55 protein-coding genes (2 of these 55 running past the window's edge) are annotated in these 56284 nt (G+C 57.8%); 23 read left to right on the plus strand and 32 right to left on the minus strand.

Annotation, left to right across the window (positions count from 1 at the left end; translation table 11 throughout):
- Positions 1 to 272, minus strand: partial view of a pirin family protein gene (locus MKleb_RS25785; protein ID WP_025107853.1) — the 5' end (the start) only. It extends 424 nt beyond the left edge of the window; 272 of the gene's 696 nt are visible here — the first part of the coding sequence; it begins with the start codon at positions 270 to 272; its stop codon lies off the left edge, out of view.
- Between the two features lie 121 nt (positions 273 to 393).
- Positions 394 to 1431 (minus strand): oxidoreductase, encoded by a 1038-nt coding sequence (locus tag MKleb_RS25790; RefSeq protein ID WP_025107854.1) that lies wholly within the window; start codon positions 1429 to 1431, stop codon positions 394 to 396.
- 253 nt (positions 1432 to 1684) lie between these two features.
- Between MKleb_RS25790 and MKleb_RS25795 the strand changes: the two genes are divergently transcribed.
- Positions 1685 to 2344, plus strand: coding sequence for a bactofilin family protein (locus tag MKleb_RS25795; protein ID WP_025107855.1), 660 nt, complete (start codon positions 1685 to 1687; stop codon positions 2342 to 2344).
- Between the two features lie 247 nt (positions 2345 to 2591).
- On the plus strand, positions 2592 to 3083 hold the full coding sequence (gene yhhY / locus MKleb_RS25800) for an N-acetyltransferase (RefSeq protein ID WP_025107856.1): 492 nt from the start codon (positions 2592 to 2594) through the stop codon (positions 3081 to 3083).
- A gap of 50 nt (positions 3084 to 3133) precedes the next feature.
- Here yhhY and ggt read toward each other — a convergent pair whose 3' ends face one another.
- The gene (gene ggt / locus MKleb_RS25805; RefSeq protein ID WP_025107857.1) at positions 3134 to 4876 is read right to left on the minus strand and encodes a gamma-glutamyltransferase; all 1743 of its coding nucleotides are present in this window, start codon (positions 4874 to 4876) and stop codon (positions 3134 to 3136) included.
- Positions 4877 to 4996: 120 nt separating this feature from the next.
- Between ggt and MKleb_RS25810 the strand changes: the two genes are divergently transcribed.
- Positions 4997 to 5317 (plus strand): DUF2756 family protein, encoded by a 321-nt coding sequence (locus MKleb_RS25810; RefSeq protein ID WP_014227081.1) that lies wholly within the window; start codon positions 4997 to 4999, stop codon positions 5315 to 5317.
- 23 nt (positions 5318 to 5340) lie between these two features.
- Here the strand turns inward: MKleb_RS25810 and ugpQ are convergent, their stop codons facing one another.
- The 5 genes from ugpQ to ugpB all read right to left on the minus strand — a co-directional run bounded on the left by ugpQ (position 5341) and on the right by ugpB (position 10318).
- On the minus strand, positions 5341 to 6081 hold the full coding sequence (gene ugpQ, locus MKleb_RS25815; RefSeq protein WP_014227082.1) for a glycerophosphodiester phosphodiesterase: 741 nt from the start codon (positions 6079 to 6081) through the stop codon (positions 5341 to 5343).
- Complete coding sequence (locus MKleb_RS25820; protein WP_025107858.1) at positions 6078 to 7148, minus strand: sn-glycerol-3-phosphate import ATP-binding protein UgpC; 1071 nt, start codon at positions 7146 to 7148, stop codon at positions 6078 to 6080. Before MKleb_RS25820 ends, ugpQ begins: the two co-directional genes overlap by 4 nt.
- A 1-nt stretch (position 7149) precedes the next feature.
- Positions 7150 to 7995 carry a sn-glycerol-3-phosphate ABC transporter permease UgpE gene (ugpE, locus tag MKleb_RS25825; RefSeq protein ID WP_004116045.1) on the minus strand — a complete coding sequence of 282 codons (846 nt, stop codon included), beginning with the start codon at positions 7993 to 7995 and terminating at the stop codon, positions 7150 to 7152.
- Positions 7992 to 8879 carry a sn-glycerol-3-phosphate ABC transporter permease UgpA gene (gene ugpA / locus MKleb_RS25830; RefSeq protein WP_004126134.1) on the minus strand — a complete coding sequence of 296 codons (888 nt, stop codon included), beginning with the start codon at positions 8877 to 8879 and terminating at the stop codon, positions 7992 to 7994. Before ugpA ends, ugpE begins: the two co-directional genes overlap by 4 nt.
- Positions 8880 to 9001: 122 nt before the next feature.
- Positions 9002 to 10318: a sn-glycerol-3-phosphate ABC transporter substrate-binding protein UgpB gene (gene ugpB / locus MKleb_RS25835; RefSeq protein ID WP_025107859.1), complete on the minus strand. Its 1317-nt coding sequence runs from the start codon at positions 10316 to 10318 to the stop codon at positions 9002 to 9004.
- Between the two features lie 271 nt (positions 10319 to 10589).
- Between ugpB and MKleb_RS25840 the strand changes: the two genes are divergently transcribed.
- From MKleb_RS25840 to MKleb_RS25855, 4 genes are all read left to right on the plus strand, one after another.
- On the plus strand, positions 10590 to 11357 hold the full coding sequence (locus MKleb_RS25840) for an IclR family transcriptional regulator (RefSeq protein ID WP_014839703.1): 768 nt from the start codon (positions 10590 to 10592) through the stop codon (positions 11355 to 11357).
- A 228-nt stretch (positions 11358 to 11585) separates the two neighbouring features.
- The gene (locus tag MKleb_RS25845; protein WP_025107860.1) at positions 11586 to 12485 is read left to right on the plus strand and encodes a dihydrodipicolinate synthase family protein; all 900 of its coding nucleotides are present in this window, start codon (positions 11586 to 11588) and stop codon (positions 12483 to 12485) included.
- An 18-nt stretch (positions 12486 to 12503) separates the two neighbouring features.
- Complete coding sequence (locus MKleb_RS25850; RefSeq protein WP_025107861.1) at positions 12504 to 13814, plus strand: MFS transporter; 1311 nt, start codon at positions 12504 to 12506, stop codon at positions 13812 to 13814.
- A 33-nt stretch (positions 13815 to 13847) separates the two neighbouring features.
- The gene (locus MKleb_RS25855) at positions 13848 to 15443 is read left to right on the plus strand and encodes a UxaA family hydrolase (RefSeq protein ID WP_025107862.1); all 1596 of its coding nucleotides are present in this window, start codon (positions 13848 to 13850) and stop codon (positions 15441 to 15443) included.
- A gap of 44 nt (positions 15444 to 15487) precedes the next feature.
- Here the strand turns inward: MKleb_RS25855 and livF are convergent, their stop codons facing one another.
- From livF to livK, 5 genes are read right to left on the minus strand one after another with little or no spacing between them, the layout of a single operon-like run.
- Entirely contained in the window at positions 15488 to 16201 is a 714-nt protein-coding gene (gene livF / locus MKleb_RS25860) for a high-affinity branched-chain amino acid ABC transporter ATP-binding protein LivF (RefSeq protein ID WP_108703658.1), read from the minus strand.
- A 17-nt stretch (positions 16202 to 16218) separates the two neighbouring features.
- Positions 16219 to 16986, minus strand: a complete 768-nt coding sequence (gene livG, locus MKleb_RS25865) for a high-affinity branched-chain amino acid ABC transporter ATP-binding protein LivG (RefSeq protein WP_004855045.1) — start codon at positions 16984 to 16986, stop codon at positions 16219 to 16221.
- Positions 16983 to 18263 carry a branched chain amino acid ABC transporter permease LivM gene (gene livM, locus MKleb_RS25870; RefSeq protein WP_025107864.1) on the minus strand — a complete coding sequence of 427 codons (1281 nt, stop codon included), beginning with the start codon at positions 18261 to 18263 and terminating at the stop codon, positions 16983 to 16985. Before livM ends, livG begins: the two co-directional genes overlap by 4 nt.
- The gene (gene livH / locus MKleb_RS25875; RefSeq protein ID WP_014227088.1) at positions 18260 to 19186 is read right to left on the minus strand and encodes a high-affinity branched-chain amino acid ABC transporter permease LivH; all 927 of its coding nucleotides are present in this window, start codon (positions 19184 to 19186) and stop codon (positions 18260 to 18262) included. Before livH ends, livM begins: the two co-directional genes overlap by 4 nt.
- Before the next feature lie 60 nt (positions 19187 to 19246).
- Positions 19247 to 20356 (minus strand): high-affinity branched-chain amino acid ABC transporter substrate-binding protein LivK, encoded by a 1110-nt coding sequence (gene livK, locus MKleb_RS25880; RefSeq protein ID WP_014227089.1) that lies wholly within the window; start codon positions 20354 to 20356, stop codon positions 19247 to 19249.
- A 420-nt stretch (positions 20357 to 20776) separates the two neighbouring features.
- On the opposite strand from livK, the gene panM reads away from it, so the two are divergent.
- Entirely contained in the window at positions 20777 to 21163 is a 387-nt protein-coding gene (gene panM / locus MKleb_RS25885; protein WP_025107865.1) for an aspartate 1-decarboxylase autocleavage activator PanM, read from the plus strand.
- 1003 nt (positions 21164 to 22166) lie between these two features.
- On the opposite strand, the gene livJ is transcribed toward panM, so the two are convergent.
- The 3 genes from livJ to MKleb_RS25900 form a co-directional block, all read right to left on the minus strand.
- Positions 22167 to 23270, minus strand: coding sequence for a branched chain amino acid ABC transporter substrate-binding protein LivJ (livJ, locus tag MKleb_RS25890; RefSeq protein WP_025106851.1), 1104 nt, complete (start codon positions 23268 to 23270; stop codon positions 22167 to 22169).
- A gap of 256 nt (positions 23271 to 23526) precedes the next feature.
- Complete coding sequence (locus MKleb_RS25895) at positions 23527 to 24771, minus strand: aromatic amino acid transport family protein (RefSeq protein ID WP_025106850.1); 1245 nt, start codon at positions 24769 to 24771, stop codon at positions 23527 to 23529.
- Positions 24772 to 24920: 149 nt separating this feature from the next.
- A complete protein-coding gene (locus MKleb_RS25900) occupies positions 24921 to 26186 on the minus strand; it encodes a 4-aminobutyrate--2-oxoglutarate transaminase (protein ID WP_004116085.1) in 1266 nt (421 codons plus the stop codon).
- 117 nt (positions 26187 to 26303) lie between these two features.
- Between MKleb_RS25900 and MKleb_RS25905 the strand changes: the two genes are divergently transcribed.
- The gene (locus tag MKleb_RS25905) at positions 26304 to 27818 is read left to right on the plus strand and encodes a MocR-like pyridoxine biosynthesis transcription factor PdxR (protein WP_025106849.1); all 1515 of its coding nucleotides are present in this window, start codon (positions 26304 to 26306) and stop codon (positions 27816 to 27818) included.
- Positions 27819 to 27850: 32 nt separating this feature from the next.
- Here the strand turns inward: MKleb_RS25905 and rpoH are convergent, their stop codons facing one another.
- The 4 genes from rpoH to ftsY all read right to left on the minus strand — a co-directional run bounded on the left by rpoH (position 27851) and on the right by ftsY (position 32201).
- Positions 27851 to 28705: an RNA polymerase sigma factor RpoH gene (gene rpoH / locus MKleb_RS25910; RefSeq protein ID WP_004106554.1), complete on the minus strand. Its 855-nt coding sequence runs from the start codon at positions 28703 to 28705 to the stop codon at positions 27851 to 27853.
- 256 nt (positions 28706 to 28961) lie between these two features.
- The gene (gene ftsX / locus MKleb_RS25915; RefSeq protein ID WP_025106848.1) at positions 28962 to 30020 is read right to left on the minus strand and encodes a permease-like cell division protein FtsX; all 1059 of its coding nucleotides are present in this window, start codon (positions 30018 to 30020) and stop codon (positions 28962 to 28964) included.
- Positions 30013 to 30681 (minus strand): cell division ATP-binding protein FtsE, encoded by a 669-nt coding sequence (gene ftsE / locus MKleb_RS25920; RefSeq protein ID WP_004106557.1) that lies wholly within the window; start codon positions 30679 to 30681, stop codon positions 30013 to 30015. The genes ftsX and ftsE overlap by 8 nt, the downstream gene beginning before the upstream one ends.
- Positions 30682 to 30683: 2 nt before the next feature.
- Positions 30684 to 32201, minus strand: coding sequence for a signal recognition particle-docking protein FtsY (gene ftsY / locus MKleb_RS25925; RefSeq protein ID WP_217076359.1), 1518 nt, complete (start codon positions 32199 to 32201; stop codon positions 30684 to 30686).
- A 192-nt stretch (positions 32202 to 32393) separates the two neighbouring features.
- Here ftsY and rsmD point away from each other — a divergent pair, with 192 nt between their 5' ends.
- Positions 32394 to 32990 carry a 16S rRNA (guanine(966)-N(2))-methyltransferase gene (gene rsmD, locus MKleb_RS25930; RefSeq protein WP_014227097.1) on the plus strand — a complete coding sequence of 199 codons (597 nt, stop codon included), beginning with the start codon at positions 32394 to 32396 and terminating at the stop codon, positions 32988 to 32990.
- Positions 32980 to 33258 carry a DUF1145 family protein gene (locus tag MKleb_RS25935; RefSeq protein WP_004106574.1) on the plus strand — a complete coding sequence of 93 codons (279 nt, stop codon included), beginning with the start codon at positions 32980 to 32982 and terminating at the stop codon, positions 33256 to 33258. The genes rsmD and MKleb_RS25935 overlap by 11 nt, the downstream gene beginning before the upstream one ends.
- Before the next feature lie 14 nt (positions 33259 to 33272).
- Here MKleb_RS25935 and MKleb_RS25940 read toward each other — a convergent pair whose 3' ends face one another.
- Positions 33273 to 33632 carry a DUF2500 domain-containing protein gene (locus tag MKleb_RS25940; RefSeq protein ID WP_025106846.1) on the minus strand — a complete coding sequence of 120 codons (360 nt, stop codon included), beginning with the start codon at positions 33630 to 33632 and terminating at the stop codon, positions 33273 to 33275.
- Between the two features lie 142 nt (positions 33633 to 33774).
- Between MKleb_RS25940 and MKleb_RS25945 the strand changes: the two genes are divergently transcribed.
- Together MKleb_RS25945 and zntA are read left to right on the plus strand one after the other, a co-directional pair.
- A complete protein-coding gene (locus MKleb_RS25945; protein WP_004855080.1) occupies positions 33775 to 34401 on the plus strand; it encodes a lysoplasmalogenase in 627 nt (208 codons plus the stop codon).
- 78 nt (positions 34402 to 34479) lie between these two features.
- Positions 34480 to 36684 carry a Zn(II)/Cd(II)/Pb(II) translocating P-type ATPase ZntA gene (gene zntA / locus MKleb_RS25950; RefSeq protein WP_025106845.1) on the plus strand — a complete coding sequence of 735 codons (2205 nt, stop codon included), beginning with the start codon at positions 34480 to 34482 and terminating at the stop codon, positions 36682 to 36684.
- A gap of 78 nt (positions 36685 to 36762) precedes the next feature.
- On the opposite strand, the gene tusA is transcribed toward zntA, so the two are convergent.
- A complete protein-coding gene (gene tusA, locus MKleb_RS25955; protein WP_004106582.1) occupies positions 36763 to 37008 on the minus strand; it encodes a sulfurtransferase TusA in 246 nt (81 codons plus the stop codon).
- Between the two features lie 166 nt (positions 37009 to 37174).
- On the opposite strand from tusA, the gene MKleb_RS25960 reads away from it, so the two are divergent.
- Both MKleb_RS25960 and MKleb_RS25965 read left to right on the plus strand, forming a co-directional pair.
- Positions 37175 to 37840 carry a 7-cyano-7-deazaguanine/7-aminomethyl-7-deazaguanine transporter gene (locus MKleb_RS25960; protein WP_025106844.1) on the plus strand — a complete coding sequence of 222 codons (666 nt, stop codon included), beginning with the start codon at positions 37175 to 37177 and terminating at the stop codon, positions 37838 to 37840.
- A 73-nt stretch (positions 37841 to 37913) separates the two neighbouring features.
- Positions 37914 to 38471, plus strand: coding sequence for a DcrB family lipoprotein (locus MKleb_RS25965; RefSeq protein ID WP_004855087.1), 558 nt, complete (start codon positions 37914 to 37916; stop codon positions 38469 to 38471).
- Here the strand turns inward: MKleb_RS25965 and MKleb_RS25970 are convergent, their stop codons facing one another.
- Positions 38472 to 39692 (minus strand): MFS transporter, encoded by a 1221-nt coding sequence (locus MKleb_RS25970; RefSeq protein ID WP_025106843.1) that lies wholly within the window; start codon positions 39690 to 39692, stop codon positions 38472 to 38474.
- 341 nt (positions 39693 to 40033) lie between these two features.
- Between MKleb_RS25970 and MKleb_RS25975 the strand changes: the two genes are divergently transcribed.
- Entirely contained in the window at positions 40034 to 41083 is a 1050-nt protein-coding gene (locus tag MKleb_RS25975) for an AI-2E family transporter (RefSeq protein ID WP_009654337.1), read from the plus strand.
- On the opposite strand, the gene arnF is transcribed toward MKleb_RS25975, so the two are convergent.
- From arnF to MKleb_RS26015, 8 genes are all read right to left on the minus strand, one after another.
- Entirely contained in the window at positions 41080 to 41463 is a 384-nt protein-coding gene (gene arnF / locus MKleb_RS25980; RefSeq protein ID WP_004855095.1) for a 4-amino-4-deoxy-L-arabinose-phosphoundecaprenol flippase subunit ArnF, read from the minus strand. The two genes, MKleb_RS25975 and arnF, sit on opposite strands and share 4 nt — an antisense overlap.
- Positions 41463 to 41801 (minus strand): 4-amino-4-deoxy-L-arabinose-phosphoundecaprenol flippase subunit ArnE, encoded by a 339-nt coding sequence (gene arnE / locus MKleb_RS25985; RefSeq protein ID WP_014227121.1) that lies wholly within the window; start codon positions 41799 to 41801, stop codon positions 41463 to 41465. Before arnE ends, arnF begins: the two co-directional genes overlap by 1 nt.
- Complete coding sequence (arnT, locus tag MKleb_RS25990) at positions 41798 to 43453, minus strand: lipid IV(A) 4-amino-4-deoxy-L-arabinosyltransferase (protein ID WP_217076360.1); 1656 nt, start codon at positions 43451 to 43453, stop codon at positions 41798 to 41800. The genes arnE and arnT overlap by 4 nt, the downstream gene beginning before the upstream one ends.
- The gene (gene arnD, locus MKleb_RS25995; protein ID WP_014227123.1) at positions 43453 to 44355 is read right to left on the minus strand and encodes a 4-deoxy-4-formamido-L-arabinose-phosphoundecaprenol deformylase; all 903 of its coding nucleotides are present in this window, start codon (positions 44353 to 44355) and stop codon (positions 43453 to 43455) included. The genes arnT and arnD overlap by 1 nt, the downstream gene beginning before the upstream one ends.
- Positions 44352 to 46337 carry a bifunctional UDP-4-amino-4-deoxy-L-arabinose formyltransferase/UDP-glucuronic acid oxidase ArnA gene (arnA, locus tag MKleb_RS26000; protein ID WP_025106841.1) on the minus strand — a complete coding sequence of 662 codons (1986 nt, stop codon included), beginning with the start codon at positions 46335 to 46337 and terminating at the stop codon, positions 44352 to 44354. The genes arnD and arnA overlap by 4 nt, the downstream gene beginning before the upstream one ends.
- The gene (gene arnC, locus MKleb_RS26005; protein ID WP_004126208.1) at positions 46334 to 47317 is read right to left on the minus strand and encodes an undecaprenyl-phosphate 4-deoxy-4-formamido-L-arabinose transferase; all 984 of its coding nucleotides are present in this window, start codon (positions 47315 to 47317) and stop codon (positions 46334 to 46336) included. The genes arnA and arnC overlap by 4 nt, the downstream gene beginning before the upstream one ends.
- 1 nt (position 47318) lies before the next feature.
- On the minus strand, positions 47319 to 48458 hold the full coding sequence (gene arnB / locus MKleb_RS26010) for a UDP-4-amino-4-deoxy-L-arabinose aminotransferase (protein WP_004855110.1): 1140 nt from the start codon (positions 48456 to 48458) through the stop codon (positions 47319 to 47321).
- A 399-nt stretch (positions 48459 to 48857) separates the two neighbouring features.
- A complete protein-coding gene (locus MKleb_RS26015; RefSeq protein WP_025106840.1) occupies positions 48858 to 49364 on the minus strand; it encodes a phenolic acid decarboxylase in 507 nt (168 codons plus the stop codon).
- 97 nt (positions 49365 to 49461) lie between these two features.
- Between MKleb_RS26015 and MKleb_RS26020 the strand changes: the two genes are divergently transcribed.
- The 7 genes from MKleb_RS26020 (at position 49462) to nikR (ending at position 55964) form a co-directional block, all read left to right on the plus strand.
- On the plus strand, positions 49462 to 50322 hold the full coding sequence (locus tag MKleb_RS26020; RefSeq protein ID WP_014227126.1) for a LysR family transcriptional regulator: 861 nt from the start codon (positions 49462 to 49464) through the stop codon (positions 50320 to 50322).
- A gap of 346 nt (positions 50323 to 50668) precedes the next feature.
- Positions 50669 to 52237, plus strand: a complete 1569-nt coding sequence (nikA, locus tag MKleb_RS26025) for a nickel ABC transporter substrate-binding protein (RefSeq protein ID WP_025106839.1) — start codon at positions 50669 to 50671, stop codon at positions 52235 to 52237.
- On the plus strand, positions 52237 to 53181 hold the full coding sequence (nikB, locus tag MKleb_RS26030; RefSeq protein ID WP_025106838.1) for a nickel ABC transporter permease subunit NikB: 945 nt from the start codon (positions 52237 to 52239) through the stop codon (positions 53179 to 53181). The genes nikA and nikB overlap by 1 nt, the downstream gene beginning before the upstream one ends.
- The gene (nikC, locus tag MKleb_RS26035; RefSeq protein ID WP_004855132.1) at positions 53178 to 54011 is read left to right on the plus strand and encodes a nickel ABC transporter permease subunit NikC; all 834 of its coding nucleotides are present in this window, start codon (positions 53178 to 53180) and stop codon (positions 54009 to 54011) included. The genes nikB and nikC overlap by 4 nt, the downstream gene beginning before the upstream one ends.
- The gene (gene nikD, locus MKleb_RS26040) at positions 54011 to 54772 is read left to right on the plus strand and encodes a nickel import ATP-binding protein NikD (RefSeq protein WP_014227131.1); all 762 of its coding nucleotides are present in this window, start codon (positions 54011 to 54013) and stop codon (positions 54770 to 54772) included. The genes nikC and nikD overlap by 1 nt, the downstream gene beginning before the upstream one ends.
- Positions 54772 to 55542, plus strand: coding sequence for a nickel import ATP-binding protein NikE (gene nikE / locus MKleb_RS26045; RefSeq protein WP_025106837.1), 771 nt, complete (start codon positions 54772 to 54774; stop codon positions 55540 to 55542). The genes nikD and nikE overlap by 1 nt, the downstream gene beginning before the upstream one ends.
- A 5-nt stretch (positions 55543 to 55547) precedes the next feature.
- The gene (gene nikR, locus MKleb_RS26050; protein ID WP_025106836.1) at positions 55548 to 55964 is read left to right on the plus strand and encodes a nickel-responsive transcriptional regulator NikR; all 417 of its coding nucleotides are present in this window, start codon (positions 55548 to 55550) and stop codon (positions 55962 to 55964) included.
- A gap of 50 nt (positions 55965 to 56014) precedes the next feature.
- On the opposite strand, the gene MKleb_RS26055 is transcribed toward nikR, so the two are convergent.
- On the minus strand, positions 56015 to 56284 hold the final stretch of the coding sequence (locus MKleb_RS26055) for a YagU family protein (RefSeq protein ID WP_025106835.1). 288 nt of this gene lie beyond the right edge of the window; 270 of the gene's 558 nt are visible here — the last part of the coding sequence; its start codon lies off the right edge, out of view; its stop codon occupies positions 56015 to 56017.

Here is a 56284-nt window from a genome sequence, read left to right on the forward strand (position 1 = left end):
TGGAACTCACCCGCCGGCACCTGCTCTTTATTCCCCATGCTGTCCTGGTGCTCAACGGCCCCTTCCAGCACGTAGGTCAGGATTTCCATGTCCTTGTGCGGATGGGTTCCGAAGCCCTGGCCTGCATCAATCACGTCGTCATTGATCACCCGCAGCGCCGAGAAGCCCATAAAGTTAGGGTCGTAATAGTTCGCGAAAGAGAAAGTATGCCAGGAATCCAGCCAGCCGTGGTTAGCGTGGCCGCGTTCGTTAGCTTTGCGTAAGTAGATCATGTTGCACCCCCGTATGTTTTCGATGGGATAAGTGTGTACCCAATCCCCTGGCGATCATAGAGGGTGAAAATTGACTCCTCTGTTCAAAAAATATGAACGAGTGCAGAGGAGCCATGAGGGCTTATCGGGTAAGGGTAATCGTGGCTGGAGATGGCTGTTCAAAGCCGCGTTCGAGGATCTCCAGATTCGTGAGAACGTCAGATTCCTTGACGAAATTTGGCTGACCGTTAACGAGGGTTTCATACAGCGAATCATAGACCCGCCCATAGTCGCCGGTTTCAAGCGGGATCTCTTCCCGTACGGCTTCGCCCGCCTCATTGACGTACTCCAGCAGACCAACCGTGTCGTCCGCGCCGAATCCCGGCTCGCCCGGCATAATATTGGCCTTCAGGCTGGTCTCCTGCTGGTCGATACCGTATTTAATAAACGACCCTTTATGACCATGGACGATGAATTTTGGATAGGGCAGCTTCACCAGATGGCTGGTTTTGACAATCGCCTTCAGGTTGCCGTAGAACAGCTGGGCCTCAAAGGTATCGTCCGGATTGGCCTTGTTGCGCAGGCTACGGATGTCGTAAGAGACATGGTCAGGGCGACCGAACAGGGAGATAATTTGGTCCAGGGTATGGACGCCCAGGCCGTAAAACGTGCCGTCCTGAGGCAGGCCGGGTTTCCCTCCATCTACCGGGCGATAGTTGTCAAAATGGTTTTCAATCTCGACGATCTCGCCCAGCTTTCCGCTCTCAATCACTTTCTTCGTGGTCAGGAAGCAGGAGTCGAAGCGACGATTCTGGTACGGCGTGACCGTCAATCCCTTGCTTTTCGCCAGGGCGAATAGCGTTTTTGCCTCATCAAGGGTCGGGGTAAAGGGCTTTTCGACCAGTACATTTTTGCCCGCCTCCAGCGCCCTTTTGGCATAGGCAAAATGACTGTCCGCGTGGGTGCACACAATCACCAGCTTGACCTGCGGATCGTTAAGCACTTCGTCGAGGTCGCTGGTGAAGTGAATATGCGAGTATGCCGGTGCCTGTTCCTCTGGCTTTGCGCTGCGGCGAAAGATATGCGCCACGTGCCAGCGGTCTTTTCGGTGCAGGACATAGGGAAGATGGTAGCGGGTGGTGCTTTTGCCGAATCCAATAAATGCGCAGTGCAAAGTCATAACGCGGTCCTTTGTTAGGTCTCTGCTATTAACCATAGCGCAAGCTGGCTGCGAACTTAACCCCTTCAATAAGTGTGCCAAATTCTTAAATGTAAAATTTAACGCTCAAACTCATTGACCCTACGGCCTAAATTCTGGATAAGAGGGCCCTCGGGAAAAGAACGTTTTTTATCCAGCGCGTGGGAGCATGACGCCGTATCGCGCTCGCCGTTTCCCAAAACACGATGACTAAAGGAGTAGCCATCTCGTTCGTATGGAAAGCAAGTATATCGCCCTGAATAGCGCTCTTCTCTTTTGGCTGCTTGGCCTGATGGCCTGGTGCTGCGAATCCACGTATCTGGCCTGGCTATCGGGCTCTTTCTCCTTGTCATCTTTCGTTTTTCATTTTCAATATCATCGGATTAACCATATGTTTAAAAAGAATAAAAACGTTGAAGCGAGGCCACAGACGGTGGCTACGCCGGTACTCAACAGCGCATCCCCGTTAGCCGTTTCCCGCAAACCTGCCGCCACGGTTATCGCCAGCGGCATCCGCTTTGACGGCAATATTATCGCCGAGGGAGATGTCGATATTTACGGTACCGTAAGCGGCAATATCGACGCCGAAGAGAGCCAGATTAAGATTATGGCCGGAGGCCTGGTCGAGGGAAATATCACCTGCCGCGAGCTGATTATCGACGGCTGCATCCTCGGCCAGTGCCGCAGCGAGACGATTGAAATCGATAAGAACGGCCAGGTCACCGGCACGTTGGCCTACCGCACGCTGGCCATTAACAAGGGCGGCGTTTTTTCCGGCCAGGCAGAGCTGCTGCCTGCGGCGGCAGATAAGAGCAACGTGGTGGGGTTTATCGCGGATACCGCGGCTGAAACCAAAAACAGAGCAGACAGACACACCGTCGAAGCGGCGCAGTAGCGTCTTCGGGTGCAGGCTGAAAAAAAGCAAAAAAAAAGCCAGCACCCGGCTGGCTAAAGTAATACTGGAAGCAATGTGAGCAATGTCGTGCTTTCAGGCTTTCCGCAAGGGTCTCCCTGAATGCAGAGCAATAATAATCATTCTCATTCGCACTTGTCCACCTCTTTTTGCAAAAAATAGGCGTTGCTCCCTTTTTTAAAGTCAGCGATCTTTAAGGGGACGATTAACCCAAAAAGGAAAATGAAGAATGAGCGACATAGTGATACGTCACGCCGAGCCACGGGATGCTGAACCTTTACGCCAGATAACTGCGCATCCGGAGGTCTATCACGACACGCTACAGCTCCCTCATCCTTCTATGGAAATGTGGCAGGAACGCCTGCTACCGAAACCCGGTAGCCGTCATCTGGTCGCGACAATCGACGAACAGGTGGTGGGCCACCTCAGGCTCAGCATCGAACCCAGCCCTCGTCGCAGCCACGTGGCGACCTTTGGCGTCAGCGTTGCCGCGCAGGCGCACGGCCGTGGCGTAGGCAGCGCGCTGATGCGAGAGATGATTAATCTCTGTGATAACTGGCTGCGCGTCGATCGTATTGAATTAACCGTGTTTACGGACAACCCATCCGCGATGGCGCTTTACCGCAAATTTGGCTTTATTGTAGAAGGGACCGGCAAGCAATACGCCCTGCGCAACGGCGAATATGTCGATGCCTACTTTATGGCGCGGCTGAAGGGGTGACGCTCAACTAACCCTCTCCCGGCAGGGAGAGGGTCGGAGTGAGGGTAAACCTAATACCCTGCCGTTAAATCATCCGGGGAACGCGGATCGGATGCGCCGTACAGCGTGCCGTCCGGGCCAACCATAATACTCTGGGTGCTGCCCATCGCCTCTTTCACCGCCACTTTCTGCCCTTTGCTCTCCAGCAGCTTCAGCGTATCCGGGCTAAATCCCTTCTCTACACGCAGTTCGTCCGGCAGCCATTGATGATGGAAGCGCGGGGCGTTGGTGGCTTCCGCGACGTTCATTCCGAAATCAATGGTATTCACCACCATCTGCAGGACTGTGGTGATAATGCGGCTGCCGCCGGGGCTACCGGTCACCAGCCAGGTTTTGCCATCTTTCACCACAATCGTTGGCGACATCGACGACAGCGGACGTTTTTTCGGCTCGACGGCGTTGGCGTCACCGCCCACCAGCCCGTAGACGTTTGGCACGCCGGGTTTAGCTGAGAAATCATCCATCTGATTATTCAGCAGAATGCCGGAGTTCCCCGCCACGATGCCGGTTCCAAAGGTCGTATTCAGCGTAAAGGTCACGGCAACGGCGTTACCGTCCTTATCCACCACCGAGAAATGAGTGGTCTGATTGCTTTCATACGGCGCCAGCTTACCGGGGCGAATCTGGCTCGACGGCTTCGCCTTATTGATATCAATCTGCTCAGCGATCGATTTGGCGTACGCTTTGCTGGTCAGCGCCTGCCACGGCACCTTGACGAAGTCCGGATCGCCAAGATATTCCGAACGGTCGGCATAGGCGTGCTTTTCAGCTTCCGCCATCACCTGCATGACGTCGGCGCTGCCGAAGCCGTACTTATGCATATCGAAGTTTTCGAGGATATTCAGGATCTGCACGATATGAATGCCCCCGGACGATGGGGGCGGCATTGAGAACACCTGATAGCCGCGATACTCGCCGCTCACCGGCGTACGTTCGACCGCTTTGTAATTCGCCAGATCCGCTTTGGTGATAAGCCCGCCGTTATTCTTCATCTCAGCGGCAATCTGGTCGGCAATCGCGCCTTTATAGAAGGCATCCGGCCCCAGCTCGGCAATCAGCTCCAGGCTTTTCCCCAGCTGTTTTTGCACCAGCTTATCGCCCTTTTTCAGCGGCTCGCCGTTTTTCCAGAAGATAGCCCGGCTGTTGGCATGGTCGGGGATCACTTCGCTGCCGTAGGTTTTCAGGTCGTCGGCCAGCGCATCATTTACCGTGAAGCCCTCTTCGGCCAGCTTAATCGCCGGGCGAATCACTTTGTTGAGCGGCATTGTGCCGTATTTTTCCAGCGCGAGGGAGAACCCGGCGACGGTGCCCGGCGTGCCGGAAGCCAGATGCGAGGTCAGCGATTTCTTGCTGTCCGGGTTGCCCTGATCGTCAAGAAACATATCCCGGGTGGCCTGTTCCGGGGCCATCTCGCGGAAGTCGATCGCCGTGGTATTACCGTCTTTGGTCCGCAGCATCATAAACCCGCCGCCGCCGATATTACCGGCCTGCGGATGGGTGACCGCCAGCGCGTAGCCCACCGCCACGGCGGCATCGACCGCGTTGCCGCCCTGACGCAGAATATCCACGCCTACCTTCGTTGCCAGCGCGTCCACCGAGGCCACCATCCCCTGCTGAGCGCGGACCGGGTGAAATACATCTTCCTCTACGCCATAAGATACCGGCGGAGGGGCGGGATCTGCCGCAACGGTAAAACTGCCGCCCGCCAGCAACGCAGCGATGACCACCTGACGCCAGAGCGTTGTTCTTATCATTGTCATACTCCTGAATGATGTTTTTATTTACCCATAATCCTGGATGATAAGTCTTAAAAAATCATTGTTGCGCCGGAAAGGGAGTAAACTTAAGCGATCCCACGAAGTGAGGAGAGAACAATGAAAGCAATGTTATATCTGGCGGCGCTTCTGCCTCTGAGCGTCATGGCGCAGCCGATCAATATCGACAATAACCCCAATCAGCCGGGGTACGTGGTGCCCAGCCAGCAGCGGATGCAAAATCAGATGCAGACCCAGCAAATGCAGCAGCAAAACAATCTTAAGCAGAGTATTCAAAGCCAGTCGCGCGCGCAGCAGCAGCATCTTCAGACGCAGTTGAATAACGATCGGCAGCGGGTACAGCAGAATAACAATCTGACCCGTGAGCAGCCTCTCCCTAACACCAACGGTGGGATGCTGCAGCGCCAGACGACCCCGTAAGGGCCGCCTGACGCAGAAGCGGATTACGCCGGGAAGTTGGGGCCGATGACGTCAATCGCATCGGTGCAGATGCTGTCCACGCCCCAACGCAGCAGCTCGGCGGCGCGCTGCGGTTTGTTCACGGTATAGACCAGAATATGCAGGCCCGCGGCCTTCAGGCTCGCCACGCGCGCTTCATCCAGCAGCTTATGGTTGAGGTGAATAGAGACGCAGCCGAGACGCGCGGTCAGTTCGCGCCAGTCGTTGCGCCACTCATCCAGCAGCAGCCCGCGCGGCAGTTCGGGCACCGCCTCCTGCGCGGCTTCCAGCGCATCGACGTCAAACGATGAGAGCAGCGGCGGCGTCATCCCCTGCCACAGCTCACGCGCCGCCAGCGCCACCGCTTTACCGGTCAGCGGCCCGGTGCCGGTGGTCGGTTTAATTTCGATATTGGCCATCATGCCGTGCTGACGGCAGCGGTCGGCCACCTCGCTCAGCAGCGGCAGCGGCTCGCCTTTGAACTCGCCGCTGTACCAGCTGCCGGCATCCACTTTTAGCAGATCGTTCCACGCCAGTTCGCCCGCCACGCCCCAGCCGTTGCTGGTGCGTTCGAGATTGTCATCGTGCAGTAAAAAAATCTGCCCGTCTTTCGATAACTTAGCGTCAAACTCAATCATCGTATGGCCGTAACGAGCGCCGGTATCGATGGCCGCCAGGGTATTTTCCGGGGCCAGTTTACCGCCGCCGCGGTGGGCGACGATATGAGGATAAGGCCAGTGACTCATGCGCGTTGTCCTGTTTCACTATCAAAAAGATGCAGACTTTCCTGCGGCAGATGCAGCCACAGGGTGCTGCCCGCCTGCGGACGCTGCTGGTGCGGCAGCCGGACCACCAGCTTTTGCTCGCCCCAGCGCCCGTGGGCGAGGTTATCGGCACCTAAAATTTCCAGCGTATCCATCACCAGCGGTACGCCACCTTCCGCCTCGGAGCTTAATGCAAAATGTTCCGGACGAATACCCAGGGTCATCTTACGCCCGGCATAGCGGCGATGCTCGCTGTTGATGGGTAAAAGCATCCCGCCCTCAAGCTCGAAGCGGCTACCGTCGTCGCTGACCCGGCCTTCCAGCAGGTTCATTGCCGGGCTGCCGATAAAGCTCGCCACAAAGCGGCTGGCCGGTTTTTCGTAGACCTCGACCGGCGTACCAATCTGCTCGGCGATGCCTTTATTCATCACCATCACCCGCTGCGCGAGGGTCATGGCTTCCACCTGATCGTGCGTCACGTACAGCGAGGTGGTTTTCAGCCGACGGTGCAGCTGCTGCAGCTCCAGACGCATCTGCACGCGCAGTTTGGCATCGAGGTTGGAGAGCGGCTCATCAAACAGGAATACCGCCGGGTCGCGCACGATAGCCCGCCCCATCGCCACGCGCTGGCGCTGGCCGCCGGAGAGTTCGCGCGGACGGCGCTTCAGCAGGCCATCCAGCTCCAGAATGCGCGCCGCTTCCTGGACACGTTCGGCAATTAATCCTTTACCTAAACCGCGAATTTTCAGGCCCCACGCCATATTCTCTTCCACGCTCATATGCGGGTAGAGGGCGTAGTTCTGGAACACCATCGCAATACCGCGATCTTTCGGTTCCATTTCGGTGACGCGCTTGCGGTCGATCCAGATATCGCCGCTGGTGACCCGCTCCAGGCCCGCCACCATGCGCAGCAGGGTTGATTTTCCGCAGCCCGAGGGGCCCACCATCACAATAAATTCGCCGTCCGCGACGTCCAGCGTCAGCGGCTGGATCACCTGGGTTTTGCCATCCCAGCTTTTGGTTACTGCCTGTAGCTTAAGTCCTGCCATTTTATTTCTCACTATCCACTAGACCACGCACAAACGCGCGCTGCATGGCTAAAACGATGACAACCGGAGGAATCAGCGTAAGCAGCATCGCCGCCATCACCTGATTCCACTGCGTGGTACCCTGGCCGATGGCGATCATCCCTTTAATACCCGCGACCGCCGTGCCGAGATTCACGTCGGTAATGATCAGCAGCGGCCACAGATACTGGTTCCAGCCGTAGATAAAGGTGATGACGAACAGCGCCGCCAGGTTGGTTTTCGACAGCGGCAGCACGATGTCGCGGAAGAAGCGCATCGGCGACGCGCCGTCGATACGTGCGGCCTCTATCAGCTCGTCCGGCAGGGTCATAAAGAACTGGCGGAACAGGAAGGTGGCGGTCGCCGAAGCCATCAGCGGCAGGGTGAGCCCGGCATAGCTGTCGAGCATTTTCAGGTTGGCGATCACTTCCACCGTCGGGAAAATACGCACCTCAACCGGCAGCATCAGCGTGATGAAGATCATCCAGAAGAACAGGTTGCGCAGCGGAAAACGAAACCAGACGATGGCGAAAGCGGAGAGCATCGAGACCGTAATTTTGCCCACCGTGATGCCGAAGGCCATGATGAAGCTGTTGAGCATCATCAGCCAGAACGGCGCGCTATTGGCCCCTACGCCGTTCACCCAGATAAACTTCATGTTTTCGAGCAGATGGCCGCCGGGAATCAGCGTCATCGGCGTATCAAAAACCGCTTTACTGTCCAGCGTCGCCGCGACAAAGGCGACATACAGCGGGAACAGAATGACCGCGATCCCTAAAATCAGCATGGTATGGCTGAAAATCGTCAGCCCGCGTCGATTCTCAATCATTGGTAGCGCACCTTTCGTTCAACGTAGCGGAACTGCACCACCGTCAGAATAATGACGAGGAACATCAGCACCACCGACTGGGCGGCGGAAGCGGAAAGGTCGAGCCCGGCAAAACCTTCACGGTAGATCTTATAAATCAGCGTTGTTGTCGCCTGAACCGGCCCGCCGCCGGTTGCGGCATCGATAACCGGGAAGGTATCAAAGAAGGCGTATACCAGGTTCACCACCAGCAGGAAGAAGCTCACCGGGGCGATCAGCGGCAGCGCCAGCCTGAAGAAGCGGCGAACCGGGCCGGCGCCGTCAATCGCGGCGGCTTCTACCAGCGAGCGGGGAATAGATTGCAGCGCGGCGAAGAAGAACAGGAAGTTGTAACTAATCTGCTTCCAGACCGAGGCGAAAACCACAAGGAACATCGCCTGACCGCTGTTCTGCGCGTGGTTCCAGTCGTAGCCCATCTCACCGAGGAGATGCGTAATCAGCCCGCGTCCGGGGTTGAACAAGAAGATCCATAGCACCGCCGCCACCGCGGGCGCAACGGCATAGGGCAGGAGCATCAGCGTCTGATAGAAGCGGCTGCCGCGCACCACGTAATCCACCAGCGCGGCGAAAAACAGCGAGATCAGCAGGCCGCTGACGGTAACCATCGTGCTGAACTTAATGGTGGTCCAGAAGGAGTCCAGGTAGTACGGGTCCTGGAAGAGGGCTAAAAAGTTATCCAGGCCAACAAACTGGCTGGAGAGCCCAAACGGATCGACGCTCTGCAGTGAATACCACAGCGCTTCGCCCGCGGGCCAGATAAAAAAGATGACGGTGATAACCAGCTGCGGCGCGACCAGCACATAGGGCAGCCAACGCGAGCGGAACACCGGACGGGATGATGACATAGTTAAACTCTGAGTTGGTTTCCCCTCATCCCGGCCCTCTCCCTAAACGGGCGAGGATGAAAAGACGGCTCCGGGCGATCCCCTCTCCCCGACGGGGAGAGGGTGAGGGGCTGGCTATAAGATTACGACCTGGTTGACTGCTCGAAACGGCGCAGCAGCTGATTACCGCGCTCAACCGCGGCGTCCAGCGCCTGCTGAGGCGTTTTCTTCCCGGTCCATACGCTTTCCAGTTCTTCATCCACGATGGTACGAATCTGCGGCATATTGCCCAGGCGCAGACCTTTGGTGAACGGCAGCGGCGGCTTGTTCAGCATCTGGCGCGTCGCGATATCGGCACCGGGGTTCTTATCATAGAAGCCCTGTTCGCGGGTCAGGTTATAGGCGGCGGTGGTAATCGGCAGATAGCCGGTTTTCTGATGCCATTCGGCGGCGTTTTCCGGCTTAGTCAGGAAATCGAGGAATTTGGCGACGCCGGTATAGGTTTCTTTGTCTTTACCCTGCATCACCCACAGGCTGGCCCCGCCGATAATGGCGTTTTGCGGCGCGCCCTTCACGTCGGCGTCGTACGGCATCATCCCTACGCCATAGTTGAACTTCGCGTACTGGCGAATATCCGCGAGGGAGCCGGAAGAGGCGGTGGTAATGGCGCAGTCGCCGTTATAGAACTTCTCGGTGGATTCGTCTTTACGCCCGAAGTAGCTGAAGTCGCCTTTCTTGTTCAGTTCTTCGAGCAGAGCGATATGCTTCACCTGCTCCGGCTTGTTGAACTCCAGTACCGCATCGGTACCGTCGAAGCCGTTGTTTTTGGTCGCCACCGGCAGGCCGTGCCAGGCGCTGAAGTTTTCAATCTGAATCCAGCCCTGCCAGCCGCTGGCGTAGCCGCATTTCATCCCGGCGGCTTTCAGCTTCGCGGTATACGCCGCCAGATCCTGCCAGGTTTTCGGCGGCTGTTCCGGATCTAATCCGGCTTTTTTAAAGGCGTCTTTGTTGTAGTACAGCACCGGCGTGGAGCTGTTAAACGGCAGGGAGAGCAGATGGCCGGTTTTGGAGTCGGTGTAATATCCGGAGACGGTTGGCACGAACTGCGTTTCATCAAACTGAATGCCCGCATCGCTGAACACCTGATAGACCGGCTTAATCGCCTTCGAGGCCATCATCGTCGCGGTGCCGACTTCGTAAACCTGCAGAATAGCCGGCGCGTTGCCGGTACGGAAGGCGGCGATGCCGGCGCTCAGGCTCTGCTCATAGTTGCCTTTATACACCGGAACAATTTTGTAGTCCGGGTTGGCTGCGTTGAAACGTTGCGCCAGTGAATCAACTTCTTTCCCCAACTCCCCTTCCATCGAGTGCCAGAACGGGATAGTGGTTACCGCCAGGGCTTGTCCGGCAAATGCCAGGCTGAGCGCCAGTCCTAAAGCTGTATGTCGTAACGATATCATCGGTTATCTCTCTTGTTGTTCCGGATGCGCGATTTCACGCGTTTTATGTTCGCGGGGGTAACATGACATGCTCGAATGACAGAAAAATAACTATTGCATTACAAAAATATTACAATAAATTGGCAAAAACATGATGAAACGGTGAAAAAAAAGTGGCAGGGAAATGGCAAAGCGAAAAAGAGAGGCGGCGCAGGCTACAGATAAGCGGGGATCTGTAGTTAAATAGGGGGCGTTAAACAGCACTCTCCGGCGAGCCGTCATAAGGAAAAATATGAAGACGCTTCATAAACCTACCGAACGCGTTTTACTCATTCTGGAAACCTTAGCCAACGCGGACGGAATGACGCTTTCCGAGCTATCGCTCAAAACGGATATTTCAAAGGGAACCATTTTCCCGATCCTCAAATCGCTGCAGTACCGGAAATATATCAGCCACGACGATCGCAACGGCATATATACGCTGGGGATCTCGTGCGCGGTTCTGGCCAGCTCAACGGTGGAAAAAGAGTTCTGGCTGAAAACGATCAATAGCGAAATGCACGCGGTGGTCAATGAATGCAATGAAGTTTGCCAGCTCGGCATTCTGGATGACGCCTGGGTGCTCTATGTTGATAAAGTTCAGGGCGACCAAACCGTGCAGCTGGTCTCTAAGGTAGGGACTCGCCTTCCGGCGATCTGCTCTGCCCTGGGCAAGGCGCTGCTGCATAAGCACCGCGACGAAGAGATCCTGGAGCTCTATCCGCAGGGTTTTCCTTCCGTTACCGCCCGCAGCGTAACGAATATGGCTCAGCTTCGTCAGCAGCTGGAATGGGTCGCCGCCAACGGTTATGCCATGGACGATCGGGAAATCAACGACGATACCATCTGCTTTGCCGTCCCCCTGCTGCAGAAAGGCATTATTCTGGCGGCGATCAGCGTCTCATTGCCCTCTTTCCGCGCCAGCGATGAAAAAACGCAGCAGGTTATTCGCGCGTTAAAAGAGGCAAAGGGTCGTATCGAAAGCGTGCTGAATAAGCTGCCTGATATTAAAAATTACTGATTTATTCGCCCACGATGCCGTCGGAATTGTGATTACCCACACAATACCGATATTTAATGATCCGCCGTGACGCCCGTCTCTTCTGCATAATTCCCCATCTATTCATTGATTTAATCAATTATCCGCACGACTTTGGCGCCATTTGACTTCACGTCGATGGCGTGTTTACTTATGCTTAATCGCAAATACAAACAGTGTTTGTATATACGAACAACAAAGAGGTTGAATATGCAAAGTCGTTACATCACCCCGGCAATAACGGTTTTTGATGAGCAGGGCAGGCTGGATCCTGACGGAAATTTTCGCCTGTACGATTTTATTAAAAACAGCGTATCGGGATTTGTCGTCATGGGCAGTACCGGCGAGTTTTTCTCGCTGGATATGAAAACATCCCGTCAGATAATTCAAATGGCGGCAGAGTTCCCGCGCGAGGGAATAAAGGCCTATGCGGGTACCAGCCGCATGGATATTGACGAGTGCGTAGAGCTGGCAAACTATGCAGATGAGTGCGGGCTGGATGGCGTCATGATTATCAGCCCGTGGTACTTCCGCCTGACTGATGAAGGCATTTATACATTTTATAGCCAGATTGCCCGCCGCACCGCCGCCAAAATATTCATCTATAACTTTCCGGAGCGCACCGGCTATTCCGTCTCGCCGGAGGTCTGTTTACGACTCGCCAGCGAGTTCCCAAATATTGTCGGTCTCAAAGACACCATTCCGGACACCAATCACACGTCGCAGGTGATTCGCCAGGTAAAATCTGAACTACCGTATTTTGAAGTCTATGCCGGTTATGACAATAACTTCGCGCACAATGTCCTGGCGGGGGGCGATGGATGTATTGGCGGGTTATCCAATATTTGCCCTGAAATATTCCGCGACTGGATGCAGGCATTTAACGATAACGATATGCAGCAAATTTCGCGGTATCAGCAAAAAGTGGATGGGTTAATGGATATTTACGCGGTTAACGATCCGTTCATTCCAACATTTAAAAAAGCGTTACAGCTGCGCGGAATTATTCAGTCCGACCGCTGCACGCCACCGTTTAGCTCGCTCGCCACCTGCCAGACCGAAAGTATTCTGCGGATACTTTCCCGCGCTGGTATTGAAATTAATGCCTGACCCCCACGCGGAGGTATTATGAAAACCATCACAGCTTACGACAATCCGGCCCTCAATTCCGCGATTACCAAATCATGGAAGCGCCTGGTGCCACTGATGTTTATTTTGTACTTCATCGCCTTTATCGACAGGGTGAACGTGGGATTCGCCAAAGAGGCGATGCAGGTGGATATTGGGCTCTCCAATTCCGCCTTCGCCCTCGGCGCGGGGATCTTTTTCGCCGCCTATGCGCTGTTTGGTATTCCCGCTAACCTGATTCTGAATAAAATCGGCGCGCAAAAATGGTTAAGTATCACCACCGCGCTGTGGGGCATTCTCTCTGCCCTCACCGGACTGGTGCAGACGGAAACCCAGTTTATTGTTCTGCGCTTTTTACTGGGGTTAGGCGAAGCCGGTTTTTATCCCGGTATTCTGCTGCTGGCCTCAATCTACTTTCCCAATAAAGTTCGCGCCTCCGTCGTCGGTATCTTCGTGCTCGGCGTGCCGCTGGCATTAACCTTAGGCTCGCCCATCTCCGGGGCGCTTCTGGAAATGCACGGCTTCCTCGGCAAACCCGGCTGGTTCTGGATGTTCTTTATCGAAGGCATTCCGGCGGTCATCATGGGGATCTTCGCCTGGTTCTGGCTTGATGATACGCCGGCCAAAGCGCGATTCCTGAACGACGAAGAGAAAAAGGCGCTGATTGCCCAGCTTCAGCTGGAGCAGCGGCAGACGGAAACCAGCAGCGTCGGCACCGCCCTGAAAAGCCTGAAAGTCTGGCACCTGGCGCTGATCTACGGCACCATCCAGATCAGCGTTTACGGGCTGATGTTCTTCCTGCCTTCGCAAGTCGCCTCGCTAATGGGCTCCACCCTCGGCTTTAAGGAGTCGCTGGTCGCCGCCATTCCGTGGGCCTGCTCCGCCGTCGGCGTCTATTACATTCCTCGTCTGGCGGACAAAATGCCGGCCCGTCGGGTACTGATTTCAGTCATCTGCATGCTGGCGGCGGCGCTGGGGCTGTTTGTTTCTGCCTGGTCCGGCCCGGTACTCGCCATTGCCGCGCTCTCGCTGTCGGCCATCGGCTTCCTCTCCGTGCAACCTATCTTCTGGACTTTCCCGGCGCAGATTGTGTCAGGCTCGGCGCTGGCCGCCAGTATCGGCTTTTGCACCACCATGGGCGCATTTTGCAGCTTCCTCGCGCCGCTGATTCGCGTTGAGGTCGATGCCTTCTTCGGCAACGATTCGGCGGGTCTGGTCGCCCTGTCGCTCATCACCGTCTGCTGCGCGCTGCTGATTGCCGCCCTTGCCGGCAGAAAAGCGACAAACGGCGTCGCGGTCCCCCATCACTAAGTCCTGATGCGCTTATAACAAAGGATAATGAACATGCAGACCATCTTAAAAATTGACCCTACCGATAACCTGATCGTTGCGCTGCAGGACTTACGCAAAGAGCAGCGGGTTCACTGGAACGATGAAGCCTACGTTCTGCGTAGCGATGTCAAAGCCAAACATAAATTCGCCACCGAGGATATTGCGCCCGGCGATATCGTGTCGCTGTACGGCGTTCCGGTCGGCAAAGCGACGCGCCCCATCACCCGCGGCGAAGCCATTACCACTGAGAATATCAAACACTACGCGGCCCCGGTTTCGCTTGACGACGTCGCGCCCTATGACTGGCAGCAGCCGGATATTTCCGCCTGGCAGCAGCGGACTTTCAAGGGCATAGTTCGCGAAGATGGCCGGGTCGCCACCGCGAACTACTGGCTGGTCATTCCGCTGGTATTCTGTGAAAACCGCAACGTTCAGCGCGTCACCGATGCGCTGAACGACGCCCTCGGCTACGCCAATAACGGCCTGAAAAATTTTGCTCGCCAGGTGACGTCGGCAGGAGCATTAAACGATACCCGGCATCTGCCCTTCCCGCATCTTGACGGCATCCGCTGTATTACCGTCAATTCCGGCTGCGGCGGCGCCACCTCGGACAGCATGACGATGTGCGACGTGCTGGCCGCCTATTCCGATCATCCCAACGTTCTTGGCGTGACGGTCTTTGCCCTCGGCTGTGAAAAAGCGCGGATTGTTGATTTCAACGCCGCGCTGGCGAAGCGCAACCCGAATTTCAACAAACCGATTATTTACTTCAGACAGCAGGACTGGAGTAGCGAAGAAAAAATGATGCAGGATGCGTTGACTGAAACCTATAACGCGATCCGCGAAGCCCCCGTCGCCGAGCGGCAGGACGTCCCGCTCTCCCACCTCAAAATCGGCGTGAAGTGCGGCGCTTCTGACGGGTTCTCGGGGATCAGCGCTAACCCGGCGATGGGCGAAGTGTCGGATCGTCTTGTCGCCCTCGGCGGCGCGTCGGGGCTGGCGGAATTCCCCGAGCTGTGCGGCGCTGAAGGGGATATCGTGCAACGCTGCGCGACCCGCGAGCTGAAAGAGAAGTTTTTGTCGCTGATGAAAAACTATGAGCATGTCGCGAACTTCTTCGGTACCACCATCGCCGATAATCCCAGCCCGGGAAACATTGCCGATGGGCTGATCACTGACGCCATCAAATCCGCCGGCGCGGCGAAAAAAGGCGGCAGAGCGCCGGTAAGCGCGGTATGCGACTACGCCGAACCGATGGGAGAAAGCGGCCTTTCGCTGGTCTGCACGCCGGGCAACGATGTGGACGCGGTAACGGGCCTGGTCGCGGCGGGGTGCAACGTGGTGATCTTCTCAACCGGGTTAGGTACGCCGACGGGGAACCCTATCGTTCCGGTGCTTAAGGTTTCAACCAACTCCGCGCTGGCGAAAAAGATGCCGGATATTATCGATTATGACTGCGGGCCGATTATCGAAGGCACGCCGCTGGCGGACATCGCCGACGGCCTGTTTGAGAAAATCATCGCCACCGCCAGTGGGACCTGGCGCACCAAAGCGGATGCGCTCGAACAGTATGATTTTATGCTGTGGAAACGCTCTCTGGAGCTGTAGTAGCCAAGTAAAACGCCCGGCAGATGCCGGGCGTTTTGTCTTCACTACCCGCCCAGATAGGCGCTGCGTACCGCTTCATTCGCCAGCAGCGCGTCGCCGGTATCCTCAAGCACCACGTGGCCGTTTTCCAGCACGTAGCCGCGGTCGGCCAGCTTCAGCGCCTGGTTGGCGTTCTGCTCGACGAGGAAGATGGTCATTCCCTGCTCGCGCAGCTGTTCGATGGTATCGAAGATTTGCTGAATGATAATCGGCGCCAGACCGAGCGAAGGCTCATCCAGCAGCAGCAGGCGCGGCTGGCTCATCAGCGCGCGCCCGATAGCCAGCATCTGTTGCTCGCCGCCGGACATGGTGCCCGCCCGCTGAACCCGGCGCTCATGCAGGCGCGGAAACAGCTCATACACCCATTTGATGCGGGTCTGGAACTGGTCGCGGGCGGCAAAAAAACCGCCCATCGCCAGGTTCTCTTCCACCGTCATCCGCGAGAAAACGCGGCGCCCTTCCGGCACGATCGCCACCGCTTCGCGCATGATTTTCGCCGTCTGCCAGTCGGTAATATCTTTACCGTCGAAAACCACGCGGCCGCTGGAGGCGCGCGGGTCGCCGCACAGGGTACCCAGCAGAGTAGTTTTTCCCGCGCCGTTGGCGCCAATCAGGGTGACAATCTCTCCCTGATTGATATGCAGACTGACGTTGTGCAGCGCCTGGATTTTGCCGTAATGCGCGCTGACGTTGTCAAAAGATAACATCACTTTTTCCATCTTATGCGTCACCACCATTATGCTTCACCTAAATAGGCGCGGATCACGTCCGGGTTGTTGCGGATCTCTTCCGGCGTACCGTTGGCCAGCGGCGTGCCCTGGTTTACCACGTAAATACGGTCGGAAATGCCCATCACCAGCTTCATATCGTGCTCAATCAGCAGGATGGTGGTGTTGTGATGGCTGCGCAGCTCGACGATTAGCTCGTCCAGCTCTTTGGTCTCTTTCGGGTTTAGCCCCGCCGCGGGCTCATCCAGCATCAGGATTTCCGGCTGGGTCACCATACAGCGGGCAATCTCCAGACGGCGCTGGTCGCCGTAGGCCAGGTTACTGGCCTGCCGGTTGGCGTGCTCAAGCAGGCCAATACGTTCAAGCCAGGTCGCGGCGCGGTCCAGCGCTTCGCTCTGGGCGCGGCGGAAGGACGGCGTCTTCAGCAGGCCGGAGAAAACCCCGGTTTTCAGCTGCTGATGCTGCGCCACCAGCAGGTTTTCAATCACCGTCATTTCGCGGAACAGACGCACGTGCTGGAACGTTCGCACTACGCCCATACGGGCAATCTGCTGGCCCGGCAGCCCTTCCAGATGCTGGTCGCGCAGCATAATGGTACCGCCGGTTGGCTTATAGAAACCGGTCAGACAGTTAAAAACGGTGGTTTTGCCCGCGCCGTTAGGGCCGATAAGCGAAACGATTTCCCGCTCGCGCAGCTCCAGCGACACGTTGTTGACCGCCAGCAGGCCGCCAAAACGCATCATCAGACCGTTTACGGATAATAATGGCTGACTCATGCCTGCTCTCCTTCTTTGGCCTGCCCATTTTTCAGCTTCAGCTGCGGACGGGTCATCGGCAGAAGCCCCTGCGGACGCCAGATCATCATCAGTACCATCAGCGCACCCAGCATCAGCATGCTGTATTCATTGAAATCACGCATCAGCTCGCGCGAGACCACCAGCAGAACCGCCGCCAGGATCACCGCGAACTGGGAGCCCATACCGCCGAGAACCACAATCGCCAGCACAAAGGCCGACTCGGCGAAGGTAAAGGATTCCGGGCTGACGAAGCCCTGACGGGCGGCGAACAGAGTGCCGGCAAAACCGGCAAACGCGGCGCTAATGGTAAAGGCGGTCAGCTTGATGCGCGTCGGGCTGAGGCCCAGCGAGCGGCAGGCAATCTCATCTTCACGCAGCGCTTCCCACGCGCGGCCCAGCGGCATACGCAGCAGGCGGTTAATCACGAACAGACTTAACACCACCAGCAGCAGAGCGACCAGGTAGAGGAAAATCACGCGATCGGAGGGATCGTACTTCACGCCGAAGAAGTTGCTGAACGTATCCCAGCCGCCTTCGCGGGCGCTGCGGCTAAATTCAAGGCCGAACAGCGTCGGTTTCGGGATCTGGCTGATGCCGTTCGGGCCACCGGTTATTTCGGTGTTGTTAAGCAGCAGGATGCGCACGATTTCGCCAAAGCCAAGCGTGACAATCGCCAGATAGTCGCCGCGCAGGCGCAGGACCGGGAAGCCAAGCAGGAAGCCCGCCGCCGCCGACACCAGCCCCGCCAGCGGCAGGCAGGTCCAGAAGCCCAGACCGTAATAGTGGTTCAGCAGCGCGAAGGTATAGGCGCCGATGGCATAAAAGCCGCCGTATCCCAGCACCAGCAGGCCGGAAAGCCCCACCACCACGTTAAGGCCCAGGCCGAGGATGATATAGATCATCGTCAGGGTAGCGATATCCACCGTCCCGCGCGACACCATAAACGGCCACGCCACGGCGATAACCAGCAGGGCGATCAGGAACAGCTTCTGTTTTACCGTCGAACCGTCGATAGCCGGCAGAATAAACTTCGGCCCGGAGACGTTCTTCATGGTTTTCTGGAAAATGGGACGCAGCAGCTGGAAGAAGAAGACCACCGCGGTACCGATATAGATCCACTGCCAGCGGATATCGGCGGCGGTATCCACCACCAGCTTCGTGCCGTCAAGCTCCAGCTGCACGCCCATAAAGACGCCCGCCAGGATAAAGAACATCACCGCGGACAGCAGCGCCATCGCAAAATGCATCGGTTTCATACTTTTTCTACCTCCGGACGGCCCAGGATACCGGTAGGCATCACCAGCAGAACCAGGATCAGCAGCGCGAAGGAGACCACGTCTTTATATTCCGTACTGAGATAGGCAGAAGAGAGCGCTTCGGCGATACCGAGGATCAGCCCGCCGATCATCGCCCCGGGAATGCTGCCGATGCCGCCCAACACCGCGGCGGTGAAGGCCTTCATCCCGGCCATAAAGCCGATGTACGGGTTGATTACGCCGTAGAACTGACCGAGCAGAACGCCGGCAACCGCCGCCATTGCCGCGCCGATCACAAACGTCAGCGCAATCACCCGGTCGGTGTTGATGCCGAGCAGGCTGGCCATTTTCAGGTCTTCAGCGCAGGCGCGGCAGGCGCGCCCCATGCGGGAATAGCGGATAAACAGCGTCAGCGCCAGCATGGCGATAAACGTCACCACCCAGATAACCAGCTGCATGGTGGTGATAGTAGCGGTGAAGTTATCGCTGCTGCCTACCGTCCACTGGCCGTTGAACAGGCTCGGCAGCGCGACATCGCGCGAACCTTCCGTCAGGCTGACGTAGTTTTGCAGGAAGATGGACATCCCGATGGCGGAGATCAGCGCAATCAGGCGTTTTGAGCTGCGCACCGGCCGGTAGGCCACGCGTTCGATACTCCAGCCGTAGGCGCTGGCAATCACGATAGCGCCGACGAATCCGGCGGCAACCAGCAGCCAGCTGGTATCAATGCCCATCATCATCAGGGCGGCAATGATCATGAAGGAGACGTAGCTGCCAATCATATAGACCTCGCCGTGGGCGAAGTTGATCATACCGATAATGCCGTACACCATGGTATAGCCGATGGCAATCAGCGCGTAGGTGCTTCCCAGCGTGACGCCGTTAAACATCTGCTGCAGAAAATAGAGAAACTGCTCGGACATAAGGTAACCTTTTTCTACCCGCCCGCTTTGCACGGGCGGTGGGATAACTTGTCTTATGGCTTATTTCGCGAGGGTGGATGACCCGTCCGCGTGCCACTGGAAGACACCAAATTCAAATCCCTTCAAATCGCCTTTTTCGTCCCAATTCAGCGGCCCAATCACGGTTTTCGCGCCGTGAGCTTTTAGATCTTTGATTAAATCCAGCGGCTCCTGGCTTCCGGCCCGGTCCATCGCCTGCGCCAGCGACTGCACGGCGGCGTAGGTGATCCAGACATACGGACCGCTCGGGTCTTTCTTCTCGGCTTTGAGCGCGTCAACGATAGCGCTGTTGGCCGGGTCCTGGTCATAGCGTTTTGGCATCGTCACCAGCATGCCTTCCGCCGCATCGCCCGCGATGTTGGACAGCGACGCGTTACCCACGCCTTCCGGGCCCATAAACACGGTTTTCAGGCCCACGGAGCGCGCCTGGCGCAGCATCTGGCCCATTTCCGGGTAGTAGCCGCCGTAGTAAACGAAGTCGATATTCTCTTTTTTCAGGCGCGCCAGCAGCGCGGAGAAGTCTTTTTCACCGGCGGTAATGCCGTCGAAGAAGACGATATTCGCGCCGCCTTTTTTCAGGCTCTCCTGGACAGAACGCGCAAGGCCTTCGCCGTACTGCTGCTTATCATGAATGATAGCAATACGCTGCGGCTTGACGGTTTCCATGATGTATTTTGCGGCGGTTGGCCCCTGCGAAGAGTCCAGACCGGCGGTACGCATGATGTACTGATAGCCGCGCTGGGTCAGCTCCGGGTTGGTCGCGCCCGGGGAGATCATCAGAATGCCTTCATCTTCATAGATATCGGATGCCGGCTGGGTGGAAGAAGAGCAGAGGTGGCCGATAACGTACTGAATGCCGTCATTGACGATTTTGTTCGCCACCGCAACGGCCTGTTTCGGGTCGCAGGCGTCATCGTACTCCACGGCAACCAGCTTATCGCCCTTGATGCCGCCCTGGGCATTAATATCTTTGATCGCCTGGCGCGCGCCGTTGAATTCCATATCGCCCCACTGGGCTACCGGGCCAGACATCGCGCCAACAACGGCGACCTTAATATCTTTGGCAAAAGCCGCCTGGGACATCGCCAGTGCGACTAACCCCGCGATAACCGTTTTCGCGTTCCTTTTCATGCTGCAGAACCCCGTTCGTGATGTGGTGTAAATATTTTGTATTTTTATGGTTAAAAAGCATTCTGTACTTTTATTAAACAACGCTACTTTTACCATTATCTTTAATGGTTTAGCGAGGTTTTTTGCCTGAATACAGAGTAAAATCTCTATTTTTCAGGCGATTAAGCAAAGATAATATTCTGTATTTGCTGGAAGATAAACAAAAAAAGTCCAGTAAACAGCATAAAATAACGATACATAAGGCGGAATAAAACGCTACATTTTAGGTTAAAATTCTGCTTATTTTTCGATCCATGATGAATTGCTCTACCCTGCTCCTTCCAGGAAAACGAATCCCCTGATGAACAGGCAAAAAACGGCGCTCCGCCTGGCGGGGAATTTGGATACACTAACGCCTCTGTTTTGACTGGACCCTCGCGTATGAAACTGACCATTATTCGTTTACAGCACTTCAGCGATCAGGATCGCATCGACTTAGGTAAAATCTGGCCGTCGCAGGATCTTGCGGCACTGGCTCTGGATGAAAGCCATCGTATTTATGCCGCCCGCTTCAATGAACGCCTGCTGGCCGCGGTTCGCGTGACGCTAAACGGCGTTGAGGGCGAACTCAGCGCGCTGTGCGTGCGTGAAGTGACCCGCCGTCGCGGCGTCGGACAGTATTTAGTGGAAGAGGTGCTAAGGGATAATCCAGAGATCGGCAGCTGGCGCATCGCGGATGCCGACGTGGAAGACCGCGGCGTGATGGCGGCGTTTATGCAGGCGCTGGGCTTTAACGCGCAAACCGGCGGTTGGGTAAAAAAGCAATAAATTGGCGAAAGAAGGCTGAACATTCCCGGATTGCGGCTGAACGCCTTATTAGGGCTACAAAAAACCAAACCGCACCAGCCTGTAGCCCGGGTAAGCGCAGCGCGACCCGGGAAGAAACCGTACCAATGCATCAACCCCGGCGCATTCCCCGGGTTGCGGCGTAACGCCTTACCCGGGCTACAAAAAACCAGACCGCACCAGCCTGTAGCCCGGGTAAGCGCAGCGCGACCCGGGAAGAAACCGCACCAATGCATCAACCCCGGCGCATTCCCCGGGTTGCGGCGTAACGCCTTACCCGGGCTACAAAAAACCAGACCGCACCAGCCTGTAGCCCGGGTAAGCGCAGCGCGACCCGGGAAGAAACCGTACCAATGCATCAACCCCGGCGCATTCCCCGGGTTGCGGCGTAACGCCTTACCCGGGCTACAAAAAACCAGACCGCACCAGCCTGTAGCCCGGGTAAGCGCAGCGCGACCCGGGAAGAAACCGCACCAATGCATCAACCCCGGCGCATTCCCCGGGTTGCGGCGTAACGCCTTACCCGGGCTACCGACTAAAAAAGGCAACGTACGTTGCCTTTTTGCTTTTACCTTTCTCCTCGCCTATGCGAAGAGGCAAGGATCAACTGATTTAACCAAGAATTTCGCGTTGCAGATAGGCGTCAAGACCCGAAATCCCCGGGAGCTTACATCAGTAAGTGACCGGGGTTGAGGGGCGCAGACAACGCATCTGCGGCGTGAAAGGCCCCTTTCATTTAACCAAGAATTTCGCGTTGCAGAAAGGCGTCAAGACCCGAAATCCCCGGGAGCTTATATCAGTAAGTGACTGGGGTTGAGGGGCGCAGACAACGCATCTGCGGCGTGAAAGGCCCCTTACATTTAACCAAGAATTTCGCGTTGCAGAAAGGCGTCAAGACCCGAAATCCCCGGGAGCTTACATCAGTAAGTGACCGGGGTTGAGGGACGCAGACAACGCATCTGCGGCGTGAAAGGCGCAGGTTAAATTATTTGGCGTCGGTCGCCGTACCATTAGCATGCCAGGTAAACACGCCGAACTCGAAGCCCTTCAGATCGCCCTTCTCGTTCCAGGTGAGCGGCCCCATTACGGTGTCGACCGTTGCGCCCTTCAGGTATTTAGCGATTTCAGCCGGATCTTCAGACTGATTCAGGCCTGCTTGCAGCGACTGCAGCGCGGCATAGGTGGTCCACACGAACGCGCCGCTTGGATCCTGTTTCTTCGCTTTGATCGCATCCACAATCGGTTTGTTCGCCGGAACCTGGTCGTAGTTCTTCGGCTTGGTGACCAGCATACCTTCCGCAGAAGCGCCCGCGATGTTAGACAGCGACACGTTCGCTACCCCTTCCGGCCCCATAAACTGCGTTTTCAGGCCAGCGGCGCGAGACTGACGCAGGATCTGCCCCATCTCCGGGTGGTAGCCGCCGTAGTAGACGAAGTCGATATTCTCTTTCTTCAGACGCGCCACCAGGGTAGAGAAGTCTTTCTCACCGGCGGTGATACCGTCAAAGAACACCACGTTAGCGCCGCCCTTCTTCAGGTTATCCTGTACCGCGCGGGCCAGGCCCTCGCCATACTGCTGTTTGTCGTGGACAATCGCGATGCGCTGCGGCTTCACTTTTTCCAGGATGTATTTGGCAGCGGTTGGCCCCTGATCGGAGTCCAGACCGGTGGTGCGCAGAATCAGATGATAGCCGCGAGCCGTCAGCTCCGGCGCGGTGGCCGCCGGGGTGATCATCAGCACGCCTTCATCTTCATAGATATCAGACGCCGGCTGGGTGGAAGAAGAGCACAGGTGGCCGATAACGTATTTGATACCGTCGTTAATCACTTTGTTAGCGACGGCAACCGCTTGTTTCGGGTCACAGGCGTCGTCGTATTTTACCATCTGCAGCTTATTGCCTTTGATACCACCTTTGGCGTTGATATCGGCAATGGCCTGCTCTGCGCCAGTAAACTCCTGGTCACCGTACTGCGCTACCGGACCGGACATCGCGCCAACGACGGCGACTTTGATATCTTCGGCCATTGCCGCACCGCTCATGATTAAGGCAATACATCCTGCCAGTAACGCTTTACCCTTCATATTCATCCTGAGGCTCCCCATTATTATGGTTTTTGCATTTGTTGTGATGTTGTTTATTAGCGCATTATTCTAATTAGACACATAAGAAAAGCATATGATAGTTAGATTAGGGTCTGCCGCCTGCGCTTTTGCAGCACACTATGCTAAACATACCGTCATTCAGGAGAATTGGAAACGATAAAATTGCGGAGTATGTAACAGATAAGTGACAAATAAAAACCCGCGCCGGAATAAACCGAACGCGGGGGCATGAGCAACGCGACTACCAGCCCGCAGGCAGGTAGCCAAAGGCCGAAGCGATGGCGTAGGCGGCGCTGCAAAGATAGAGCAATACGATGAAGATCTGGATTAAGGGATGCGTGATTAGCGCCGGGCAGGTCCAGCCGGGGATGATGTCACCCTGCCGACGCGAGCCTTTGAGGATCAGGATCGGCATGATAGATAAAATCACCCCGCTAAATACCCCGGCAAAATAGAGCGCGTTCACGAAGGACACCATCCCGCTATAGGCCAGAATAAAAGGCGGCACGGCGACCACTAACAGCACCTTAAAGCGTTTGAACGGCTGCTCGTCGTTGCCCAGGCGAAACTGATCGAAAATATTGGTCAGGAAGCTTCCGCCCAGCCCCCAATAGGAGGTCAGCATCGCGCAGAGCGCAAAAAGATTTGCCGAGAAGAAAGCCCACTCGCCGAGCGCCCTGCCCCAGGAAATGGTTGCCACATCAGAAATATTATCCAGCCCGCTTAATGCAATCACCGAAAGCGGGACCAGCGCCAGCAGGCAAAAGGTTAATAACATCCCCACCATAATGGCCTTCGGCAGCTTCTCCGGTTTATCGGCGAAGCCGCGCGCCATCTCCGGCACGATATATTGCGCGGAGAAACAAAACGCGACAACGTTAAATACCGGCACCATATACAGCCAGTTACCTTCAAGTAAATAACTCACGCTCGCGGTTTCTTTCAGCAACGTCGCGGCAACCAAAATGGTTATCATAACGACCATGCCGATACTGATAAATTTCTCACCCCGGCCAATCGCCTTCAGGCCAAGATAAAGCACCCCGGCCGCCGGAATAAAAAACAGCGCGCTGCCCAGGGCCGGCGAGATGCCGAATAACGAATGCAATAATTTTCCGCTGCCGGTCATATAGGCCGTCAGCGCGCCGACGCTGTTGACGCAAACGGAGAGGAACATCATCAATGCCCCGAAGCGGCCAACGTAGCGCTGCGACAGGCCGCTAAGCTGCAGATGCTTACGCGTGCGCAGCGTCGATTCCGCCACGTAGAGCATGGTGATGGTCGTCAGGCTACCGACCACAATCAGCCAAAACAGCAGCGGCAGAAAACCCGCTTTGCTGGAGGCATAGGTGATGGATAGCACCCCAGCGCCGATATTGGTGCCGACGATCATCGACACGCCTTCAATGAAACTGAGGGATTTTGCAGGTACAGCGGTACGCTCCCGGCTCGTCAGAGCCGGAGAAAAGGTGGAGTTGTCAGACATAATATTTTCCGTTTTATTCCGGCAGCGTGCGCCGCCGGAAAAAAGGTGATATCAGGGTGATAAACACTCACGCTGAGCATGACTGGTCAGAAAGCGGCGTCCTGTTTCTCTTCGGCTTCCCTGCCGCCGCAGCCTGACCGGGCGAAAAGTTAGCGCTTCAGCACGCGGGCCAGAATATCCAGCGCCTTCGTAAACTGCGCATCCGGAATCGTTAACGGATAGAGGAAGCGAATGACGTTGCCATAGACGCCGCAGCTCAGCAGCAGCAGGCCGTTCTCCTGGGCTTGTTGCTGGATTTGACGGGTGATCTCCGCCGACGGCTCGCCGGTTTGCGGATCGTTAAACTCCACCGCCACCATCGACCCCTGGCCGCGTACGTCAGCAATGGCCGGGCAGCTTTGACGCGCCTGATTCAGCACCTCTTTCAGATGGCTGCCTAAGCGCTCAGCGCGCTGGCACAGCTGTTCTTCTTCAATCACGTCCAGCACCGCGTGCGCCGCCGCGACCGCCAGCGGGTTACCGGCATAGGTGCCGCCCAGACCGCCCGGCGCAGGCGCATCCATCACCTCGGCGCGACCTACCACGCCGGAGAGCGGGAAACCGCCGGCCAGGCTTTTGGCCATCGTCATCAGGTCAGGCTTCACATCATAGTGCTGCATCGCAAATAGCTTGCCGGTGCGTGCAAAGCCGGTTTGTACTTCATCGGCAATCAGCAGAATGCCGTGGGTATCGCACAGCGCGCGCAGCGCCTGCATAAACTCAGGCGGGGCAACGTTAAAGCCGCCTTCCCCCTGAATCGGCTCCAGCACAATCGCCGCCACCTGATCGGCCGCGATATCGGCTTTGAAAATGCGCTCCAGGCTCTTCATCGCGTCGGCGGTGGTAATGCCATGGGCGGCGTTAGGGTAGACGGCGTGATAAACCGAGCCCGGGAACGGGCCGAAACCAATCTTGTAAGGCGCCACTTTGCCGGTCAGCGCCATGGTCATAAACGTACGGCCGTGGAAGCCGCCGCCGAAGGTAATCAACCCCGGACGGCCGGTATAAGCGCGCGCGATTTTCACCGCGTTTTCAACGGCTTCCGCCCCGGTGGTAAAGAAAGCCGTTTTTGCCGGACCGTCAATCGGCGCCAGTTCGTTAATCCGCTCGGCCAGCGTGACATAGCTTTCGTACGGGACAATCTGGTAAGCCGTGTGGGTAAAGGCCTGCAGCTGCTGTTCAACGGCGGCAACGATTTTGGGGTGGCGATGGCCGGTATTCAGCACCGCGATGCCGGCGGCGAAATCGATCACCTCATTCCCTTCAATATCCCACAGCGTAGCGTTCTCCGCTTTCTCAACAAAGTAGCTGCACATCACCCCTACGCCGCGCGGAGTCGCCTGCTGGCGACGCTGATTCAGTTCTGAACTTTTCACCGAGAATCTCCTGTCATGTGTGTCACGTTATCGCAACAAATCCGAAACTATGTCGTTTATTTACACAGGATTTGGCCCTATAATCGAGTACCAATTCAGATTATCTGAGGGATCCAATTGCGTTCGCTTATCGCAGACCTGGTGCTGGTCAGATTGCAGAAAGAAACCGATCCGCTCCTGCACAAGCGCCTTTACAAGGCGATTCGCCACGCCATTCTGGATGGTTCTCTCCCGCCCCATAGCCGCCTGCCCCCTTCACGGGATCTGGCGGGAGAGCTGAAAATGTCTCGCAACACAATTTTAACAGTTTACGAACAATTGCTGGCTGAGGGGTATGTCGTGTCCCGTCGCGGCAGCGGAACATTCGTCGCGAAAACGCTGCCCGATATGTTTCTTCCAACCAGCAGCGCCAGTGAAAGCAGCCCTGCGCCAGCAGCCAGCGCGCCCATCTCCCGACGCGGCCAGCATCTGCTGGGGCACATCAGCGCCAGCCCGCGTCAGTGGGGGGCATTTATCCCCGGCGTACCGGACGTCAATGCGTTTCCCCACCCGCTGTTCAGTAAAATCCAGGCGCGTATCAGCCGCCGTCCAAAACCCGAACAGCTCAGCTATAGCTGTAACGGCGGAACGGCCGAGCTGCAGCACGCGTTGGTGGACTATCTGAGAGTAGCGCGCGGCGTTCTGTGCCAGGCAGATCAAATTCTTATTACTGAAGGGATCCACCAGGCTATCGACCTGATCACCCGCATGCTGTGCGACCGCGGCGATCTCGCCTGGGTGGAGGAGCCGTCCTACTGGGGCATTCGCCATGTGCTGGCGATGAATGAAGTGCGGGCCGAGCCCGTGGTGGTTGATGCCAGCGGCCTGTGTCCGCCCGAAAGCATAGCCGAAGCGCCGCGGCTGATCTTCGTTACGCCATCCCATCAGTACCCCCTCGGCGCGGTAATGAGCCTTGAGCGCCGACAGCGCCTGCTCACCTTGGCCCATCAGCACGGCAGTTGGATTGTGGAAGATGATTACGACAGCGAGTTTCGCTTTTCCGGCCAGCCGATCCCGGCGCTACAGGGCTTAGTCCCCGAAGCGCCGGTGGTCTACGTCGGTACGTTCAGTAAAACGCTCTACCCGGGGCTGCGGCTGGGCTACGTCGTGCTGCCTCGACCATTGGCGGCTGAACTCAAAAACGCCCACGCCGAGCTCTACCGCGGCGGCCATTCGCTTATCCAGCTGGCGCTGGCGGAATTTATCAACGCCGGTCATTACTCGGCACACATTCGCCGCATGCGCCTGCTCTACAGCCGCCGTCGCGTCTTTTTGACCGAGCTGATTCAGCGGCACTGCGGGCCGCACGCGCTGTCGGACTTCAGCGATAATGCCGGACTGCATCTGATCCTGAATTTGCCGGATGAGGCGGATGACGTGGCGATTGCCCGCGATGCCAACGCGCGCCATATTTTAGTGCGTCCGCTGTCGCGCTATTACCTGACGGCGCAGCGGAAGAAAGGGCTGTTGATGGGTTTTGCTTCGCAGCCGGAAACGCAGATGGAACCGGCGTTCAACGTCCTGCTTGAGTGTTTGAAAATGCACTGCCCGCAGGCGCTGGCGGAGGCAGAAAAACAAAACGCCCCATCGTAATGTGGGGCGTTATCGGGGGACTGGCGCTCAGATTAGGCTTCGATAGCGGCGCGCAGTTTTTTCATGGCGTTCTTTTCAAGCTGACGTACACGTTCAGCCGACACGCCGTAGCGGTCTGCCAGCTCCTGCAGCGTGGACTTGTTGTCTTCGTCCAGCCAGCGGGCGCGGATGATGTCCTGGCTACGTTCGTCAAGACCCTGCATCGCGTCGGTCAGCTTGTTTGCCGCCTGCTCTTCCCAGTTATCGTCTTCAATGCCGTCGGCAAAGTTAGACGTTTTATCCTGCAGATAGAGCACCGGCGCCATCGGCTGGCTATCGGACTCATCATCCGACGACATGTCGAAGGTCATGTCCTGCGCCGCCATACGTGACTCCATCTCACGCACGTCTTTGCTCGACACGCCCAGCTCGCGGGCCACCATTTCGACTTCATCCTGGTTAAACCAGCCCAGACGCTGCTTGGTTTTGCGCAGGTTAAAGAACAGCTTACGCTGTGCTTTCGTGGTCGCGACCTTCACGATACGCCAGTTACGCAGCACGTATTCATGAATTTCCGCTTTGATCCAGTGCACGGCGAAGGAAACCAGACGCACGCCCACTTCCGGGTTAAAACGGCGCACGGCTTTCATCAGGCCAATGTTGCCTTCCTGAATCAGATCCGCCTGCGGCAGGCCATAGCCCGAGTAGTTACGAGCAATATGAACAACAAAGCGCAGGTGAGACAGGATCAGCTTTTTCGCTGCTTCCAGATCGCCCTGGTAATGCAGCTTTTCAGCAAGCTCCCGCTCTTCATCAGCCGATAACATCGGCCAAGTGTTAGCAGCCCGGATGTACGATTCCAGGTTACCAACGGGGGCTAAGGCTAAAGTTTGCATATCTTTGGTCATTCAAATCCTCTCAATCGATATCTTCTGGCATCTTTCTGTCCTCACAACGGAGCAACAAACATGCCAGCATTGATGAGCAACGAGAATATCACTCACATTAGTATCAGACAGTGATTTTATCCACAAGTTCCATGCAATGATGTGAATAGATTACGCACAAAATGTGACATGGTTATGAAGTTTAGGGAAGCGTCGACAGGGACTCTTTCCCTGCAGAGAGATATTCAGTGCAGGGAAAGATTATACCAGATTTTTACTACTCGGGAGTAAAGTGACGTAAATGTTGAACGGTTGCCAGCCAGGCGGCGACCCAGCCAATCATCGAGCAAACAATCAGCATCAGCAGGCACTCGTCAAAGCCTAAGCCGCTGAGTTCAAACTGCGTGCCGAAGACTTTCGCCACTTCGGTGACCGCCGACGACAGGCGCATGACCATAATTTCCGACAGGATCAGCGACAGAAACGCGCCGGAGAACCCCAGCAGCGCCCCACCGTAAAGGAACGGACGCAGAATAAAGCCGTCGGTCGCGCCAATCAGTTTCTGCACGTTAATGGTATCGCGGCGGGCGAAGATGCTCAGACGCACGCTGTTGCCGATCACCAGGAAGACCGCCGCCACCATCAGTACGCCGATCATCGCCGAAACGCGTCCGACCAGCCCGGTCAGCGACGAGAGCCGCGCAAACCAGCTGTCATCCATACGCACTTCATCAACGCCCTGAACGTGGCTCACGCGGTCGCGCAGCGTGTTCAGCGCTTCAACGCTCTGGAAATCAATCTTCGGCACCACGATCGCCACCGCCGGCAGCGGGTTCTCTTCCAGCATATCCAGCGCGCCGCCGAAGCCTGACCAGTTGCGGAATTCGCCAAGGGCTTCATCGCGCGACAGATAGTTAACCTTCTCGACGCCCTGCTCCGCCTGCAGCTGGCCGACTACCCGCGCAGCGGCGTCGTCATCCAGCGTTTTTTCCAGATAAACAGTGATTTGCGGCGTGGGATAGTACTGCGACGCCGCGGTGCTGACGTTTTTGTAGACCATGTAGCACACGCTTGGCAGGGTCAACGAAATGGCGATCACCATCACCGTCAGAAACGTCGCCAGCGGCGTGCTTTTCAGATCCTGTACCGCGCCGTGCCAGGCGTAGCGCACCTGTTCATTGAATACGTTGCTCTTGCGGGAAGCCGGATTCGGCGCCGCTTTTGGCCGCTTCGACGCATTGCGCCCGCCGCTACCGCCCGCTCCGCCCGCATTGCGGAAACGGTCAAATCGATTGCCGAATCGGCGAATGTGGTTCATTGCCTCGCGCTTATTCACCGATGTGGCCTCCATGCATATGCCCCTCGCTGAGGGACAGGACGCGGTACGGACGACTGGAGATAAGCCCCAGGTCATGCGTCGCCATCAGCACCGTCACCCCAACGCGGTTAAACTCTTCAAACAGACGTAAGATCCCTTCCGACAGCGCCTCGTCGAGGTTACCGGTCGGTTCATCCGCCAGCAGGACCGCAGGTTTGTTCACCACCGCGCGGGCGATGCCCACGCGCTGTTGTTCCCCGCCTGAAAGCTGAATCGGCAGGTTTTTCGCTTTGTCCAGCAGCCCGACTTTATCCAGCGCCGCCGAGACGCGACGACGGATATCATCCCCGCTGGCGCCGGCGATAATCAGCGGGATCGCTACATTATCGTAAACGGTTCGGTCCATCAGCAGATGGTGGTCCTGGAAAATCATGCCAATCTGACGGCGCAAAAACGGCACCTCGCGGCTCTTCAGGCGGCTAATATCATGGCCGCCGAAAAGGATTTTGCCGGCGCTGGGCCGTTCGATACCGCAGATAAGCTTCAGCAGGGTACTTTTCCCCGCGCCGGAATGGCCGGTCAGAAACGCCATCTCGCCCGCCTGCAGGTGGAAAGTCACCCCCTGCAGCGCTTGTCTCCCACCGAGATAGGCTTTGCTGACTTGTTCAAAGCGAATCATTTTTAATCCTCTCGGGCAAAAAGTGCCTCAATAAAGTCGCCCGCATTAAACGGACGCAGATCTTCAATACGTTCGCCAACACCGATGTAGCGAATCGGAATACCGAACTGATCGGCAACCGAGAAGATAACCCCGCCCTTGGCGGTCCCATCCAGCTTAGTCAAGGTAATACCGGTCAGTCCAACCGCTTCATGGAACAGTTTGGCCTGGCTAATCGCGTTCTGCCCGGTGCTGGCGTCAATGGTCAGCATAACTTCATGCGGCGCATCGACATCGAGTTTTTTCATGACGCGGACAATCTTCTTCAGCTCTTCCATCAGGTGCGATTTATTCTGCAGACGACCCGCGGTATCGGCAATCAGGACGTCAATATTGCGCGCCTTCGCCGCCTGGATGGCGTCGAAAATGACCGATGCCGAATCCGCGCCGGTGTGCTGGGCAATCACCGGAATATTGTTGCGCTGCCCCCAAACCTGGAGCTGCTCAACCGCCGCCGCGCGGAAGGTATCCCCCGCCGCCAGCATCACCGACTTGCCCTGCTGCTCGAACTGACGCGCCAGCTTGCCGATGGTGGTGGTTTTACCGACGCCGTTGACGCCGACCATCAGAATCACAAACGGCGTTTTGCCTTCTACGTTCAGCGGCTCATCCACTTTCGCCAGAATATCGCCCATCTCTTCTTTCAGCAGGCCGTACAGCGCCTCGGCGTCGCGCAGCTGCTTGCGGCTGGCGTCGTTGGTAAGACGCGTGATGATCTTACGCGTGGTTTCCACACCGACATCGGCAATCAGCAGCTGCTCTTCCAGCTCTTCAAACAGATCATCGTCGATTTTCTTACCGCGGAACAGACTGATAAATCCGGAACCGAGGTTCTGTTTGGTTTTTACCAGGCTGCGTTTGAGGCGGGCGAAGAAACCTTCTTTGGTCGGTTTTTCCTGCTCTAACGGCGTCACGACGGTTTCGTCCGGCACCACTTCAACGGCGTTTTCTGCCGCATCGGCCGCCGCCAGAGCCTGTGCTTCCAGCTCTTCATCGGTGATATCGGCCTCAGCCTCTTCTACCGTTTCGTCTGGTTCCGGCTGGTCAACGGCGGTTTCTTCAATAACTGCCGTTTCCGGTTCGGTAATGACCTCTTCCGGCGTCTGTTCAGCGACGGCTTCAGCCACTACCGGCTCGGCGATGACCTCTTCCACCAGCGGCTCAGCGACCGTCTCTTCAACCGCGGGCTGCTCCGCTATCTCCTCAACCGCCGGGGATTCGACAACCGCCTGCGGCTGTTCGCTCTCCACAACCTGCTCGGTCACCTCAACCACCTCAGCGGCAAAGGCTTCAGCATCCTGTTTCTCTGTCGCAGTGGCGTCGACCGTTTCCCGCGCAACCGCAGGCGCTTCGCTTTCCTGAGCCGGTTCTTCAACCTCTTGCTGGGCTTCTACTTTTTGTTCTGTTTCGCTTTCCTGCGCCTGTTCTTTTTGACCAAAGCCCAGCCAGGAAAAGAAGCCACGTTTTTTGTCTTTCGCCATTTGCGACTACACTCCTCGCTGTTAATTCATGGCACAGCTTCGGCCAGTAGGTAGCGGAAGCTGAAAAATGATGAAATTAGTCGGATAGTCTACCACTTAACTTAACTCGCATCACCGCCCCCGGATTAAGGTTTCGTCAACCGCCGCCGATCGTTAGAATAGCAGCCCGGAAGTTGAGACTTGAGCAAAGAGATGAAGAAACCAAACCACGCGGGCAGCGGCCAGATCCGTATTATCGGCGGGCAATGGCGGGGCCGTAAACTCCCGGTGCCGGAGAGCCCGGGTCTGCGCCCGACCACCGACCGGGTGCGCGAAACGCTATTTAACTGGCTGGCGCCGTCGATCGTTGACGCGAACTGCCTCGACTGCTTCGCCGGCAGCGGCGCGCTGGGCCTTGAAGCCCTCTCCCGCTATGCGGCCAGCGCCACGCTGCTGGAAATGGAACGCGGCGTCGCGCAGCAGCTGCAAAAAAATCTGGCGACCCTCAAAGCCAGCAACGCTAAGGTGGTCAATACCAATACTTTAGCGTTTCTTGCTCAGGCGGGCACGCCGCATCACATCGTGTTTGTCGATCCCCCGTTTCGTAAAGGACTGCTTGAAGAGACGCTAAAGCTGCTGGAAAACAACGGCTGGCTTAGCGATGAAGCGCTTGTCTACATTGAGAGTGAAGTCGAAAACGGTTTACCGCCGGTGCCGATGAACTGGCACGTCTATCGTGAAAAAGTGGCCGGACAGGTCGCCTACCGTCTCTATCAACGTGAGGCCCAAGGAGAAAACCATGCTGATTAATTTTGGCCGCTTGCTGATGCTGTGCGTGTGGGCGTTTTTATTGCTGAACCTGTTTCAACCGTTCCCAAAACCGCTGAACATCTTCGTTAACGTGGCGCTGATCTTTATGATTCTGATGCACGGCCTGCAGCTGACGCTGCTCAAGGCGACGCAGACGAAAGAGATGCCGCCGCTGGGGCGCTTCGAGCAGATTCGTATTTTCATCTTCGGCGTGTTCGAACTGGTCGCCTGGCAGAAAAAGCTCAAGGCGACCCTGAAGAAGAAGTAATGCCAGGAAAAGGTTCAGGGGTCTGGCGTAAAGCCCATAAACCGCGAACCTTTATAGCTCAGGACGCCCTTATCGCCGACGCTTAGCGCATGATACTGCGGCGCCTGCAGACGAAAAACCACTTCCAGCCCGCCGCTTTCCGGCCTGAAGCTTGCTTCATAACGCATTTCGCTACCGGCAGGCGCCACCGTCTGCTGGCGCGAACGGCGATCGTTAATCACCTTCTCCCGCTTATTGCTCACCACCACCCGTTTTTGCAACAGCGGCGCGGCATCGTTATCCATTTTTTCCCGACGCTGCTGCACATAGCGATACGACGCGGCAATCGCAATGATGGCAACGGCAACCATAAAAAACAGCGGAACTTTACTCATTCACCTTGCCCCCAGGAATTATCAGGAATATGCATACTGTGGCTTGATTATCATTGTCATCTTCCTCTGCAAACCACTACACTGAGATTCAGTACTGTAAGTACAATCACTTACGTAATGATAACAGATACAGGGACTTACTATGCTTTGGTCATTTATTGCTGTCTGTTTCTCCGCATGGCTTTACGTCGATGCGTCTTATCGTGGGCCTGCCTGGCGTCGCTGGGTGTTTAAACCCGTCACGCTGATCCTGCTTCTGTTACTGGCCTGGCAAGCGCCGATGTTTAACGCCATCAGCTATCTGGTGCTGGCCGGGCTTTGCGCCTCGCTGGTCGGCGATGCGCTGACCCTGCTGCCGCGGCAGCGGGTAATGTACGCCGTGGGGGCGTTCTTTCTCTCGCATCTGCTCTACACCATCTGGTTTGCCAGCCAGCTGACGCTATCTTTCTTCTGGCCGCTGCCGCTGGTGCTGCTGATCCTCGGCGCGCTGCTGCTGGCGATTATCTGGACGCGTCTGGAAGAGATGCGGATGCCGGTGTTTACCTTTATCGCGATGACGCTGGTGATGGTCTGGCTGGCCGGGGAGCTGTGGTTCGCCCGCCCGACGGATACCGCCCTGTCCGGCTTCGCTGGCGCGGCATCCCTGCTGCTCGGCAACGCGGTCTGGCTCATCAGCCATTATCGCCGCCGCTTCCGCGCTGACAACGCGATCTCCTCGGCATTTTACTTCGCCGGGCACTTCCTGATCGTCCGCGCGCTCTATTTGTAATTAAGCGCTTGACTCTGGAGTCGACTCCAGAGTGTATCCTGCGGGTAATGAGAAAATTATCATTACCCGGAGGGTCCTATGTCGGCTCCAGAATCGCAGGATAAAAAAGTCCCACACTTCTCATCGTTAAAATTTACCCCTGCCGCGCAGCCTGCGGAAAGCTGCTGCGCGGACCACGCCTGCAGCAGCGAAACCGCCGCTGAAAACGATGCGCTGAGTCACGCGCGCTTTAGCTGGCTGGTAGAAGGCATGGACTGCGCGGCCTGCGCCCGCAAGGTCGAAACCGCCGTTCGCCAGGTGCCGGGGGTCAGCCAGGTGCAGGTACTGTTCGCCACCGAAAAGCTGCTGGTCAACGCCGAAGGCAATGTCCGTCCGCAGATCGAAAGCGCCGTGCGCGCCGCGGGCTATCAGCTGCGTGATGAAAACGCGCCACGGGCAGAGGAGCCCACCTCGTGGCTGCGCGAGAATCTGCCGCTCCTCACCCTCGTCGCCATGATGGCGCTCAGCTGGGGGCTGGAGCAGTTCAGCCCGCCTCTGGGCGAAATTGCCTTCATCGCAACTACGCTGGTCGGCCTGTGGCCGGTCGCCCGGCAAGCAATACGCCTGATCAAAAGCGGAAGCTGGTTCGCCATTGAAACCCTGATGAGCGTCGCAGCCATCGGCGCGCTGTTTATCGGCGCCACCGCCGAAGCGGCGATGGTCCTGCTGCTGTTCTTAATCGGCGAACGTCTTGAGGGCTGGGCCGCCAGCCGCGCGCGGCAAGGCGTCAGCGCCTTGATGGCGCTGAAACCCGACACGGCAATCCGCGTGCGCGACGGCGTGCGTGAAACCGTAGCCCAGCGCGACCTGCGCCCCGGCGACGTGATTGAAGTCGCCGCCGGAGGCCGCCTGCCCGCCGATGGCCAGCTGCTCTCGCCCTTCGCCAGCTTCGATGAGAGCGCGCTAACCGGTGAATCCGTACCGGTGGAGCGTAACGCCGGGGAACGCGTGGCGGCCGGCGCGACCAGCGTCGATCGTCTGGTACAGCTGACGGTGATCTCCGAACCGGGCGACAGCGCTATCGATCGCATCCTTAAGCTGATTGAAGAAGCGGAAGAGCGCCGCGCGCCGATTGAGCGCTTTATCGATCGCTTTAGCCGCATCTATACCCCGGCGATTATGGTGGTCGCGCTGCTGGTGGCCATTGTTCCGCCGCTACTGTTTGCGGGCGCATGGCTGCCGTGGATCTATAAAGGTTTAACGCTGCTGCTGATTGGCTGTCCGTGCGCGCTGGTGATCTCAACTCCGGCGGCGATTACCTCCGGGCTGGCGGTGGCGGCGCGTCGCGGCGCGCTGATTAAAGGCGGCGCGGCCCTGGAGCAACTGGGCCGCGTGCGCCAGGTGGCGTTTGATAAAACCGGCACCCTGACCATCGGCCAGCCGCGCGTCACCGCGGTGATGACGACCGCAGACATCGGCGAAAACGATCTGCTGGCGCTGGCGGCCGCCGTTGAGCAAGGCTCCAGCCACCCGTTAGCCCAGGCCGTCGTACGTGAGGCGGAGCAGCGCCAGCTGGTCATTCCGCCGGCAAGCGGCCAGCGCGCGCTGGCCGGATCCGGCATTGAGGCGCAGGTTGAAGGACGTCAGGTGCTGATTTGCGCCGCGGGTAAAAACCGCGATCCACAGTACGATGAACCTATTCAGCAGCTGGAGAGCGCGGGGCAAACCGTGGTGCTGGTGATGCGCGATGAGGCGCTGCTGGGGATTGTGGCGCTGCGCGATACGCTACGCGATGATGCTCGCCAGGCGGTGGATGAACTCCATCAGTTAGGCGTTCAGGGAATCATACTGACCGGCGACAATCCGCGCGCGGCGGCGGCTATCGCCAGCGAACTGGGGCTGGCGTTCCGCGCCGGGCTGCTGCCTGCGGATAAAGTGCAGGCGGTGATGGCGCTCAACACCGAGTCTCCGCTGGCCATGGTCGGCGACGGGATCAACGATGCGCCGGCAATGAAAGCGGCGACCATTGGCATCGCGATGGGCAGCGGCACCGACGTCGCTCTGGAGACCGCCGATGCGGCATTGACGCATAACCGTCTCACCGGACTGGCGCAGATGATTTCGCTGGCGCGCGCCACTCACGCCAATATCCGGCAGAATATCGCTATCGCGCTGGGTCTGAAGGGGATTTTCCTCGTCACCACCCTGCTCGGCCTCACCGGCCTGTGGCTGGCGGTGCTGGCGGATACCGGGGCGACGGTGCTGGTCACCGCTAACGCGCTGCGGCTGTTACGTAAGAAGTAGGGACAATACCCGGGGGCGGCGCTTGACGCGCCTTGCCCGGGCTACAGGTTCGCGCGGTCTGGTTTTTTGTAGCCTGGATCAGTGGCTTTTACGGATCAGATAGCGGTACGGCAGCGCCTCGGTTTCCTGCGCCAGCAGCTCATGCTCCATAAAGCGGCAGAAACCGGGAATATCGCGGGTCGTCGCCGGATCGTCGGCCACGATTAGCAGCGTCTCGCCCACCGGCATCGTACGCACGGTCTTGCGCACCATCATCACCGGTTCCGGGCAACGAAGCCCCTGCGCATCAAGCGTATGGTCAGGGCTGGAGAAAAGTTCGCTCATTTTCATCTCACATTAACAAAACGGCCCTAGTTTACCCCCAGTTCGCCAGTACGCAAGCCAGGTTAACGTTTGCGCGAAAAACAACCATTGCAATACGCTCGCAACGCAGTATCATGCAGCCGTTTTTATTGGGTTCCCTCACCCCAACCACTAAAAAGGTCACAATATGAGTCCGTTTACTACCGTACAGCGTAAAAAAGCGTTGATCTGGCTATCGCTTTTCCATCTGCTGGTCATCACTTCCAGTAACTATCTGGTGCAGCTGCCGATCTCCATCTTTGGTTTTCATACCACCTGGGGCGCATTCAGCTTTCCGTTTATTTTCCTCGCCACCGACCTGACGGTGCGGATTTTCGGCGCTCCGCTGGCGCGACGCATTATCCTCGCGGTCATGATCCCGGCGCTGGTTATCTCCTACGGGGTTTCCGCGCTGTTCTATATGGGCGAGTGGCAGGGGTTTGCCGCATTAACCAGCTTTAACCTGTTTGTCGCCCGTATCGCCGCCGCCAGCTTTATGGCCTACGCGCTGGGGCAAATCCTCGACGTCCACGTCTTTAACCGCCTGCGTCAAAACCGCCGCTGGTGGCTGGCGCCCACGGCATCCACCCTTTTTGGTAACGTCAGCGATACGCTGGCCTTCTTCTTTATCGCCTTCTGGCGCAGCCCGGACCCGTTTATGGCGGCGCACTGGGGCGAAATCGCCATCGTCGACTACTGCTTCAAGGTGCTGATTAGCATCGTATTCTTCCTGCCGATGTACGGCATGTTGTTGAATATGCTGCTGAAAAAACTGGCAGATAAATCTGATTTATCCGCATTGCAGCCAGGTTAAGAGTACTCACGAAACGATGTGATAAGATAAGCGAATGAGCCGTTAATGGCCGTTTATCGAAAGGAAGATGTCAATGCGCAATTTGGTTAAATATGTCGGTATTGGCCTGCTGGTTGTAGGTCTTGCGGCCTGTGATAACAGCGATACAAAAACGCCGACTGCCGGGGCTGCTGCGGAAAGCAACGCCAGCGGGCAACCTATTAGTCTGCTGGATGGCAAACTGAGCTTCTCCCTGCCAGCCGGTATGACCGACCAGAGCGGCAAGCTGGGCACCCAGGCCAACAATATGCACGTCTATTCTGATGCCACCGGCCAGAAAGCGGTGATCGTGATTGTGGGTGACAATACCAACGAGGAGCTGGCGGTGATGAGCCAGCGTCTGGAAGAGCAGCAGCGCAGCCGCGACCCGCAGCTGCAGGTCGTGAGCAATAAATCCATTGAGATCAAAGGCCACACGCTGCAACAGCTGGACAGCATCATCTCCGCCAAGGGTCAGACCGCCTGGTCTTCCGTCCTTCTCGGCAAGGTTGATGACAAACTGCTGACGCTGCAAATCACATTGCCAGCGGATAACCAGCAGCAGGCGCAGACCGAAGCGGAAAACATTATCAACACCCTCGTCATCCAGTAACTACTGACCTGACGCCGCGGCCTCCGGTTCACCGACCGGGGGCCGTTTTTTTAACCGCCATCCCAGCAGCAGCGCCACCGCAACCAGCCCCGCCGTCGCCAGATAGATCGATGAAATGCCCGCCCACGCCATCAGCAGCCCGGCGAGCGGACCGGTGATCCCCAGCGAGAGATCCATAAATACCGTGTAGGTTGCCAGCGCCGCCCCCTGGTTCTGCTGCGGTACGGCCTTCACCGCCACCACGCCAAGCGCCGGGAACACCAGCGAAAAACCGGCTCCGGCAAAGAAAGTGCCGATTTTCGCCATCAGCGGCGTCTCCGCCAGGCCCACTAACAGCAGCCCAATAATCTCGACGACAAAACAGAGCATCGCCACGTTCAGCCCGCCGAGGCGGTTAATTCCGTTGGGGAACAGCAGGCGCGTGCCGACAAAGGCGCAGCTAAACAGCGTCAGGGCGAAGGCCGCGCCGTCCCAGCCTTTAGCATCATAAAACAGAGTGATAAAGGTGGCGATAACGCCAAAACCCGCCGAAGCCAGGGCCAGCGCCATGCCGTAGAGCCAGACGCGCCCCAGCACCGCGCGAAACGACATCGCTTTACCCTTGCCCGCTTTGACCGCCGCCCGCGGCAACGCGCACAGCACGGCCACCAGCGCGACCGCCATAATGGTCAACGCCAGCCCGTGCAGGCCAATCAGCGAGTAACAGAGCACGCCGAGCGGCGCGCCCATCGCCATCGCTCCGTAGGTGACAATGCCGTTCCAGGATATGACCCGCCCGATATGCAGCGAACCGACTACCCCGACGCCCCACAGCGTTGAGCCGGTTCCCGCGAAGCTCTGCCCGATGCCGAGGATAATCCGGCCAAGGCACAGCAGCGCCAGGCTAACCACGGGCAAGCCGCCGAAGAGCGCCGCCAGCAGATAGCCGAGTCCGCTCAGAAAGCAGCCGCACAGGCCGAAAATGACGATCTTTTTTGGCCCCAGCAGATCGGCATAGCGCCCGGCGTGAGGGCGGCTGAGCAGCGTAGCGAAGTACTGGAGGCTAATCACCAGCCCGGCCCAAAAGGCGCTAAACCCCATCACATCATGAACATAGCCGGGCAATACCGCCAGCGGCAGGCCAATGGTCAGGTAGCTGGCAAAGTTAAAAATCACGACAGAGACAATCCGCAGATTGAGGCGCAATCCATTAAGCGCCGGTTCGGCGACGGTTTCGGGCATCGGGTTCCACCAGATTTTTACAACTGTGTTTCATTTCTACCACGCCACACGTTATAAATCAGCAGCCAGATTAGGATTCCTGGCAGCAAGCCAGCCGCTACACTTAGAGCCTATCCCACCAGGCGTTATTGTCGCAGGCAGTTTGAACACGGACAGCGCACAGAAACCGGAGCGTACACGGAGTACGTGAGGATTGACTCGCTACGCTCGCCCTCCGGGCCGCCCTGAAGGGCGTTCAAAATACTTTCGTATTTTGTCGAGCACTGCCCGTGTTCAAAATGGCAAGTAAAATAGCCCTAATGGAGTGGGCTCTTAATGAAAATCATAGAAAGGAAGAGTGAATGACAACCCCTCAGCCCGATAAAACGGGCATGCATATTCTGCTCAAACTGGCGTCACTGGTGGTTATCCTCGCCGGTATTCACGCCGCGGCAGATATCATCGTGCAGCTATTACTGGCGCTGTTCTTCGCCATTGTCCTCAACCCTCTGGTCACCTGGTTTATTCGCCGCGGCGTGCGTCGCCCGGTCGCCATTACTATCGTGGTGGTGGTGATGCTGATCGTGCTCACCGCGTTAATTGGCGTACTGGCCGCGTCGGTTAACGAATTTGTCGCCATGATGCCAAAATATAATAAAGAGCTGACGGCAAAAGTCCTGCGGCTGCAGGAGGCGCTGCCCTTTTTGCATATTCATATGTCCCCGGAGCGTATGCTGCAACGCATAGACTCCGACAAGCTGATGACGTTCACGACCACCCTGATGACCGGGCTGTCCGGCGCCATGGCCAGCGTCGTTCTGCTGGTTATGACGGTGGTATTTATGCTTTTTGAAGTCCGGCATGTGCCCTATAAACTCCGTTTTGCCCTCAACAACCCGCAAATCCACATCGCCGGTCTTCATCGGGCGTTAAAAGGCGTTTCGCATTATCTGGCGCTGAAAACGCTGCTTAGCCTGTGGACCGGGGTGATTATCTGGTTAGGGCTGATGCTAATGGGGGTGCAGTTTGCGCTGATGTGGGGCGTGCTGGCTTTTCTGCTGAACTATGTGCCTAACATTGGCTCGGTGATTTCCGCCGTCCCGCCGATGATCCAGGCGTTACTTTTTAACGGATATTATGAATGCCTGCTGGTCGGCGCACTCTTTTTAGTCGTGCACATGATTATCGGCAATATTCTCGAACCCCGCATGATGGGCCATCGGCTGGGCATGTCTACGCTGGTGGTTTTCCTCTCGTTGCTGGTCTGGGGATGGCTGCTTGGACCGGTGGGAATGCTGCTGTCGGTACCGTTAACCAGCGTGTGTAAAATATGGATGGAGACCACCAGGGGCGGCAGTAAGTTAGCCATCCTGCTCGGGCCCGGGCGCCCCAAAAGCAGGCTACCGGGCTAGCCCTGCCGCTTCACCGGCCAGAAGATCGTCAGCACCCCGGCGACAATCAGCAGCACGCCCAGCAGCGATTGCCAGTGGAAAGGTTCATGCCAGCCGGGGAGCCAGATGGCGGCGGCCCATACCAGGATGTAGCTCAGGCTCAGCAGCGCGTAGGCTTTCGCCAGCGGCAGTTGATGGAGGGCGAAGTACCAGCAGACCATCGACAGCAGGTAACCCATAAGCCCGAACGCCAGGCCAAACGTGCCCGCCCGCAGATGCAGCAGATGGTTGAGGAAGGTGAATATCTCCGTCAGCGGCGGGAGCTCGACCATCGCGCTGCGCAGCAGCAGCTGCGCGCCGCTCGCCAGGCCGACGCTGAACAACGCCCAGATTAAGCCCATCAGATACGGCTCCCGAGAATAACGATCCCAACGACGATGAGTCCCACGCCAAGCCAGTGGCGACGCGCGACCGGCTCGCGCCAGATCCCCCACGCCGCCAGCGTCACCCAGACGAAGTTCAGGCTCAGCATGGGATAGGCGATGCTGACCGGGATCGACTGCAGCACGCTAAGCCACAGCAGCATGCTGCAGCCGAGAGAGAGCAGCGCGAGCCCCAGCCAGCCAAGGATATGGTACCCGCGCCGCCCGGATTTGGACGGGCGGGTCGCCTGTTTCTGGCACAGCTGTCCGGCGCAGCTCAGCAGGCTGGCGAAAACCAGACAGATCCAGACGCTCATTGCGGCAGATACTGGATATACACCACGCGCCCAAGCTCGTAGGAGCTATCCGGTTTCGGTAGCGCTAAATCAGCCATACTTTCTCCTTTATCCATCAGCAGAACCAGCGAGACGGGGCCCTGTTGGCGGTGCCTCGCTAGCCAGTCAGCAAAATGGGCTTGATCGACAAACTGGTGCTGCGCGTCCGGCCAGGAGAGACCGTACTTCAGCTCGCCCTGCTTGTCGAACAGAATGATATCGCTGCGCTTGAGCTCCCACGACAGCCCGCCGGCGATACCGACGTTATTGGTCAACACGTAGCGGCTCGGGGTCAGCGATTCGCTGACGATATCCACCAGGAACTGCGGCTGCTTGCTGTCGATCACCCGATCCGGGATAGCGAAGCCCACCAGCAGCGCCAGCCCGAGCGGGCAGCAGGCGGCGAGGGTCCAGCGGCGGCCGTTGTCCTTCATCGCCAGCCAGCCCATCAGCGCCCAGCAGCCAAATATCAGCGCCGCCAGCAGGCACTTATAGAGTTCAATATGGCTCCATACCGGCTTGTGCATAATGCCCCACGGCGAAACCACCAGCACGGCGACCAGGCCAATCAGGCCAAAGGCCAGGTTGATCGCGCCGTTAATTTTCAGCACCTTCGCCCCCGCCTTCGCCGCGTCCAGCGCGTAGCGCGCCATCAGAATCGACAGGGGAGCAAAACAGGGCAGGATATAGGTTGGGAGTTTACCCTTAGCAATGCTGAAGAACAGGAACGGCATCGCCACCCATCCGAGCAAATAGAGCGCACCGCGTGACTCATCGCGTTCGGTCCAGCCGCGCTTGAGCGCACCCGGCAGCAGCGCCAGCCACGGCAGGCTGCCGGCAATCAGGAACGGAATGTAGTACCAGAACGGCGCTTTATGCTGGGCATCTTTTTCCGCGAAACGCTGGATATGCTCCACCCAGAAGAAGTAGCGCCAGAAGTCCGGCTCGCGTTTGGCGATGGCAAGACCCCACGGCAGCACCACCAGCGCGCAGACGCCCACCGCCAGCCAGCCGTAAGTCAACACTTCGCGCCAGCGCTTACGCGCAATCACCCACGGTAGTACCCCGACCACCGGCACCGCCAGCGCGAGGAAGCCTTTGGTCATCACCCCCATCCCGCAGGCCACGCCGAGTAAAACATAGCCGAGAATTTTGCCGCCGCGGCTTTGGGCCTGCGCCGCGCCCCAGAAGCTGCACATCGCCAGCGCCATCCACATGGTGATCATCGGGTCGAGCACCGCGTAGGTGCCGATACCGTAGACCAGCAGCGCGGTCAGGAAGATCGCCGGTGACAGGATCGCGACGCGTTTATCGCGGAAAAGACGCCATGCCAGCCAGGCGACCAGCAGAGCGGTGACGGTAATGGAAAACACCACCCCAAAGCGGACGGCAAAATTATTGTGGCCGAATAGCCACTGGCCGATGCTGTTGATCCAGTAGCCGGCAATGGGCTTTTCAAAGTAACGCAGCCCGAGGAAATGCGGCACCACCCAGTCGCCGGTCGCCAGCATTTCGCGGCTGATCTCCGCGTAGCGGGTTTCATCAGGCTGCCAGAGCAGGCGGAAGTTAAGCGGCAGTAAATAGTAGAGGACAAAAAGGGCGACCAGAGAGGCGCCGTAGCGAATGCTTTTCATCAAACACCCGAATTGAGTAATTGTTCACGTCCAAGCCAGCCTTCCCGGCCGGCCAGTTCACCACGAACCACTTTACCTCGCGGCAGCACGCTAAAATCGGCGGGCAGCAGCTGGCTTAGCGGGCAAAACCGGATCTCTTCCTGTGCGGCCATGGTCAGCAGTTCATCAAACTGCTCCGCGAAGGCGATGCCTTCCACTTCGGCATGGATGGTATAGACCGGCGTCCCCGCGTCGCGATGGATGCAGTCCAGCAGATAGCGGTTGAAGCCCGCACTATCCACCGCGTTGCCCACCACTTCATCCCAGGTCGGTAAGGTTACCGGGATCTGCACGGTTCCCGGCGCGCCGTTCCCCAGCTGCGGCAGAAAAGGCCCGGTCCCCCGGCAGTCGCTGTTATAAAGGAAATCGAAAGCCTCTTTGGCTTTGATCACCCGCTGATCGGCACGCCAGCCGGCAACGGCGGAACAGGTTACCGGGCGACCGATAATCCGCTCCAGCTCCAGCAGCCCGCGTTCAACCTCCAGCGTCAGCCTTTCCTGCGGCCAGACGCCGCTCCACGCCTGCCAGCTATAGTGATCCCAGGCGTGCAGGCCGACTTCATGCTCCTGCGCGGCGGCGCGGATAACGTCCTCATTCCCGGCGCCGATCCTGCGCCCTGGCCAGGCGGTACCGGCCAGCAGGATATCCCAGCCGTACAGCGACGCGGCCTTTGAGCGCAGCATCTTCCACAGAAACTTCGGTTTTATCAGGCGCCAGATATGGCGCCCCATGTTGTCCGGCCCGACGCTGAAAAAGAAGCTTGCCTGAATCCCGTGCTGGCTCAGCAGAGCCAGCAGCCGCGGGACCCCGTCCCGCGTGCCGCGAAAGGTATCGACATCTATGCGTAAGCCGACCTGTTTCATGATTTTCCGCTGTCCGTCAGCTCAACCGTGCGCAGGAAGAAGTCCAGGGTGTGTTCCACGGTCTCTTCCATTTCCACCGTTGGCACCCAGTTCAGGCAGCGCTTCGCGTTGCGAATGCTCGGCTTACGATGTTCGACGTCCTGGTAGCCTTTACCGTAGTAATCGCTGCTTTCCACTTCGCGGAACCCGGCAAACGGCGGGAAGCGGTCGCGCAGCGGATGGCGTTCAAAGCAGGCCAGCAGCATTTCCGCCAGCTCTTTGATACTCGCTTCGTTATCCGGGTTGCCGATGTTGATGATCTGCCCGTCGCAGCGGCCGTCTTTGTTCTCAATGATGCGGAACAGCGCTTCGATACCGTCGCTGATATCGGTAAAACAGCGTTTCTGCTTACCGCCCTCAATCAGCTTGATCGGCGAACCTTCAACCAGGTTCAGGATCAGCTGGGTGATGGCGCGAGAGCTACCGATGCGCGCGGCGTTGAGGTTATCGAGGCGCGGCCCCATCCAGTTAAACGGACGGAACAGGGTAAACTTCAGGCCGTTCTTATCGCCGTAGGCCCAGATCACGCGGTCCAGCAGCTGCTTGGAGACCGAGTAGATCCAGCGCTGTTTGTTAATCGGCCCGACCACCAGATTGGAGGTATCTTCATCGAAGTTATTGTCGGTGCACATGCCGTACACTTCCGAGGTCGACGGGAAGATGATGCGCTTATCGTATTTCACGCAGTCGCGGATAATCTTCAGGTTCTCTTCGAAATCCAGCTCAAACACGCGCAGCGGGTTGCGGGTATATTCGATTGGCGTGGCAATCGCCACCAGCGGCAGGACCACGTCGCACTTCTTAATGTGGTACTCGATCCACTCGGAGTGGATGCTGATATCGCCTTCAACGAAGTGGAAGCGCGGGTTGTCGAGGAAGCGGCTGATAGCGTCGGAGCCAATGTCCAGGCCGTAAATCTCGTAGTTGTCGTCCTGCAGCAGACGCTCGGTCAGGTGGTTGCCGATAAAGCCGTTCACCCCGAGGATCAGCACGCGGGTACGGCGCTTAATCGCCACCACCGGTTTGCTGCTCAGCACCGCGCCGGCAACCAGGCCAAGCGCCTGCGCCAGCTGCGTACCCTGCATATAAACGCCGCGCTCGGTCTGCCCGGTAACGATTTCTAACGCCCCTTCCTGGCAGGCGACCACCAGCGGCGCAACGGAGATCACCGTCCCCGCTTTGGCGGCGGCCAGATCGTGGCGCACGCGGGATTTCCAGACGATAAACTTGTTCGCGCCGGCGTAGCCGAACGCGCCCGGCCACGGATCGGAGACCGCACGGACGAGGTTGTGCAGCGTCTGGGCCGAGCGTTCCCAGTCGAGGCGACCGTCTTCCGGCGTACGGCGACCGACGTAAGTCGCCAGGCTTTCATCCTGGGCGCGCTCTTCGGTTTTGCCGTCGCGGATGGCGGGCAGCGCCTGAGCCAAAAGTTCCGACGCCGCGGAACAGAGCTTACGGTGCAGCGCCAGCGCCGCGTCATCCGCGCCGATCGCGACGCTTTTCTGCGCCACGATATTGCCGGCATCGGCGCGGTTAACCATACGGTGCAGCGTCACGCCGGTTTCGCTTTCGCCGTTCACCAGCACCCAGTTCAGCGGCGCGCGGCCGCGGTATTTTGGCAGCAGTGAACCATGCAGGTTAAAAGCCCCCTGCGGCGCAATATTCAAAACGTCATCGCACAGCAGGTTGCGGTAGTAGAACGAGAACAGCACGTCCGGTTTAATCTCACGGATACGTTCGATCCACAGCGGATGATTCACATCTTCCGGCGCCCATACCGGGATGCCTTGCTCAGCGGCAATACGCGCCACGGAGCCAAAAAAATGGTTTTCGCCAGGGTTATCCGGATGGGTAAAAATAGCGGCGATGTCATAACCGGCATCCAGCAGAGACTGAATACCTGCACAACCCATATCGTGATAAGCGAAGACTACGGCTTTCATGAACGATCTTCCTCTTGAGATGCCGTTTCCGGCTGGCGAACAACACGTTGAATAAAGTAGCGGGGGCGGGCGCGGACATCGTTATAGATGCGGCCGATATACTCCCCGAGCAGGCCCATCCCGACGAACTGGGCGCCGATAAACATGAACAGCACCGCGAACAGCATGAACACCCCTTCCGCCGCCCACTGGGGACCAAACACCAGACGCAGCACCACCAGCATCAGGCCGAAGGCGAAGCCCAGCAGAGCGATGACGCTGCCGAACAGGCTCAGCAGGCGCAGCGGCGTGGTGGTCAGGCAGGTCACCAGGTCGTACATCAGGTTAATCAGGCGCATAAAGCTGTATTTGGAATCGCCGAATTCGCGCTCGGCGTGCATCACCGGGATCTCAACCGCCCGGCGGGCAAAAGTATTCGCCAGAATCGGGATAAACGTACTGCGCTCATGGCAGTTGAGCATCGCGTCGATGATATGGCGGCGATAGGCGCGCAGCATGCAGCCATAGTCGCCCATCGCTTTACCGGTGGTGCGCTGGATCAGGCGGTTGATCATCTTCGAGGCGCTTTTACGGAAGAAGGTGTCCTGGCGGTTCTGGCGCACGGTACCGACCACGTCGTAGCCCTCGTCGGCCTTCTCGACCAGGCGCGGGATCTCTTCCGGCGGGTTTTGCAGGTCGGCATCAAGGGTAATGATCAGGTCGCCGGTAACGTGGCTGAAGCCCGCCATAATCGCCGAGTGCTGGCCATAGTTGCGGTTCAACAGGACCGCCACCACGTGGCTGCCTTCGGCCTCGGCGGCTTCGGTGAGCATTCGCGCCGAGTCATCGCTGCTGCCGTCGTCGACCAGCAGAATTTCATATTGCCGTCCGAGCGTCGCGCAGGCGGTGTCGGTGCGGCGGATAAGCTCCGGCAGGCTCTCCTGTTCGTTATACACAGGAATAACGACCGAGACCTTTTTCACGGGAGGATAGCTAAACATATCAACGTCCTGACAGCTGGTGCAGTGCGGAAATGACCCGAGTGACATCGTCATCGGTCATATCCGGGAACAACGGAATGGAACAAATGCGCGCGCTGTTCCATTCCGTATGCGGTAATGAAACTTCAGGGAAACGCTCGCGGTAATACTTTTGCGTATGGGCCGCGCGGAAGTGCAGGCCGGTGCCAATGCCCATGGCCTTCAGTCTTTCCATCAGCGCATCGCGGCTGATGCCGCAGGCGGCTTCGTCAACGCGGATAATAAACAGGTGCCAGGCGTGCTGATGCTCCCACGACGGCGCCACCAGCGGCCTGAAGGGCGTATCCGCCAGCTCTCGCAGATAGCGTTGCGCAATGGCGGCGCGGCGCTGATTGGCGTGGGCGAGCTTATCCAGCTGCACCAGCGCCAGCGCGGCGTTGATATCCGCGAGATTGTATTTAAAGCCCGGCGAAATCACCTCCGCCTGCGGGGCGCGGCCCAGGGTCTGGCGGTCATAAGCGTCAACGCCGAGGCCGTGGAACTTCAGGCTGCGAATGCGCGCGGCCAGTTCGTCATCGTCGGTCACCACCAGCCCGCCTTCGGCGCAGGTCATATTCTTGATCGCATGGAATGAGAAAATGGCGGTACCGCGCCACCCGACGTGGCGGCCTTTGTAGTACGTCCCCGCCGCGTGGGCGGCATCTTCAATCACCGGAATAGCGTGACGCTCGCCAATCGCGCGAATGGCGTCAATATCCGCCGGTGCGCCAGCATAGTGCACAGGGATAATGGCTTTGGTTCGCGGGGTGATTGCCGCTTCAACCGCTTCGGGGGTAATCATCAGGTTATCGGGATCGACATCGATCATCACCGGGGTCGCGCCGAGCAGGCAGATCATGTTCAGCGTGGAGACCCAGGTCTGGGAAGGGGTGATCACTTCATCGCCCGCACCGATACCCAGCCCCATCAGCGTGACGTGCATGCCGCCGGTCGCCGAACTGACGGCGATGGCGTGACGGTTGCCGGTTAACGTGCAGAACGCCTCTTCCAGCGCCTGATTTTTCGGTCCAGTGGTGATCCAGCCCGATTGCAAAACTTCACGCAGCGCAGCCAGCTCTGCGTCGCCCATCGACGGGCGCGAAAACGGCAAAAAATCGCTCATCATGTTCCTGTTCTGTGAATGACCCGCGAAAAACCGGGTCGATAAGAAATATCCTGCACCTGCTGACCTAAACAAAATGAAAATGAAAGCGAAATCAGCCCGATGGCGCATTTCATTATTTTGTATTCAGATGTTATTAAATTTAGTCAGATTTGCTTAGGATAATATTAAGAAATTAACATTAATTAGATATGCATGATGATTTTGTTAAAAATCATTGAGATAGAGTGGAATTTATCGCAGAAAAAGGCGCTATAGCGTTCCCGCCGGACGGAGAAATAGCGGGAACGCATTGGCGAAAAGTAAACGGATGCTCAACCAGATTCCAATAAGCTATCTTTAAACATCGTTCAGCAAATATATAAAATCCAGTCGAATCACGAAACTATTTCAAAATGATTACAGGTTGGCAGGAAAGTTGTCAGGTAATTCGTTAGCCGGGCAATTAATCACTTCGTCATTATCCGCACCGCAATCGCGCACAAAAGTGATGGTGGCAAACTCATCAATCACTTCTGTCGGATAAGCCGGACCGGCTTCACGATAAGAGACCATCAGCGGAATATGATCGTTCTGGAAGCAGACGGTTTTCTCCGGGTTATTCATTACCCAGCGCGGGAAAAAGATGGTGCCGTGAAACAGTTTGTCGCCGAGGTTAACGATCAGGCTCACGTCGGTACCGGTCGGTTCGGTCCAGGAAATTTTGTAGATGCTTTCGCCGACGCGAACGATATAAGCCTGCTGATCTTTCACCCAACGATTCGCGACGATACCGCTGTGAATACGATAATCCAGGGTGGTGCCGTTTTTAACGTAAATTTCGTAGTTCCAGCCATTATCGTAGGTATAAACCAGATGTTTGCCGATAAAACCGCTCAGGTCATGTTTGTCGAATGTGCTCATAATCTGTTCTCCTCTGTTTGTTGAGAACAAGCATACTGCTTTAAAAAATGGATGAATAACGCTATGTTTGGATTAAACTCATTCACTTTTTAGATGGATTATGCACAAGACTACGCTGGAACAATGGGCGCTGCTGGAGAAAGTTGTCGAGCTGGGTAGCTTCGCGAAGGCGGCGGACGAGACCCACCGCAGCCAGTCGTCGGTGAGCTATAATCTCGCGCTGTTGCAGGAGCGGCTGGGCGTCACGCTGCTGACGCCATCGGGCCGTCGCGCGGTGCTGACCCCGGCAGGCGAGCTGCTGCTCGGCCAGGTTAAGCCGCTGCTGCAGGCCTTCTCTTATGTCGAAACCCATGCCGCCACCCTGCGAGACGGCGCCCGGACCCGGCTGGATCTGGTGGTCGACAGCATTTTCCCACGCCAGCGGCTGTTCGCCATTCTGCGCCAGTTTCAACAGCGTTACCCGCAAACTCAGGTCAGGTTGACCGAAGTGCTGGAAAACGTTGAGGAAGAGCATCCGGCCCGCACCGAGGCGGACGTGATGGTGCTGACCCGCCGTCAGGATATTACCGGCCGCGGCGAATGGCTGATGAACATTGATTTTGTCGCCGTCGCCCATCGCGATCATCCACTCTCCGCGCTGGCGGGGCCGCTGGACGACAGCGCGCTGGCCCCCTGGCCGCTGGTGCGCATCGCCGACCGCAGCAACGACCCGCAATCTTCCCGCGATGCATGGACGTTTTCCACTATTGATGCCGCCATCGATGCGGTGCTGTATCAGGTCGGGTTTGGCTGGCTGCCGGAAGAGCGCATTGGCCCACAGCTTCAACAAGGGGTGCTGAAGGCGCTGCCGCTGGGACACGGCGCGCGGCGGGCAACGCCGCTGCACCTGATCGTTAAGCGTGATTTAACACCTATTGATGAGCAGGTCGCCACGCTGCTGGATCTGTTCAGAGCGCCCTGATGGGCTTGTTTACCCGGCTCGCGCTGCGCTTAGCCGGGCTACAGATTCACTGCGGTCTGCTCCCGGGGGCGGCGCTTATCGCGCCTTGCCCGGGCTACAGGGTCCCCGCCGTCTGTGGTCTGGTAGCCCGGACAGATGCGCAGCATCGCCTCCGGGAAATGTGCCGAAGCTGATGCTTCCCGGCTTGCGCTGCGTTTAGCCGGGCTGCAGGCGGGTTCGTAAACTCATACAGCCAAAAGAGATATACCGTTTTCTTATACTTTCAGGCCCGATATTGATCCAGCTTACGCCGAAAGTATGATGAATCATTAAAATCGTCATACTTTCCTGTCGCTGAGAAAAAGCCTTGTCTATTATCCGCACCACCCTGCTGGCGCTATTCGCCTGCGCCCCGTTGCTGGCCTGCGCCGCGTCCAATGAAATCACCACCGCCTGGCCGGTCAACGTGGGGCCGCTCAACCCGCACCTCTATACGCCCAACCAGATGTACGCCCAGAGCATGGTCTATGAGCCGCTGGTAAAGTATCAGGCGGATGGCTCGGTAAAACCCTGGCTGGCAAAAAGCTGGACCCACTCGGCGGACGGCAAAGTCTGGACCTTCACCCTGCGCGATGACGTGACATTTTCCAACGGCGAAGCGTTTGACGCCCATGCCGCCGCGGAGAACTTCCGCGTGGTGCTCGATAACCGCCAGCGCCACGCCTGGCTGGAGCTGGTCAATCAGATCGTCGAGGTCAACGCGCTCGACAAAAACCAGCTGCAAATCACCCTGAAAAGCGCCTATTACCCGTTCTTACAGGAGCTGGCGCTGCCGCGCCCTTTCCGCTTTATCGCCCCGTCGCAGTTCAAAGACAATGAGACCCTGCACGGCATTAAAGCGCCGATTGGCACCGGTCCGTGGGTGCTGAAGGAATCAAAACTCAATCAGTACGACGTGCTGGTGCGTAACGAGCGCTACTGGGGCGAAAAGCCGCAGATTGAAAAAATTACCGTCAAGGTGATCCCGGACCCGACGACCCGCGCGGTGGCCTTTGAAACCGGCGATATTGACCTGCTCTACGGCAACGAAGGGCTGCTGCCGCTCGACACCTTCGACCGCTTCAGCCACAACCCGGCCTACCGTACCCAGCTTTCCCGCCCGATAGAGACGGTGATGCTGGCGCTGAACTCCGCCAAAGCCCCCACCAACGAACTAGCGGTGCGCGAAGCGCTGAACTTTGCGGTGAATAAAAAATCGCTGATTGATAACGCCCTGTACGGCACTCAGCAGGTGGCCGATACGCTGTTCGCCCCCACCGTGCCCTATGCCGATATTGGCCTGACGCCGCGCCGGTACGATCCGCAGCAGGCGAAGGCGCTGCTGGAAAACGCGGGCTGGGTCCTGCCTGCGGGTAAGGATATTCGCGAGAAAAACGGCCTGCCGCTGCGGGTTGAGCTGTCGTTTATCGGTACCGACGCGCTAAGCAAATCGATGGCGGAAATCATTCAGGCCGATATGCGCCAGGTTGGCGTGGACGTGTCGCTGGTTGGCGAGGAAGAGAGCAGTATTTATGCCCGCCAGCGCGATGGTCGCTTCGGCATGATTTTCAACCGTACCTGGGGCGCACCCTACGATCCGCACGCCTTTATGAGTTCGATGCGCGTACCGTCGCACGCCGATTTTCAGGCGCAGCAGGGATTAGCCGACAAACCGATTATTGATAAAGAAATCGGCGAGGTGCTGAAAACCACAGATGAAACGCGGCGTCAGGCGCTGTACAAAGACCTGCTGACCCGACTGCACAACGATGCGGTCTATCTGCCCATCAGCTACGTCTCGATGATGGTGGTCGCCAGACCGGAGCTGGGGGCGATTCCCTACGCGCCGATCGCGTCTGAAATTCCGTTTGAACAGATTAAGCCGGTGAAACCCTGATGTTACGTTACGCGCTGCGGCGGGTCGCGCTGCTGATACCGATGATCTTCGCCGCCTCGGTGATTATTTTTTTAATGCTGCGCCTGGGTACCGGTGACCCGGCGCTGGACTATTTGCGCCTGTCAAACCTGCCGCCGACGCCGGAGATGGTGGCCTCAACCCGCGCGATGCTGGGGCTGGAGCGGCCGCTTATCGTCCAGTACGGCAGCTGGCTGTGGCAGGCGCTGCATCTGGATTTTGGCGTTTCGTTCGCCACCCAGCGTCCGGTGCTGGATGACATGCTGAGCTTTCTGCCCGCCACGCTGCAGCTGGCCAGCGCCGCGCTGGTACTGATCCTCCTCACCTCCGTGCCGCTGGGCATCTGGGCGGCGCGGCACCGCGACCGCCTGCCGGATTTTATTGTGCGGATCATCGCTTTTCTCGGCGTGTCGATGCCCAACTTCTGGCTGGCTTTCCTGCTGGTGATGTTCTTTTCGGTTTATCTGCAATGGCTGCCGGCGATGGGCTATGGCGGCTGGCAGCACATCATTCTGCCGGCGGTGTCGATCGCCTTTATGTCGCTGGCGATCAACGCCCGCCTGCTGCGCGCCAGCATGCTGGAAGTCTCCGGGCAGCGTCACGTAACCTGGGCCAGGCTGCGCGGCCTGAACGACAGGCAAACCGAGCGCCGCCATATTCTGCGCAACGCCTCGCTGCCGATGATTACCGCCGTGGGGATGCATATCGGCGAGCTGATTGGCGGCACGATGATTATCGAGAATATCTTTGCCTGGCCCGGCGTGGGCCGCTACGCCGTCTCGGCGATTTTTAATCGCGATTATCCGGTGATTCAGTGTTTCACCCTGATGATGGTGATCGTTTTTGTGGTCTGTAACCTGATGGTTGATCTGCTGAACGCCGCGCTGGACCCGCGCATTCGCCGCCATGAAGGAGCGCGCTCGTGAACTTTTTCCTCTCTTCACGCGGGTCCGTCCGCATTTCTTTGCTTATCATCGCCCTGCTGGCGGTCGTTGCGCTCACCAGCCAGTGGTGGCTGCCGTACGATCCGCAGGCGATCGATTTGCCTTCGCGCCTGCTGCCGCCCGGCAGCCAGCACTGGCTCGGTACCGATCATCTGGGGCGCGATATCTTCTCGCGTCTGCTGGCGGCGACCCGCGTATCGCTCGGCTCGGTGATGGCCTGCCTGCTGCTGGTGCTGGCGCTGGGACTCCTCGTCGGGGGCTGCGCCGGGCTTATCGGCGGCCGCGTCGATCAGGCCACCATGCGCGTCGCGGATCTGTTTATGACCTTCCCGACCTCAATCCTCTCTTTCTTTATGGTGGGGGTACTGGGAACCGGGCTGACCAACGTGATTATCGCCATCGCCCTGTCGCACTGGGCGTGGTATGCGCGGATGGTGCGCAGCCTGACAATCTCCCTGCGCCAGCGCGAATTTGTGCTCGCCGCGCGGCTTTCCGGCGCGGGACACGTGCGGGTATTCGTCGACCATCTGGCCGGCGCGGTCATTCCGTCGCTGCTGGTGCTGGCGACCCTGGATATCGGGCATATGATGCTGCACGTCGCCGGGATGTCGTTTCTCGGCCTCGGCGTCACCGCGCCAACCGCCGAGTGGGGGGTGATGATTAACGACGCCCGCCAGTATATCTGGACCCAGCCGCTGCAAATGTTCTGGCCAGGACTGGCGCTGTTTATCACCGTCATGGCCTTCAACATGGTGGGCGACGCGCTGCGCGATCGCCTGGATCCTCATCTGATCGCGGAGCACGCCCACTAATGCCGCAACAAATTACACTGCAAAACATCGTCTTACAGGCCGAGCGTCCGCTGGTGCACGGCGTATCATTGACGCTCAAACGCGGGCGCGTGCTGGCGCTGGTTGGCGGCAGCGGCAGCGGAAAATCGCTAACCTGCGCGGCGGCGCTGGGCATTTTGCCTCCCGGCGTACGGCAAACGGCGGGGATGATCCTCGCCGACGGCCAGCCGGTCTCCCCCGGCGAGCTGCGCGGCAGCAAAATCGCCACCATTATGCAGAACCCGCGCAGCGCCTTTAATCCGCTGCACACCATGGCGACCCACGCGCGGGAAACCTGCCGGGCATTGGGTAAACCCGCAGACGACGCCACGCTTACGGCGGTACTGGAAGCCGTTGGGCTGGAGGAGGCGCAGCGCGTCCTGAAGCTTTATCCGTTCGAGATGAGCGGCGGCATGCTGCAGCGGATGATGATTGCCATGGCGCTGCTGTGCGAGGCGCCGTTTATCATTGCCGATGAACCCACCACCGACCTGGACGCCGTGGCCCAGGCGCGCATTCTCGATCTGCTGGCAGGTGTTATGCAAAACCGCGGGCCCGGGATGCTGCTGGTCACTCACGATATGGGCGTCGTGGCGCGGCTGGCGGACGATGTGGCGGTGATGGATAGCGGCTGCATTGTGGAACAGGGGGATGTAGAAAGCCTGTTCAACGCTCCGCAGCACAGCATCACCCGCAGCCTGGTGGCGGCGCATCTCGCCCTCTACGGACTGGAGCTGGCCTGATGACATTACTGAGCGTATCCGCGATAACCCATCAATATACCGATTCAACGGTGCTAAAAGAGGTCTCTTTGGCGCTGAAAAGCGGTGAAACCGTTGCCCTGCTGGGACGCAGCGGCTGCGGGAAAAGCACCCTGGCGCGCCTGCTCGTTGGCCTGGAATCCCCCACTCAGGGCAGCGTCTGCTGGCGGGGAGAACCGCTCTCCCGGCTCAATCACGCTAAGCAAAAGGCGTTCCGTCGGGATATTCAGATGGTGTTTCAGGACGCCATCAGCGCGGTGAATCCGCGTAAAACGGTACGCGAGATTTTGCGTGAACCCATGCGACATCTGCTGTCATTGACGAAAGCGGAACAGCTGGCCCGGGCAAGCGACATGCTCAGGGCGGTGGATCTCGATGTTAGCGTGCTCGATAAGCGCCCCCCGCAGCTGAGCGGCGGACAGCTGCAGCGCGTCTGCCTGGCGCGCGCGCTGTCGGTTGAGCCGCAGCTGCTGATCCTTGATGAGGCGGTGTCTAACCTCGACCTGGTGCTCCAGGCGGGCGTCATTGGTCTGCTCAAAAAGCTTCAGCGACAGTTTGGCACCGCCTGTCTGTTTATCACCCACGACTTACGTCTGGTGGAGCGTTTTTGCCAGCGGGTGATGGTGATGGATGAGGGGCAAATCGTTGAGACGCAGGTAGTGGGCGACAAATTAACGTTTTCTTCCCACGCCGGTCGCGTGTTACAAAATGCGGTACTTCCCGCCTTTCCCGTGCGCCGTAATAAGGTTTAAAACAGATGCAACGTATCACGATTACTCTTGATGACGATTTACTCGACACGCTGGATAGCCTGAGCCAGCGCCGCGGCTATCATAATCGCTCCGAAGCCATCCGCGATATTCTGCGCGGCGCGCTGGCCCAGGAAAGCGCTCAGGAGCACGGCACCCAGGGCTTCGCGGTACTCTCCTATGTTTATGAACATGAGAAGCGCGATTTAGCCAGCCGTTTAGTTTCCACCCAGCATCACCACCACGACCTCTCCGTCGCCACCCTCCACGTACATATCAACCATGACGACTGTCTGGAAATCGCCGTGCTGAAAGGCGATATGGGCGACGTTCAGCATTTTGCCGATGACGTTATCGCCCAGCGCGGCGTGCGCCACGGCCATTTGCAGTGTTTGCCAACGGAGAAGGAGTCACCCCACTCATAGCTGTGGGATGCGATAAATGACTCTTTAACGCGCGATCGGGACTAACGCCATTATGGCGACTCGTTGGCCCATGCGCCTCGTATCGGTTTTGCCAGCAGGGCAAGAACGGCAATCATGCTGATTTCAATCGAAAACGACCAGCAAATATGTCCGAGGGTTTCGCTCCACAGCTCGTAGCCATTCAGGTTCCACAGCCACCCGGTTTCCCCGTTTAAATAGGCGGGATGCCTGAAGCCCAGCGCGGGAATGAGGAAGCCGTGCATAACGAGAGTAATAATCAGACCATAGGCCGCGCCGTACCAAAGCCGGATTTTCGGCCA

It is taken from the genome of Klebsiella sp. PL-2018, assembly GCF_019048985.1.
Classification (GTDB): domain Bacteria; phylum Pseudomonadota; class Gammaproteobacteria; order Enterobacterales; family Enterobacteriaceae; genus Klebsiella; species Klebsiella michiganensis.

Excerpts from the sequence above, each read along its gene's own strand:
- nikB (WP_025106838.1), top strand. The coding sequence starts at position 52,237 with ATGTTACGTTACGCGCTGCGGCGGGTCGCGCTGCTGATACCGATGATC.
- nikE (WP_025106837.1), top strand. The coding sequence starts at position 54,772 with ATGACATTACTGAGCGTATCCGCGATAACCCATCAATATACCGATTCA.
- MKleb_RS25850 (WP_025107861.1), top strand. The coding sequence starts at position 12,504 with ATGAAAACCATCACAGCTTACGACAATCCGGCCCTCAATTCCGCGATT.
- livG (WP_004855045.1), bottom strand. The coding sequence starts at position 16,986 with ATGAGTCAGCCATTATTATCCGTAAACGGTCTGATGATGCGTTTTGGC.
- panM (WP_025107865.1), top strand. The coding sequence starts at position 20,777 with ATGAAACTGACCATTATTCGTTTACAGCACTTCAGCGATCAGGATCGC.
- MKleb_RS25790 (WP_025107854.1), bottom strand. The coding sequence starts at position 1,431 with ATGACTTTGCACTGCGCATTTATTGGATTCGGCAAAAGCACCACCCGC.
- livM (WP_025107864.1), bottom strand. The coding sequence starts at position 18,263 with ATGAAACCGATGCATTTTGCGATGGCGCTGCTGTCCGCGGTGATGTTC.
- MKleb_RS25945 (WP_004855080.1), top strand. The coding sequence starts at position 33,775 with ATGCTTTGGTCATTTATTGCTGTCTGTTTCTCCGCATGGCTTTACGTC.
- MKleb_RS25810 (WP_014227081.1), top strand. The coding sequence starts at position 4,997 with ATGAAAGCAATGTTATATCTGGCGGCGCTTCTGCCTCTGAGCGTCATG.
- nikR (WP_025106836.1), top strand. The coding sequence starts at position 55,548 with ATGCAACGTATCACGATTACTCTTGATGACGATTTACTCGACACGCTG.
- MKleb_RS25940 (WP_025106846.1), bottom strand. The coding sequence starts at position 33,632 with ATGAGTAAAGTTCCGCTGTTTTTTATGGTTGCCGTTGCCATCATTGCG.
- arnE (WP_014227121.1), bottom strand. The coding sequence starts at position 41,801 with ATGAGCGTCTGGATCTGTCTGGTTTTCGCCAGCCTGCTGAGCTGCGCC.
- MKleb_RS25960 (WP_025106844.1), top strand. The coding sequence starts at position 37,175 with ATGAGTCCGTTTACTACCGTACAGCGTAAAAAAGCGTTGATCTGGCTA.
- ugpE (WP_004116045.1), bottom strand. The coding sequence starts at position 7,995 with ATGATTGAGAATCGACGCGGGCTGACGATTTTCAGCCATACCATGCTG.
- MKleb_RS25845 (WP_025107860.1), top strand. The coding sequence starts at position 11,586 with ATGCAAAGTCGTTACATCACCCCGGCAATAACGGTTTTTGATGAGCAG.
- livJ (WP_025106851.1), bottom strand. The coding sequence starts at position 23,270 with ATGAATATGAAGGGTAAAGCGTTACTGGCAGGATGTATTGCCTTAATC.
- rpoH (WP_004106554.1), bottom strand. The coding sequence starts at position 28,705 with ATGACCAAAGATATGCAAACTTTAGCCTTAGCCCCCGTTGGTAACCTG.
- MKleb_RS25935 (WP_004106574.1), top strand. The coding sequence starts at position 32,980 with ATGCTGATTAATTTTGGCCGCTTGCTGATGCTGTGCGTGTGGGCGTTT.
- livK (WP_014227089.1), bottom strand. The coding sequence starts at position 20,356 with ATGAAAAGGAACGCGAAAACGGTTATCGCGGGGTTAGTCGCACTGGCG.
- tusA (WP_004106582.1), bottom strand. The coding sequence starts at position 37,008 with ATGAGCGAACTTTTCTCCAGCCCTGACCATACGCTTGATGCGCAGGGG.
- MKleb_RS25840 (WP_014839703.1), top strand. The coding sequence starts at position 10,590 with ATGAAGACGCTTCATAAACCTACCGAACGCGTTTTACTCATTCTGGAA.
- ugpA (WP_004126134.1), bottom strand. The coding sequence starts at position 8,879 with ATGTCATCATCCCGTCCGGTGTTCCGCTCGCGTTGGCTGCCCTATGTG.
- MKleb_RS25970 (WP_025106843.1), bottom strand. The coding sequence starts at position 39,692 with ATGCCCGAAACCGTCGCCGAACCGGCGCTTAATGGATTGCGCCTCAAT.
- yhhY (WP_025107856.1), top strand. The coding sequence starts at position 2,592 with ATGAGCGACATAGTGATACGTCACGCCGAGCCACGGGATGCTGAACCT.
- MKleb_RS25965 (WP_004855087.1), top strand. The coding sequence starts at position 37,914 with ATGCGCAATTTGGTTAAATATGTCGGTATTGGCCTGCTGGTTGTAGGT.
- ugpB (WP_025107859.1), bottom strand. The coding sequence starts at position 10,318 with ATGATATCGTTACGACATACAGCTTTAGGACTGGCGCTCAGCCTGGCA.
- arnT (WP_217076360.1), bottom strand. The coding sequence starts at position 43,453 with ATGAAAAGCATTCGCTACGGCGCCTCTCTGGTCGCCCTTTTTGTCCTC.
- arnF (WP_004855095.1), bottom strand. The coding sequence starts at position 41,463 with ATGGGCTTAATCTGGGCGTTGTTCAGCGTCGGCCTGGCGAGCGGCGCG.
- MKleb_RS25820 (WP_025107858.1), bottom strand. The coding sequence starts at position 7,148 with ATGGCAGGACTTAAGCTACAGGCAGTAACCAAAAGCTGGGATGGCAAA.
- livH (WP_014227088.1), bottom strand. The coding sequence starts at position 19,186 with ATGTCCGAGCAGTTTCTCTATTTTCTGCAGCAGATGTTTAACGGCGTC.
- MKleb_RS25975 (WP_009654337.1), top strand. The coding sequence starts at position 40,034 with ATGACAACCCCTCAGCCCGATAAAACGGGCATGCATATTCTGCTCAAA.
- rsmD (WP_014227097.1), top strand. The coding sequence starts at position 32,394 with ATGAAGAAACCAAACCACGCGGGCAGCGGCCAGATCCGTATTATCGGC.
- MKleb_RS25795 (WP_025107855.1), top strand. The coding sequence starts at position 1,685 with ATGGAAAGCAAGTATATCGCCCTGAATAGCGCTCTTCTCTTTTGGCTG.
- arnD (WP_014227123.1), bottom strand. The coding sequence starts at position 44,355 with ATGAAACAGGTCGGCTTACGCATAGATGTCGATACCTTTCGCGGCACG.
- ftsY (WP_217076359.1), bottom strand. The coding sequence starts at position 32,201 with ATGGCGAAAGACAAAAAACGTGGCTTCTTTTCCTGGCTGGGCTTTGGT.
- ftsE (WP_004106557.1), bottom strand. The coding sequence starts at position 30,681 with ATGATTCGCTTTGAACAAGTCAGCAAAGCCTATCTCGGTGGGAGACAA.
- ugpQ (WP_014227082.1), bottom strand. The coding sequence starts at position 6,081 with ATGAGTCACTGGCCTTATCCTCATATCGTCGCCCACCGCGGCGGCGGT.
- arnC (WP_004126208.1), bottom strand. The coding sequence starts at position 47,317 with ATGTTTAGCTATCCTCCCGTGAAAAAGGTCTCGGTCGTTATTCCTGTG.
- MKleb_RS25855 (WP_025107862.1), top strand. The coding sequence starts at position 13,848 with ATGCAGACCATCTTAAAAATTGACCCTACCGATAACCTGATCGTTGCG.
- MKleb_RS26020 (WP_014227126.1), top strand. The coding sequence starts at position 49,462 with ATGCACAAGACTACGCTGGAACAATGGGCGCTGCTGGAGAAAGTTGTC.
- arnA (WP_025106841.1), bottom strand. The coding sequence starts at position 46,337 with ATGAAAGCCGTAGTCTTCGCTTATCACGATATGGGTTGTGCAGGTATT.
- livF (WP_108703658.1), bottom strand. The coding sequence starts at position 16,201 with ATGGAAAAAGTGATGTTATCTTTTGACAACGTCAGCGCGCATTACGGC.
- ggt (WP_025107857.1), bottom strand. The coding sequence starts at position 4,876 with ATGATAAGAACAACGCTCTGGCGTCAGGTGGTCATCGCTGCGTTGCTG.
- zntA (WP_025106845.1), top strand. The coding sequence starts at position 34,480 with ATGTCGGCTCCAGAATCGCAGGATAAAAAAGTCCCACACTTCTCATCG.
- nikD (WP_014227131.1), top strand. The coding sequence starts at position 54,011 with ATGCCGCAACAAATTACACTGCAAAACATCGTCTTACAGGCCGAGCGT.
- MKleb_RS25895 (WP_025106850.1), bottom strand. The coding sequence starts at position 24,771 with ATGTCTGACAACTCCACCTTTTCTCCGGCTCTGACGAGCCGGGAGCGT.
- arnB (WP_004855110.1), bottom strand. The coding sequence starts at position 48,458 with ATGAGCGATTTTTTGCCGTTTTCGCGCCCGTCGATGGGCGACGCAGAG.